The organism is Streptomyces sp. AA4 (genome assembly GCF_000158875.1).
In the GTDB taxonomy this organism is placed as follows: domain Bacteria; phylum Actinomycetota; class Actinomycetes; order Mycobacteriales; family Pseudonocardiaceae; genus Amycolatopsis.
Genome location: NZ_GG657746.1, coordinates 5265192 through 5312301, shown reverse-complemented (window position 1 = coordinate 5312301; position 47110 = coordinate 5265192). Strand labels below are relative to the sequence as shown.

The 47110-nt window shown below is 71.2% G+C and carries 39 protein-coding genes and 1 riboswitch; of the genes, 27 read left to right on the top strand and 12 right to left on the bottom strand.

All coding sequences use genetic code 11. From position 1 onward, the window contains the following. Positions 1 to 100 precede the first annotated feature (100 nt). Together SSMG_RS24315 and SSMG_RS24310 are read right to left on the bottom strand one after the other, a co-directional pair. Entirely contained in the window at positions 101 to 814 is a 714-nt protein-coding gene (locus SSMG_RS24315; RefSeq protein ID WP_037717873.1) for a DinB family protein, read from the bottom strand. Between the two features lie 125 nt (positions 815 to 939). Further along, entirely contained in the window at positions 940 to 1374 is a 435-nt protein-coding gene (locus SSMG_RS24310) for an OsmC family peroxiredoxin (protein ID WP_009080374.1), read from the bottom strand. A gap of 115 nt (positions 1375 to 1489) precedes the next feature. Between SSMG_RS24310 and SSMG_RS24305 the strand changes: the two genes are divergently transcribed. Both SSMG_RS24305 and SSMG_RS24300 read left to right on the top strand, forming a co-directional pair. Next, positions 1490 to 1999: a DinB family protein gene (locus SSMG_RS24305; protein ID WP_009080373.1), complete on the top strand. Its 510-nt coding sequence runs from the start codon at positions 1490 to 1492 to the stop codon at positions 1997 to 1999. Further along, complete coding sequence (locus SSMG_RS24300) at positions 1996 to 2439, top strand: DUF664 domain-containing protein (protein WP_009080372.1); 444 nt, start codon at positions 1996 to 1998, stop codon at positions 2437 to 2439. Before SSMG_RS24305 ends, SSMG_RS24300 begins: the two co-directional genes overlap by 4 nt. Here the strand turns inward: SSMG_RS24300 and SSMG_RS24295 are convergent. Both SSMG_RS24295 and SSMG_RS24290 read right to left on the bottom strand, forming a co-directional pair. Continuing rightward, on the bottom strand, positions 2426 to 3205 hold the full coding sequence (locus SSMG_RS24295) for a DUF1295 domain-containing protein (RefSeq protein ID WP_199785970.1): 780 nt from the start codon (positions 3203 to 3205) through the stop codon (positions 2426 to 2428). The two genes, SSMG_RS24300 and SSMG_RS24295, sit on opposite strands and share 14 nt — an antisense overlap. Next, the gene (locus tag SSMG_RS24290; protein WP_037714681.1) at positions 3202 to 4440 is read right to left on the bottom strand and encodes a cyclopropane-fatty-acyl-phospholipid synthase family protein; all 1239 of its coding nucleotides are present in this window, start codon (positions 4438 to 4440) and stop codon (positions 3202 to 3204) included. Before SSMG_RS24290 ends, SSMG_RS24295 begins: the two co-directional genes overlap by 4 nt. Before the next feature lie 72 nt (positions 4441 to 4512). Between SSMG_RS24290 and SSMG_RS24285 the strand changes: the two genes are divergently transcribed. From SSMG_RS24285 to SSMG_RS24235, 11 genes are all read left to right on the top strand, one after another. After that, the gene (locus SSMG_RS24285; protein ID WP_009080368.1) at positions 4513 to 5784 is read left to right on the top strand and encodes an NAD(P)/FAD-dependent oxidoreductase; all 1272 of its coding nucleotides are present in this window, start codon (positions 4513 to 4515) and stop codon (positions 5782 to 5784) included. After that, positions 5781 to 6503: a DUF1365 domain-containing protein gene (locus SSMG_RS24280; protein ID WP_009080366.1), complete on the top strand. Its 723-nt coding sequence runs from the start codon at positions 5781 to 5783 to the stop codon at positions 6501 to 6503. The genes SSMG_RS24285 and SSMG_RS24280 overlap by 4 nt, the downstream gene beginning before the upstream one ends. Further along, on the top strand, positions 6496 to 7089 hold the full coding sequence (gene sigK, locus SSMG_RS24275) for an ECF RNA polymerase sigma factor SigK (protein ID WP_037714679.1): 594 nt from the start codon (positions 6496 to 6498) through the stop codon (positions 7087 to 7089). The genes SSMG_RS24280 and sigK overlap by 8 nt, the downstream gene beginning before the upstream one ends. Further along, positions 7086 to 7847, top strand: a complete 762-nt coding sequence (locus tag SSMG_RS24270) for an anti-sigma factor (RefSeq protein ID WP_009080363.1) — start codon at positions 7086 to 7088, stop codon at positions 7845 to 7847. Before sigK ends, SSMG_RS24270 begins: the two co-directional genes overlap by 4 nt. 228 nt (positions 7848 to 8075) lie before the next feature. After that, positions 8076 to 9392 carry a cell division protein FtsZ gene (gene ftsZ / locus SSMG_RS24265; protein ID WP_009080361.1) on the top strand — a complete coding sequence of 439 codons (1317 nt, stop codon included), beginning with the start codon at positions 8076 to 8078 and terminating at the stop codon, positions 9390 to 9392. A gap of 393 nt (positions 9393 to 9785) precedes the next feature. Further along, complete coding sequence (gene pgeF / locus SSMG_RS24260) at positions 9786 to 10499, top strand: peptidoglycan editing factor PgeF (protein ID WP_009080360.1); 714 nt, start codon at positions 9786 to 9788, stop codon at positions 10497 to 10499. Further along, positions 10496 to 11239 carry a YggS family pyridoxal phosphate-dependent enzyme gene (locus SSMG_RS24255; RefSeq protein ID WP_037714678.1) on the top strand — a complete coding sequence of 248 codons (744 nt, stop codon included), beginning with the start codon at positions 10496 to 10498 and terminating at the stop codon, positions 11237 to 11239. Before pgeF ends, SSMG_RS24255 begins: the two co-directional genes overlap by 4 nt. 80 nt (positions 11240 to 11319) lie before the next feature. Then, entirely contained in the window at positions 11320 to 11892 is a 573-nt protein-coding gene (locus SSMG_RS24250) for a cell division protein SepF (RefSeq protein ID WP_037714677.1), read from the top strand. A gap of 106 nt (positions 11893 to 11998) precedes the next feature. Further along, positions 11999 to 12280: a YggT family protein gene (locus SSMG_RS24245; RefSeq protein WP_286156973.1), complete on the top strand. Its 282-nt coding sequence runs from the start codon at positions 11999 to 12001 to the stop codon at positions 12278 to 12280. A 53-nt stretch (positions 12281 to 12333) separates the two neighbouring features. Next, entirely contained in the window at positions 12334 to 13185 is an 852-nt protein-coding gene (locus tag SSMG_RS24240; protein ID WP_009080356.1) for a DivIVA domain-containing protein, read from the top strand. Between the two features lie 141 nt (positions 13186 to 13326). Beyond that, complete coding sequence (locus SSMG_RS24235; protein WP_009080355.1) at positions 13327 to 13953, top strand: hypothetical protein; 627 nt, start codon at positions 13327 to 13329, stop codon at positions 13951 to 13953. On the opposite strand, the gene SSMG_RS24230 is transcribed toward SSMG_RS24235, so the two are convergent. Beyond that, the gene (locus SSMG_RS24230; protein ID WP_009080353.1) at positions 13898 to 14686 is read right to left on the bottom strand and encodes a helix-turn-helix transcriptional regulator; all 789 of its coding nucleotides are present in this window, start codon (positions 14684 to 14686) and stop codon (positions 13898 to 13900) included. The two genes, SSMG_RS24235 and SSMG_RS24230, sit on opposite strands and share 56 nt — an antisense overlap. 64 nt (positions 14687 to 14750) lie before the next feature. Here SSMG_RS24230 and SSMG_RS24225 point away from each other — a divergent pair, with 64 nt between their 5' ends. Further along, positions 14751 to 16184: an MFS transporter gene (locus tag SSMG_RS24225; protein ID WP_100266861.1), complete on the top strand. Its 1434-nt coding sequence runs from the start codon at positions 14751 to 14753 to the stop codon at positions 16182 to 16184. On the opposite strand, the gene SSMG_RS42565 is transcribed toward SSMG_RS24225, so the two are convergent. Both SSMG_RS42565 and SSMG_RS24215 read right to left on the bottom strand, forming a co-directional pair. Next, positions 16129 to 18858 carry a hypothetical protein gene (locus SSMG_RS42565; RefSeq protein WP_009080352.1) on the bottom strand — a complete coding sequence of 910 codons (2730 nt, stop codon included), beginning with the start codon at positions 18856 to 18858 and terminating at the stop codon, positions 16129 to 16131. The genes SSMG_RS24225 and SSMG_RS42565 overlap by 56 nt on opposite strands. A 136-nt stretch (positions 18859 to 18994) precedes the next feature. Next, a complete protein-coding gene (locus SSMG_RS24215; protein ID WP_234392740.1) occupies positions 18995 to 20626 on the bottom strand; it encodes an HSP90 family protein in 1632 nt (543 codons plus the stop codon). Positions 20627 to 21072: 446 nt separating this feature from the next. Here SSMG_RS24215 and ileS point away from each other — a divergent pair, with 446 nt between their 5' ends. The 6 genes from ileS (at position 21073) to SSMG_RS24185 (ending at position 31484) form a co-directional block, all read left to right on the top strand. Then, on the top strand, positions 21073 to 24234 hold the full coding sequence (gene ileS, locus SSMG_RS24210) for an isoleucine--tRNA ligase (RefSeq protein WP_009080349.1): 3162 nt from the start codon (positions 21073 to 21075) through the stop codon (positions 24232 to 24234). A gap of 234 nt (positions 24235 to 24468) precedes the next feature. After that, complete coding sequence (locus tag SSMG_RS24205; RefSeq protein ID WP_009080347.1) at positions 24469 to 25851, top strand: amino acid permease; 1383 nt, start codon at positions 24469 to 24471, stop codon at positions 25849 to 25851. A 71-nt stretch (positions 25852 to 25922) separates the two neighbouring features. Next, on the top strand, positions 25923 to 27581 hold the full coding sequence (locus SSMG_RS24200) for a penicillin-binding transpeptidase domain-containing protein (RefSeq protein ID WP_009080345.1): 1659 nt from the start codon (positions 25923 to 25925) through the stop codon (positions 27579 to 27581). Positions 27582 to 27628: 47 nt separating this feature from the next. Further along, positions 27629 to 28324, top strand: coding sequence for a helix-turn-helix transcriptional regulator (locus SSMG_RS24195; protein ID WP_037714675.1), 696 nt, complete (start codon positions 27629 to 27631; stop codon positions 28322 to 28324). 101 nt (positions 28325 to 28425) lie between these two features. Beyond that, positions 28426 to 29904, top strand: coding sequence for a potassium/proton antiporter (locus SSMG_RS24190; RefSeq protein WP_009080341.1), 1479 nt, complete (start codon positions 28426 to 28428; stop codon positions 29902 to 29904). A 96-nt stretch (positions 29905 to 30000) separates the two neighbouring features. After that, positions 30001 to 30115: riboswitch (SAM riboswitch) on the top strand. A 40-nt stretch (positions 30116 to 30155) separates the two neighbouring features. Continuing rightward, positions 30156 to 31484: an aminotransferase class V-fold PLP-dependent enzyme gene (locus SSMG_RS24185; RefSeq protein ID WP_009080340.1), complete on the top strand. Its 1329-nt coding sequence runs from the start codon at positions 30156 to 30158 to the stop codon at positions 31482 to 31484. An 11-nt stretch (positions 31485 to 31495) separates the two neighbouring features. On the opposite strand, the gene SSMG_RS24180 is transcribed toward SSMG_RS24185, so the two are convergent. Further along, entirely contained in the window at positions 31496 to 31981 is a 486-nt protein-coding gene (locus SSMG_RS24180; RefSeq protein ID WP_009080339.1) for a hypothetical protein, read from the bottom strand. 99 nt (positions 31982 to 32080) lie between these two features. Here SSMG_RS24180 and lspA point away from each other — a divergent pair, with 99 nt between their 5' ends. Next, positions 32081 to 32689 (top strand): signal peptidase II, encoded by a 609-nt coding sequence (gene lspA / locus SSMG_RS24175; RefSeq protein ID WP_009080338.1) that lies wholly within the window; start codon positions 32081 to 32083, stop codon positions 32687 to 32689. A gap of 8 nt (positions 32690 to 32697) precedes the next feature. Next, positions 32698 to 33612, top strand: a complete 915-nt coding sequence (locus tag SSMG_RS24170) for an RluA family pseudouridine synthase (protein ID WP_037717858.1) — start codon at positions 32698 to 32700, stop codon at positions 33610 to 33612. Positions 33613 to 33707: 95 nt separating this feature from the next. On the opposite strand, the gene SSMG_RS24165 is transcribed toward SSMG_RS24170, so the two are convergent. Further along, complete coding sequence (locus tag SSMG_RS24165; protein WP_037713211.1) at positions 33708 to 34859, bottom strand: IS481 family transposase; 1152 nt, start codon at positions 34857 to 34859, stop codon at positions 33708 to 33710. A 160-nt stretch (positions 34860 to 35019) separates the two neighbouring features. Beyond that, complete coding sequence (locus tag SSMG_RS24160) at positions 35020 to 36333, bottom strand: hypothetical protein (RefSeq protein ID WP_037714674.1); 1314 nt, start codon at positions 36331 to 36333, stop codon at positions 35020 to 35022. A gap of 498 nt (positions 36334 to 36831) precedes the next feature. Here SSMG_RS24160 and SSMG_RS47145 point away from each other — a divergent pair, with 498 nt between their 5' ends. The 5 genes from SSMG_RS47145 to SSMG_RS24135 all read left to right on the top strand — a co-directional run bounded on the left by SSMG_RS47145 (position 36832) and on the right by SSMG_RS24135 (position 43833). Further along, positions 36832 to 40146, top strand: a complete 3315-nt coding sequence (locus tag SSMG_RS47145) for a DUF885 family protein (protein WP_009080331.1) — start codon at positions 36832 to 36834, stop codon at positions 40144 to 40146. Beyond that, positions 40143 to 41342, top strand: coding sequence for a fumarylacetoacetase (fahA, locus tag SSMG_RS47140; RefSeq protein ID WP_009080329.1), 1200 nt, complete (start codon positions 40143 to 40145; stop codon positions 41340 to 41342). Before SSMG_RS47145 ends, fahA begins: the two co-directional genes overlap by 4 nt. A gap of 84 nt (positions 41343 to 41426) precedes the next feature. Further along, complete coding sequence (locus tag SSMG_RS24145; RefSeq protein ID WP_009080327.1) at positions 41427 to 42467, top strand: LLM class F420-dependent oxidoreductase; 1041 nt, start codon at positions 41427 to 41429, stop codon at positions 42465 to 42467. A 158-nt stretch (positions 42468 to 42625) separates the two neighbouring features. Continuing rightward, positions 42626 to 43588 carry a Ppx/GppA phosphatase family protein gene (locus tag SSMG_RS24140; RefSeq protein ID WP_009080325.1) on the top strand — a complete coding sequence of 321 codons (963 nt, stop codon included), beginning with the start codon at positions 42626 to 42628 and terminating at the stop codon, positions 43586 to 43588. Between the two features lie 41 nt (positions 43589 to 43629). Next, positions 43630 to 43833: a hypothetical protein gene (locus tag SSMG_RS24135; RefSeq protein ID WP_009080323.1), complete on the top strand. Its 204-nt coding sequence runs from the start codon at positions 43630 to 43632 to the stop codon at positions 43831 to 43833. Between the two features lie 39 nt (positions 43834 to 43872). Here the strand turns inward: SSMG_RS24135 and SSMG_RS24130 are convergent, their stop codons facing one another. Then, positions 43873 to 46242 (bottom strand): glycoside hydrolase family 65 protein, encoded by a 2370-nt coding sequence (locus SSMG_RS24130; RefSeq protein ID WP_009080321.1) that lies wholly within the window; start codon positions 46240 to 46242, stop codon positions 43873 to 43875. Continuing rightward, a complete protein-coding gene (locus SSMG_RS24125) occupies positions 46239 to 46970 on the bottom strand; it encodes an HAD family phosphatase (RefSeq protein WP_009080318.1) in 732 nt (243 codons plus the stop codon). Before SSMG_RS24125 ends, SSMG_RS24130 begins: the two co-directional genes overlap by 4 nt. Positions 46971 to 47110 lie beyond the last annotated feature (140 nt).

Sequence of the window (47110 nt, the reverse complement as noted above, 5' to 3'; positions counted from 1 at the left end):
GCCTTGACAAGCACCCCAGCGCCGTGTTTTTGGCTTCGTATCGGGGCGGGGGAGGTGTGGGTGCCCTCGTTTTGGGTGCATCGGCTGCGGGTTGTTTGTCTTAGTTGGCGTTTTCTATTAGTGCTAGGTCTCTTGTGCAGAAGTTGTGGTGTTCGAAGGTTTCGTTGAGGACTGTGCCTAGGCATTGGCGTACTGTGCGGCCTCTCGCGTAGGGGGGCCAGACGTCGTCGTCGGGGACTGGGGCGGGGGCGGCTAGTTGTGCTGGGGTGGCGGTGGCTAGCCAGGCTTCCAGTTCTGCGGTTTGTGCGTTGCGTGCGTGGACGATTTCGTCCAGGGACGGGGATTGCGAGAGGTCGATTCCGTGTGCTTCGCGGTAGGGCTCTGCGTCTGGTCCGATGCCCATGGGCGTGAAGAGGTCCGTCGACCCCAGGCAGCAGCGGCGGAACCAGGAGTCGTGGACGAAGACCAGGTGGCGCAGGGTTTGCGCGGCCGACCATTCGTCGTTCGCGGAGCGGTGTTCGATGCCGGGGGAGCGGCGGATTCGCTCGATGGTCGCGGTCCAGGAGGCGGTGAGCTGGCGGGCGGCCTCTCGGAGGTCGGCCAGGTCGTCGGAGCGGATCAGGGTGCGCACGGGGTGGCGGCGGTCCAGTTCGGCTTCTACGTAGGCGCTGACTTCGACGCCGTTCACCACGAGGTTGGAGACTAGGCCGTCGATCACGGCGTCTTGCATGACCACGCCGATCAGGCGCGCTCCGGTCAGGTCGCACTCGCGGAATTCCGCGTCGTGCAGGTCCTCGTCGACATATCTTTTCATGATCCGCATCGTAGGAGCGACCACCGACAAAACCGGCGGGCTCGAGCTGCGAGGCGGGGGACGTGAGGGGAACCCTGAGGGACTCAGAGTCAATGAGGGTTCCCCTCACGGAAAACGCGGGAGGGTCAGGCCAGTGCGGCGTCCAGGGTGATGGTGGTGCCGGAGAGGGCCTTGGAAACCGGGCAGGTCTTTTCCGCGGTGCTGGCCAGTTCGGCGAACTGCTCGGCGGTGACGCCGTCCAGCTTCGCGCGCAGCGTGACCGCGATGCCGCTGATTTCGAAACCGCCGCCGTCGGCCGGGCCGAGGGTTGCTTCGGCGGAGACGTCGATGTACTCGGCCTCCAGGTTCTGGGATTCCAGCACGCCGGAGAGGTTCATCGCCAAGCAGCTCGAGTGGGCGGCGGCGATGAGTTCCTCGGGGCTGGTCCGGCCGTCCGGATCGCCCGCCCGGGTCGGGAAGGACACCTCGTAGGTGCCCAGGTTCGACGAGTCGAAGGTGACCTCGCCCTTGCCTTTCTGCAGTCCGCCGGTCCAGTGGGTGGTCGGGTCGCGGCTGGGCATCGCTGTCTCCTTGAAGCGGTCGACAATGGGGTACGTCCGCAACGGTAGTGCGCAATTACATTGTGCGCAAGCTAAATCGCGAAAAGAAGTGGCCGGGTGCGGCAGACTGCGAGACGTGACCGATGCTCCCGAACGCCCTGACCCGCCCATGGCGGGGGACGAGCGCACCCAGCTCACCGGCTTCCTCGACTTCCTGCGCGCCAGCGTCGTGTGGAAATGCTCCGGGCTCACCGACGAACAGGCCCGCCGGACGCACGTGCCCAGCGCGCTGACCACGATCGCCGGGCTCCTGTGCCATCTCACCCTGGTGGAGAACTACTGGTTCCGCGTCGTCCTGGACGGGCAGCCGGACGAGTGGGCCGATCGGCTCGAGATCGACCGGGACGCGGAGTTCCGACTCGGCTTGGAGCTGCCGATGACCCAGCTGATCGCCGATTACGAGGCCGAAGCCGAGAAGTGCCGGGAGGTCGTCGCGGCGAGGGGGTTCGACGACACGGTCCTGTTCAAGGGGGACCGGCCGCTCACGGTGCGCTGGGTCGTCGCGCACATGATCGAGGAGACCGCGCGCCATCTCGGGCATCTTGACCTGCTGCGCGAGCTGACCGACGGTCTCACCGGGGAGTGAGCCTCGATCGCGCACAGCTGGTCGACGACCTCGAACTGCTGCGCGCGACCGTGGCGGGGAAGTGCGCCGGGCTCACCGACGAACAGGCCCACTGGCCCGGCGAGCGGATGACCGCCGCCGGGATTCTGTGGCATCTCGCGTTGGTGGAGAACGCCTTGCTCGACGTCGTGGTCACCGGACAGCCGGAGCGCTGGGCGGAGCGGCTGGCGGCGGGGCGGGAAGCTGCTTTCGAGGTAGGCTTCGACCTGCCGATCGACGAGGTGCGCCGCGCTTACCGGGACAGCGTCGAGCTGTGCCGCGAGGCCCTCGCGGAGCGGTCGTTGGCCGATCCGGTGGCGTTCGAGGGCGACCGGCTGCTGACGGTCGAAGCGGTGGTCGAGTACCTGGTGCAGGAGACCTCGCGGCACCTCGAGTTGCTGCGGGGCCTCACCGGGGAGTGAGTTTCTTCGGCGGCAGCGGGAAGAAACCGCTGGTGCGGGCGATGTAGTCGGCGTAGCCGGGGCGAGTCTGCCGCAGGCCTTTCTCCAGCATCGGCTTGCCGGTGCCGCGGGCGAGGGTGAAGGTCATCGCGACCGGGGAGAGGATCGTCGCCGCGCCGGGCCACGTGGAGCACGCCAGCAGGTAGAGGCCCCACCAGACGCACGCGTCGCCGAAGTAGTTCGGGTGGCGGGTGTAGCGCCAGAGGCCGGTGTCGAGGACTTGGCCTCGGTTGGCCGGGTTCGCGCGGAAGCGGCGGAGTTGCTCGTCGCCGACGGTTTCGAAGGCGAAGCCGACCAGCCACCCCAGTACGCCGAGCCAGGCGGTGAGGCCGAAACCCTTGCCGGACATGGCGAACTGCACCGGCAGCGAGACGAACCAGAGGACCGCGGCCTGCATCAGGTACGTCCGCACGAAGATCCGGAATCCGGGATTCGCGCCGGCGCGTTCGACGATCTGCTGGTAGCGCGGGTCTTCCGGCTTGCCGCGGTTGCGCAGGTGCAGGTGGACGGCCAGGCGCACGCCCCAGACGACGGTGAGCGCGGCGGTCGTCAGACGCAGGGCGAGCGGGCCGGTGCCGAAGGGGAACGAGACCACGGCGACGAGGGCGAAACCCAAGCCCCAGAACGTGTCGATGGTGTCGTAGCGGCGGCGCAGGCGGGCGATGCCGAACGTGAGGGTCACCGCGAGCAGGGTGACTCCGGCGGTGAGGCCGAGCAGCGCGATCATGCCCACTCCCTCGTCCACGGCATGCCGGAGCGGCCGTCCGCGTCCGGTCGCACGGCGAGAATCTGGTCGACGCCCATGCGGTTCTCCTCGAAGGCGAGCGCGCCGCCGACCAGGTACAACCGCCAGATCCGGGCTCCTGCCTCGCCGATCAACGCGACGGCCTCGTCCCAGTGTTGTTCCAGGGTGTCGGCCCACGCTCGCACCGTCGGGACGTAGTGCTCGCGCAACGCGTGTACGTCGCGGATCTCGAAGCCTGCGGTTTCGAGGTGGCCGAGGGTGCGGCTGAGCGGGCGCATGGTCATGTCGGGGGCGATGTAGCGCTCGATGAACGCGCCGCCGCCGGGGGCCACCGCGCCGCGGGACATCTGTTGCAGCAGCAGGCGTCCGGTGGGTTTGAGCATCCGGAACAACGTGCTGGCGTAGACCGGGTAGTTGTCCTCGCCGACGTGTTCGCCCATCTCGACGGACGCCACGGCGTCGAAGGACTCTCCGGCGAGTTCCCGGTAGTCCTGCCGCCGGACCTCGACGCGGTCGTCCAGATCGTGCTGCGCCAGCCGGGTTTTGCCGTGCTGCGCCTGCTCGGCGGAGATCGTGACCCCGACGGCCTCGACGCCGTGGTGCTTCGCCGCGTGGACGAGCAGGGAACCCCAGCCGCAGCCGACGTCGAGGAGGCGCATGCCCGGTCGCAGGCCGAGTTTCCGGCAGATCAGCTCGAGTTTGTCGTGCTGGGCGCGGGCGAGGTCGGCGGTTCCGGACCAATAGCCCGACGAGTACGCCATCGAATCGTCCATCAGCAGCTGGTAGAAGGCGTTCGACAGGTCGTAGTGGTGCGAGATCGCCGAGCGGTCCCGGTCGAGGGTGTGCGGCTTCCCGCGCAGCCGGGCCTCTTCGGCGGGCGGTTTCGGCGGCAGGCCGAACACCCCGAGCCGGGCGGCCAGGCGGATGGCTTCGCCGAAGTCCCGTGCGGACAGCTGCGGCCGGTATGCCCAAGCCCGGCGGAAGCCTTCGGTCAGATCGCCCTCGACGTCCAGGTCGCCCGAGACGTAAGCCCGGGCCAGGCCCAGTTCGCCGGGGGAGTAGAGGAGCCAGCGCAGCGCGCGGCGGTTTTTCAGCACGACGGTCGGCCCGGGCGGCCCCGCCCGGCGCCCGTCCCAGGTGCGGACGGCCACCGGGAGCGGGCCGCCGAGGACGCGTTCGGCGAATTCGGCGAGTCGGTGAGCTGCGGATTTCGGCATGCGGGGGATTCGGCGCCGACGGCGGCGCGGATTGGTACCCATCCGTTCCGGCACCGGCTCCGAATCCCCTCCGTGCACCACACCACGGGACAACGCATCGCTGTCATCGGCAGCGGGGTCGCCGGCCTCACCGCCGCGTACCTGCTGCAGCGCCGCTACGAGGTTCTGCTGTTCGAGGCCGACGACCGGCTCGGCGGCCACGCCCACACCCACGACGTGCCGAGCGCGCACGGCGGGACGGTCGCCGTCGATTCCGGGTTTCTCGTCCACAACGAGCGCACCTACCCGACACTGCTGCGGCTGTTCGGCGAACTCGGCGTCCGCACCCGCGAGACCGAGATGTCGATGAGCATCCGCTGCGACGGCTGCGGCCTGCAGTACGCCGGGGCGAAGGGCGCGCGCGGGCTGTTCGCGCAACGGAGCAACGCCGCGTCCGCGCGGTACCTGCTCATGCTGGCCGAGGTGAAGCGGTTCCACCGGCACGCCGGGCGGCTGCTGGCGCGCCCGGAGGCGGGGGACGTCCCGCTCGGCGCGTTCCTGGCGATCGGCGGGTATTCGCGGTATTTCGTCGATCATTTCGTGCTGCCGCTCGTGTCCACGGTGTGGTCCGCCGACCGCGCCGACACCATGCGGTATCCGGCGCGGTATCTGTTCGAATTCCTGCGCAACCACGGGATGCTCACGGTGCGCAATTCGCCGAAGTGGCGAACGGTGGTCGGCGGTTCGCGGGAGTACGTCGAGCGGGCGGCGAAACAGTTGACGGCGGTGCATTTGTCCACTCCGGTTCGCGCGGTGCAGCGGACCGCACGCGGCATCGAGGTGCGCGACGACGCCGACACCGCGCACCGGGTCGACCGGGTGGTGGTCGCGACGCACGCGGATCAGGCGTTGCGGCTGTTGGCGGATCCGACTCCAGCGGAACAGAAACTGCTCGGCGCCTTTCGCTATTCGCGCAACGAAGCTTGGCTGCACACCGATCCGGCGGTGCTGCCGACTGTGTCCGCGGCCCGGTCCTCCTGGAATTACCGGACGCCGGGCTGCGGGGCTGATCTGCGCGCGGTCCAAGTCACTTACGACCTGAATCGCTTGATGGGCCTCGACGAAGCGACGACGTATGCCGTCACGCTCAATCCGAGCGGTGGCCTGGAGCCGGAGGCGGTGCTCGCGAAAATGTCCTACGAGCATCCGGTCTACACGCCGGAATCCGTTGCCGCGCAGAGAAACCTGGCGGAATTGAACGACGGCGTCATCGCGTATGCCGGTGCTTATCAAGGCTGGGGATTCCACGAGGACGGCTGTTCCTCCGGCGTCCGCGCCGCGGCCAGTTTCGGGGTGACCTGGTGACCGCTCTCTACGACGCCACCGTCGCGCACGTCCGCCGCACCGACCCGCCGTACTCCTTCGCGCACCGGATGTACCTGTGGCGGACCGACCTCGACGACCTGCCGCGCCTGCCGTGGTGGCTCCGCCCGTTCGCGCGCTTCGACGGCCGCGACCACTTCGACCGCGACGAACCCGGCGGCATCCGGTCCAAACTGGACGCTTGGCTCGCGCGCCGCGGGGTGGACTTGCGCGGCGGGCCGGTGACGATGCTCGCGTCGGCGCGCGTTCTCGGGTACGTCTTCAACCCGATCACCGTCTACTGGTGCCACACGCCGGACGGCGCGCTCGCCTGCGTGGTCGCCGAGGTGCACAACACCTACGGCGGCCGGCACGCATACCTGCTCCAGCCGGGCGAAGAGGTTCGGGCGGACAAGGAGTTCTACGTGTCGCCGTTCCAGGAGATGGCGGGGGAGTACCGGATGCACCTGCCGCGTCCGGACGCGCTGCTGGCGCTGACCGTCGTCCTGCACCGCGACGGCGATGCCGCGCTGACGGCTACGCTGAGAGGAGTCCGCCGTCCGGTCGGGATCCGCACGCTCGCGCGCTTCCTGCTGGGCAGGCTGCTGCAACCGCAGCGCGTCGCCGCGTTGATCCGCCGCCACGGGCTCGCGCTGTGGCGGCGCAAGGCCCCGCTCGCCGCCCGGACCGGGCAGAACACGGCAGGAGCCCTCCATGGATGAGAGCGCACGCCCGGCCGACCGGCTCTCGGCGGTGCCCTCGACGAGCGCCGAGGACCTGATGGCGCTGGTCGCGAAGGGCGACGAACGCGCCTTCGAACGGCTCTACGATCAGCTCGCCGGTCCCGTCTACGGGCTCGTCCGCCGCATCGTGCGGGACCCCGCGCAGTCCGAGGAGGTCGCGCAGGAGGTGCTCGTGGAGCTGTGGAAGACCGCCACGCGCTACTCGGCGGCGAAGGGCAGCGTCCTGAACTGGGCGATGACGCTGGCGCACCGCCGCGCGGTCGACCGGGTGCGGTCGGCCCGGGCGAGCACCGAACGCGAGCGGAAGGCGACCTTCGAAGCCGCGCGCGGGCGCCCGTTCGACGAGGTCGCGGAATCCGTCGCGACCCGGCTGGAGCGCTCGCAGGTGCGGCGCTGCCTGAAGACGCTGACCGAACTGCAGCGGGAATCCGTCCTCCTGGCCTACTACCAGGGCTACACGTATCGCGAGGTCGCCGACGTGCTGGACACGCCGCAGGGGACGGTCAAGACCAGACTGCGCGACGGGCTGATCCGGTTGCGCGACTGCCTGGGGGTGACGGCGTGAGCAGTCCCGACATGCACACCTTGGCCGGCGCGTACGCGCTCGACGCGCTGTCGGAGGTCGAGCGGGCCCAGTTCCGCCGCCATCTCGACCAGTGCGACTCGTGCGCGCAGGAGGTGCGCGAACTGCGCGAGACCGCGGCCCGGCTCGGCGCGGCGATGGACGAGCAGCCGCCGTCCGGGCTCAAGGACCGCGTGCTGGCGGACATGCGCTCGACCCGCCAGCTCCCGCCGCGCACCGGTTCCGCCGAACCTCGCCCGCGCGGCCCGCGCCGCTGGCCGATGCTCCTCGCCGCCGCGGCCGCCGTGATCGGGCTCGCCCTCGCCGGCGTGTTCGGCGGGATCGCGCTGCACACCAGCGGCCGGCTGAACAGCGCACAGTCCGAATTGGACGCCGCCCGCGACCGCTACCGGCCGGTGGCCGAACTGCTCGCCGCGCCGGACAGCCAGACGTCGCACGTCGCGTCGCCGCGCGGAGGCGGCGGGACGGTGGTCGTGTCGCGGAAGCTGGACCGCGTGATGTTCATGCCGTCCGGGCTGCCGCCGGTCCCGTCCGGGCAGGTGTACGAGGCCTGGCTGATGGGCCCGGACCTCGCGCCGCGACCGGCCGGGCTGCTGCCCGGGGGACCGTCGGGTTCCCTGGTGGTGGCGGACGGATTGGCCGGTGCGCAGCAGTTCGCGATCAGCGTGGAGCAGGCCGGGGGAGCGCCGTCGGGGAAGCCGTCGAAGGACGTCGTGCTGGTCGCTTCGGTGCCCGCATAGCAGACCTCGCGCCGGGTCTCGCGGCGGGTTCCGGCCTTGCGCGCGGGTTCGCGTTGTGGCAAAACACCTTTGCCGCTCACGGCGTGGCTACTGGATTAGAGCTTGCGCGGCGCCTACCGTCCTGCCTTGACGCCGGTGGTTGACATAACTCTCACTCTCGGGTTGAGGTTGAGGGTTTCCGGCCCCGGCGGGCGGCATGTGCACATCACGATCAGGAAGGCGGACCCGATGACGCCCCCGCACAACTACCTTGCGGTGATCAAGGTCGTCGGCATCGGCGGCGGCGGCGTGAACGCCGTGAACCGGATGATCGAGGTCGGCCTCAAGGGTGTCGAGTTCATCGCGGTGAACACCGACGCGCAGGCACTGCTCATGTCCGACGCCGACGTCAAGCTCGACATCGGCCGGGAACTGACCCGCGGACTCGGCGCCGGAGCCGCCCCCGAGGTGGGGCAGAAGGCGGCCGAGGACCACCGCGAGGAGATCGAAGAGGTCATCAAGGGCGCCGACATGGTGTTCGTGACCGCGGGCGAGGGCGGCGGCACCGGCACCGGCGGCGCGCCGGTCGTCGCGCAGATCGCCCGCAAGCTCGGCGCGCTCACGATCGGCGTCGTGACCCGCCCGTTCACCTTCGAGGGCAAACGCCGCGGCAAGCAGGCCGAAGAGGGCATCCAGCAGCTGCGCAACGAATGCGACACGCTGATCGTGATCCCGAACGACCGGCTGCTGCAGCTCGGCGACATCGGCGTGTCCCTGATGGACGCGTTCCGCTCCGCCGACGAGGTGCTGCTCTCCGGTGTCCAGGGCATCACCGACCTGATCACCACGCCCGGCCTGATCAACCTGGACTTCGCCGACGTCAAGAGCGTCATGTCCGGCGCGGGCTCCGCGCTGATGGGCATCGGCTCCGCGCGCGGCGAAGGCCGGGCGATACAAGCCGCGGAGAAGGCGATCAACTCGCCGCTGCTGGAAGCGTCGATGGACGGGGCGCACGGCGCGCTGCTGTCCATCGCGGGCGGCTCGGACCTCGGCCTGTTCGAGATCAACGAGGCCGCGTCGCTCGTGCAGGAATCGGCGCACCCGGACGCGAACATCATCTTCGGGACGATCATCGACGACTCCCTCGGCGACGAGGTCCGCGTCACGGTGATCGCCGCCGGGTTCGACGCCGGCGCGCCCACCCACAAGAAACTCGACCCGCCCGCGTTCGGCGGCAAACAGGGCAACGGCACCGCGTCCGCCTCGGCGGGCCAGGTCGGCGGCGGTTCGGCCGCGCAGGCCCCGCCGCAGTCCGGGGCCACCCCGGTGCCTCCCGCGGGCAGCTCCGGCTACCCGGTCGCCCCGCCGCGCACGCCCGCCTCGGGCCTGCCGCAGCCCGGCACCGGCACCCCGCCCGGCGGCCTGCCCCAGCCGGGCGGCGGCTCGCGGGGGTATTCGCCGATCGGTTCGGGTTCCGCGACGGGCGGCCTGCCGAGCCGTCCGACGACGGTGCACGACGACCCGACCGACGACGACGTGGACGTGCCGCCCTTCATGCGGCGGTAAGCGCGGCGGTAAGCAAGGACTCGCGAGCAACGGCCGCCCCGGCATCGTTCGGGGCGGCCGTTGCCGTGCCGGGGCGGCTCGTGAGTGCGGGCGCCAGTTCTCACCGGCATTGCCGCGCACGAGGGCGGGGCTGCGGTCGCGCTTGCGCGGGGCGAGGGGGCTCGTGGCGGGTGCAAGGCGTGGTGAAGCGGCCGAGGTGTGCGGTCGTAAGTGGGCTCGTGAGTGGTGGTGCCGGTTCTAACCGGCGTTGCCGCGCACGAGGGCGCGTGGGCAACAGCGGCAGAGGCGTGCGGCGGCCGGGCGGTCCTCGTGAGTGCGGGCGCCGGTTCTAACCGGCATTGCCGCGCACGAGGCGCGCCCCGGCGGCCGCCGCGGTTTTGGCAGGATGTCGGGGTGCGAGTACGACGAGTGGTCACGACCAGGGCGGGCGGGGCTTCCCGGCCGCCGTACGAGAGTTTCAACCTCGGCGACCACGTCGGCGACGACGCGGGCGACGTCTACGCCAACCGCAAGCGGCTGGCGTCCGAACTCGGCCTCGCCGAGGACAAGCTGGCCTGGATGGAGCAGGTGCACGGCCGCACCGCGACCGTCGTGGACGGCACCGAGACCTCCGCCGCCGAAGCCACCGACGCGCTGGTGACCGACCGTCCGGGCGTCGCGCTCGTGGTGCTGGTCGCGGACTGCGTCCCGGTGCTCATGGCGGATCCCGAAGCGGGCGTCGTCGCCGCGGTGCACGCGGGCCGGGTCGGTGCGCGGGTCGGCGTCGTGCCCGCCGCGCTGGAGGCGATGCGCGGGCTCGGCGCCGAACCGAGCCGCGTCGAGGCGTTGCTGGGCCCGGCGATCTGCGGCGACTGCTACGAGGTCCCGGCCGCGATGGCCGCGGACGTCGAGAAGCATCTGCCCGGCAGCGCCTGCAAAACCCGCAAGGGCACCAGCGGTCTGGACCTTCGCGCCGGGCTCTGGCAGCAGCTGGCCGATCTGGGAGTCGGACGCGTCGGCGCGGACCCGCGGTGCACCGCCGAGGACAAGACGTTGTTCAGCTTCCGCCGCGACGGCACCACCGGCCGGATCGCCGGCATCACCTGGCTGGAAGAGGAGAAGGCGTGAGCGAGGATCCGGCAGAGCAGCGGCGGGCGGAGCTGGCGGCGTCGCTGGCCGCGGTCGAGGAGCGCATCGCGCGGGCCTGCGCGGAAGCCGGGCGCTCCCGCGACGAGGTGCGGCTGCTGGGCGTCACCAAGACCTTCCCGGCGGCCGACGCCGCCCTGCTGACCGACCTCGGGCTGCTCGACCTCGCCGAGAACCGCGACCAGGAAGCCGGTCCGAAGGCGGCCGAGGTCGCGGAACTGCGCCCGGACGTCGCGCCGCGCTGGCACATGGTCGGGCGGCTGCAGCGGAACAAGGCGCGTTCGGTCGTGCGCTGGGCGGCCGAGGTCCAGTCGGTCGACTCGGCGCGGCTCGCCGACGCCCTCGCCCGCGCGGTCGCCGCCGCGCGGGAAGCCGGGGAGCGGACCGGACCGCTCGACGTCCTGGTCCAGGTGAGCCTCGACGGCGACGTCGCGCGCGGCGGGACCCCTCTCGACGAGGTCGGCGCGCTCGCCGACCGCATCGCCCACACGGGGGAGCTGCGACTGCGCGGCGTGATGGCCGTGGCCCCGTTGGGGGAGGACCCGGCCGCCGCTTTCGCCCGGCTGTCCCACGCAGCGGAAAGGGTCCGGGACCGGCATCCGGAAGCGGCCGACGTGTCCGCCGGAATGAGCCATGATCTGGACCAGGCGATCCGGCACGGCTCGACGTGTGTGCGTGTCGGAACCGCGTTGCTCGGCGGGCGCGGTTTAGCCTCGCCGTAGGGAGTCCGCCCGGTGGTGACGTTTCGTGTCCGGCCGGGCGGGGCACAAGGGTGCGGGAGCGGCAAGGGCTAGGGAGAGGCATGAGCGCGCTGCAGAAGCTGAAGGCCTACTTCGGGATGGTGCCCGCGGACGAAGACGGCTACGACGACGGGTACGACGAGTACGACGACGGCTACGACCAGCCGCCGGCGCGGTCCCGGGCCCGCTACCGCGACGTCGAGGACAGCTACGACGAACCCGCCGCGCGCGTGCGGTCGCGGTCGATGGCGGCCGAGCCGGCGACGCACGGCGCGCTCGCCGTGGACCGCCAGCCGGAGCCGGTGGCCCGCCTGCGCCCGGTCGCCGAACCGGTCGCCGCGCCGGCGCGGGACCCGCTCAGCCGGATCACGACGCTGCACCCGACGAGCTACATCGAGGCGCGGGCGATCGGCGAGCACTACCGCGAGGGCATCCCGGTGATCATCAACCTCACCGAGATGGACAACGCGGACGCCAAGCGGATCGTGGACTTCGCGGCGGGACTGGCGTTCGCCGTGCGGGGCTCGATGGACAAGGTCACCAACAAGGTGTTCCTTCTCTCACCGCCCGACGTGGACGTGACCGCCGAGGACCGCCGGCGGATCGCCGAGGGCGGATTGTTCCTGCGCGGGTGAACCCGGGAGAACCGCTGGGCGCAGCCAGACGTGATTTTGTCGACTATGTCGCCCTGGGAGCGGCTGGTCGCGCCCAATCCGGCCGTCCCCCGCTAGAGTGGTCGCCGTGAATGCTGTGTGGCTCGCGATCTGGTACGTGCTGTTTGCCTTCTGGCTGCTGCTCACGGCCCGGATCGTGGTCGAGCTCGTGCGTACTTTCGCACGGGAATGGCGTCCCGCCGGAGGGGTTGCGGTGACGCTCGAGACCATCTACACAGTGACCGACCCGCCGGTGCGGTTGTTCCGCAGGATCATTCCGATGGTCCGGATCGGCGGCGTAGGACTGGACTTGTCGATTATGGTGCTGCTGTTGGTTGTGTTTTTCGCGATGCAACTGACACCCAGGTGATCGGGGAAAACCCGGGTGTGTCCTGCAGGCCATGGAGTGCGTGAGGTGATCTGATGTCGTTGACCCCCGCTGACGTGCATAACGTCGCGTTCAGCAAGCCGCCCATCGGCAAGAGGGGCTACAACGAGGACGAGGTGGACGCGTTCCTCGACCTGGTGGAGACCGAGCTTGCCCGGTTGATCGAGGACAACAACGAGCTGCGGCAGCAGGTGGAGCAGCTCGACGCCGAGCTCGAGTCGACCCGCTCGGAGCTCGAGAACGCGAAGGTCGCCGGCCCGCCGCCGGGCCGCGACCCCGAGCCGTCGCGGCGGCTCGCCCCGGTCCCGCCGCCCGCGTCGGCGATGGAGCAGACCCAGGCGCACTCGATGGTCCCCGACAGCGGCGAGCCGAACGTCCAGGCCGCCAAGGTCCTCGGCCTGGCGCAGGAGATGGCCGACCGGCTCACCGCCGAGGCGAAGACCGAGTCCGACGGGATGCTGGCGGAGGCGCGGACCAAGTCCGAGCAGCTGCTGTCCGACGCCCGGGCGAAGTCCGACTCGATGGTGAACGAGGCGCGCACCCGCGCCGAGACGATGCTGAACGACGCGCGCACGCGCGCCGAGACGCTGGAGCGCCAGGCGCGCGACAAGGCGACCACCATGGAACGCGAGTCGCAGCGCAAGTACACCGAGACGATGAACAACCTGAACGCCGAGAAGGGCGCTCTGGGCAAGAAAATCGAGGAACTCCGCACGATCGAGCGCGAATACCGCACCCGGCTGCGCGGCTTCCTCGAGTCCCAGCTGCGCGAGCTCGACGACCGCGGCTCCGCGGCCCCGGCGTCGGCGTCCTCCGGGTCGAGCCAGTCCTCGACCGGGAGCAGCGGTCAGGGCTACTCGTTCGGCCCGCGCGCCGAGGCCGGCTGACCCACCGCCGTACCGCACCCCGCCGGATGACCTTCCGACCCGGCGGGGTTTCGGCGTGCCCGGGTCCGGCACCGCCGCGGCGGGGTGCGCCGCGTGGGCGGGTCGGCTCCGGAAACCGGGCGGCGCGTGTTGTAATTCAGCGTGCTCTACATCGTCCTCCTTCTGGTGCTGGCGGCTCTCGGGCTGCTCGTCACGGCGCTCGTCACGGGCACCTCGCTGTGGGCCTGGGTTTCCATCGGGCTCTCCGTGCTCGCCGGGCTCCTGCTGCTTGTCGACTGGCTGCGGCGGCGCAAGAGCGCGGACGCCGCGGAGTCTGCGGACGAGGATGCTGAGGGCGCGTCGGACGCTGAGGGCTCCGAGGACTCCGCGGACTCCGAAGAGGAGAAGGACGAGGCGGCCCCGGCCGAGAAGGACGTCGAGCAGACCACGCTCATCCCGGCCATGGGCGAACTGGGCGACCCGGCGGACGTGCCGGAGCCGGAGATCGAGAAGCCCGCCGCGGAAGCCGAGCCCAAAACCGAGGCGAAAGCGGTGCGCGACACGCCGCCCGGGGTGGAGGAGACCGCGCCGGAAGACCTCGAGGTGGTCAAGGACCTCGAGGACGAGGTCGTGGTCGTCGACGAGTACCCGCGCTACCACCTGGTGGACTGCGGCTGGCTGTCCGGCCGCGACACCATCCCGATCGGCGTCGGCGAGGCACGGCAACTGGGCTTCACGCCGTGCGCGCGCTGTGGTCCCGATGCGGTGCTGGCCGCGGCACATCGCTGACGCCCAGGACTTCTTCGAGCACCTTCGCGCCAGTCTCGGTGAGCTGCACCGCTCGGTGTGCCTTCGCCCGTGAACGCAGCCATCCCGCGTCCATGAACCGTCGCGTGACCGCCGCGCCGAGGGCTCCGGCGAGGTGATGGCGCTGCTCTGTCCAATCCAGACAGAACCGCAGCAGCGGACGACGGCTCTTCGCCACCGCCTCGACGTCCACGCCTAGCTCGGCGAACACGTCGTCCGCGGCGGGCCCCAGCACGTACGGATGTTCTTGCAGCTGCGAGGAAATCCGGTCCCCGGGCCGTCGCTGGGTGGTCGGGTCACCGTCCACAGTGGCCAGTGCGCCGCGGTCGAGCAAGGCCGCCGTGACGGTCACGCCGAGGCGTCCGGCGACGTGGTCGTAGCACAGTCTCGCGGTCCGCAGGGCTTCCGCGCGCGTGCCTTCCCGCAGCGACCGGACAGGACGCGCGGGGGAGTGCCGCGCGAGGGCTTCCAGCAGCTCCGGGGCCGCGCCGGCGATGCGGTAGAACCGGTGCCGGCCGGACTTTTCCGCGGTCACCAAGCCGGCGGCCAGCAGTTTCGACAGGTGCGCGCTCACGCCCTGTGCGGTCAGGCCCGCTTCGCCGGCCAGCACGGACGCGGCCAGCGACCGGCCGTCCGCGAGGGCCATCAGCACCCGGACCCGAGCCGGATCGGCGAACAGGGCGGCGGTGCGCGCGATGTCGGCGTCTCCTTCCATGCCCCCAGCATGCCCCCGGCACACTTCCACCGCGACGGAAGCGTTCCCGGTGTCTCCTGGACCCATGCGTTCCGCGATCTTGTTCACCATGTGCGCCGGGATGTTCCTGGTGCAGCTCGACGTCACCGTCGTCAACGTCGCCCTTCCGACCCTCGGCAGCGAACTGCACGCGGACGTGCCGCAGCTGCAGTGGACGGTGGTCGGGTATTCGGTCGTGCTCGCCGCCTTGCTGCTGACCGGGGGAGCGCTCGGCGACGTCCTCGGGCACCGCGGCGTGGTGCTGACCGGGCTGGCCGTCTTCGGGGCCGCGTCGGCGGCGTGCGGGCTGGCGCAGTCGGCGGGCTGGCTGGTCGCGGCGCGGGCGGTGCAAGGCGTCGGCGCGGCGTTGCTGCTGCCGGGCACGATGGCGGTCATCACCGGGACGTTCCCCGGCCGCACGGAACGCGCCCGGGCACTGGGGATCTGGGCGGGGTTTTCGGCGCTCGCCCTGCCCGCCGGACCGCTGCTGGGCGGGATTCTCGTGCAGACGGCCGGATGGCGGCCGGTGTTCTGGCTGAACGTCCCGATCGTCGCCGCGGCGGCCGTCGCGACTCGGCGGATGGTGCCGCCGGACGTCCGGAAACCGGGTCGCGTCGACGTTCCCGGCGCGGCGACCGCGGCGCTGGCGCTCGGCTGCGGCGTGTACGCGGTGATCGCGAAGACGCCGTGGGCCGGGTTGCTCGCGGTGGCCTTCGCAGTGGCCTTTGTAGTGGTGGAGCAGCGCTCCTCGGCACCTATGCTGCCGCTGTCGCTCCTGCGGTCCCGGCAGACGGCGGGCGCGAACCTGGTGTCGGCGGCGATGAACTTCGTCGGCCTCGGTTCGGTGCTGGTGTTCACGCTCTACCTGCAGGACGTGCTCCACGCGGACCCGATCGCCGCCGCGGTCGCGCTGCTGCCGATGTTCGTCCCGCTGGTCCTCGTCGGCCCGGTCTCCGGACGGCTCACCGCGAAGTTCGGCCCGCGCCCGCAGATCGTCACCGGACTCCTGCTCGGCGTGGCGGCGATGCTGAACCTGCTCCGGATCGGCACTGGCACCGGGTACTGGACGCTGCTGCCGACGCTGTTCGTGCTCAGCGTCGGCATGGGGCTGCTGACCGCCGCCGTGGTGACCGCCTCGGTCGCCGAAGCGCCAGGCGAGCGCGCGGGCATCGCGGGCGGGATCAACAACGCGGCGCGGCAGGCAGGGGGAGCACTCGGAGTGGCGGTTTTCGGTGCGGTGGCGGGAGAACCGGCGGCACGAGTGTCGTTTGTGGACGGGTTGCACGTGCTGGGGCTGGTTTCGGCGGGGTTGTGGTTCGCGGCGGCGGTGCTTGCCGTGGTGACGGTGCGCGGTCGGGTGCGGGGTGAGCGGGTCGATCCGCCGAGCCCGGGGAGAAAACCCCGCGGGCTCGGCGGATCAGCGCCTACGAAACGTCGAGACTCGCCAGAAACGCCCGGAGTCCCTCGATCTGCTCCGTAGCCTCCGGCGGCAGCCCCTGGATCGCAGCCTCCGCCGCGGCTCGGGCTTCGGCGGGGCGGTTCAGATCGGCCAGGAGGCGGGCTTGCAGGGACGCGGCGATCGCCGCTTCGGTCGTCGCGCCGACGGACTGGAGCAGTTCAGCGGCCGCGGCCGCCCGCGTCAGGGCTTCCTCCGGTTGCCCGGCGGCACCCAGGATCCGGCCGCCGTTCATGGCGACCATGGCTCGTTCCCAGCCGACCGGCGGCTCGTCGCCGTCGAGGTCCGCGGCGCTCTTCTCCGCTTCGGCCAGCGTGGCGAGTGCTCGCTCGGGATTCGCCGTCCACTGCCACGACACCGCTGCCTGCCGCAGGTTGCGCACGGCGTCGACCGGGAGTTCTCCCGCCCTGAAGTACTCCGCGGCGCGCAGGTAGGACTCGGCGGCCTCGCCGTCGCGGTCGAGTTCGTCGAGGACGTCGCCGATGGTCTCGGCTGCGTGCCCGGCCGCGGGCTGGTTCCCGGCCGCGGCGAAATGCTCGCGCACCTGGTCCAGCAGAACCAGCGCGGGGTCTCGCTGGTCGAGCGCGCGGTGCGCTCCGGCGAGCAGGTAGCGCGCCCTCGCCAGTTCGTCCTGGTCGCCGTCTCGTTCCAGGACCTCGATCGCCGCCTCGGCCGCGTCGGCGGCGGTCAGCGCGTCCCCGGCGCGTTCGGCCGCGGAGGCCAGTCCGAGCTGGGCGAGCGCGGCTCCGGCGAGGTCCCCGGCCTCGGCCAGGTCAGCGGCTTCCCCGCGGTAGTGGCCGACCGCGTCCTCCAGCAGGCCGAGGTCCGACGCGAGCATGCCGAGGGTGTGCCGCACCTGGGCGCGCAGGCCCGCCGCGGAGGCGGACTCGGCGGGCCGCAGCATGGCATAAGCCGCCTCGAGGTCGCCGGTCGAGGCGGCCATCCGGGCGGCCATGAGCCGGGCCCACGACTCGTGACCGGCCAACCCGGCCTCGGCGTACAGCTCCGTCGCGCGTTCCGCCAGCTCTCGGGCTTCCGGCAGCCGGCCGCTGCGCGCGGTGAGTTCGGCGCGCAACAACGAGAGTCGCGCGGTGAGATCCGCGGGCACCGCTGTGGCGGCCGCTTCGGCGCGGCCGAGAAGGTCGAACGCGCCGTCGAGGTCGTCCGTCTCGGAAAGCGCCACGGCCCATCGCATCAGGGCGCGGACGTAATGGTCCTGGTCGTCGAGCCCGGCGAGTGCCTCGGCTGCGTCCGAGAGTTCGGCGAGGCCGGGCTCGCCCAGTTGGCCGCGGGCGAGCCCGGCTTTGCTCGCCGCGGTGTGCCGGGCGACCTCGTCGCCTTCGGCGGCGAACAGTTCGGCCGCGCGCAGCCAATCGCGCACGGCGGCTTCGGGGTCGGCGGCCGCGTCGGCGGACCCGGACAGCCGCCGTGCGAGCAGCGATCCGGCCGGATCCGGGCACAGTTCGTCGAACTTCGCCCACGCGGCTTCGGCGGCCGCCTCTTCGCCTCGCCGGGAGTGCTTCTCGGCGAGGTCGGCCAGCTCTTCCGGAGTGTCCGGAAAGGACGGTGCGGCCGGCGTCCGCGCCGGGGCCGGGCGCGGGCTGGTCCAGGACAGCGGGAGGTGGTCCACGATGGGGTCGGCGGACAGGACGGCGCGGACCAGGTCGCTCTGCTCGCTGGTGCCGTTCCGGGCGTCGAAGCGGGCGGCGATGCCCAGTGCCCGTTCGGAAAACTCGTCGTGCAGGGCCTGGACGGAACTCTCGCCGCCGGGCCGCCGCACGGTCGTGCTCCCGTGCCCGGACTCGGCGACCAGGCGCAGGTTCAGCGCCGCGGCCGCGCAGAACTCCATCTCGACGTACGGGGACGGCGCGTCGTCCAGCCAGCCGAGATGCCGCTCGAGGATTTCCAGCCCGCGCACGTGGTTGCCGGTGCGCGCGCAGAACCGGAGGTGGCGGGGGAGGAGGTTCAGCTCCAGCCGGTTGTGCCGGATCGCGCGGTACACCTGCCGGTGCGCCCGCGCCGCCTCCTCGAGCCGTCCAGTGTGGACAAACGGAAGCAGCAGCGCGGAGAGGATCCCTTCCGGCTGCTCGGTGCAGGTGAACGTGCCGCTGAGCACCGGTTCGGCGATCGCGACGGCTTCCTCGAACCGGCCGTAGCGGCTCAGGTGGGCGACCTTGCTGGACGGTTCGCAGCCGGCGCAGTCCGACATCTCGCCGCGTGGCGCCGCGTTCCAGAGCCGGTACTGTTCGACGGCCGTTTCGTGGTCGCCGACGTGCCGAGCCACGATCTGCCGGTGCTGGTGCACGGGGTTCATCGTGTGCCCGGCCGCCCGGTACCGGCGCTCCATGTCGTCGAGCACGGCGTAGGTGCGGTCCAGCGGCACCTCGGGGAAATCGGTCAGCGACGTGACGATGGACTTGAACGACCAGAAGAGGATGTAGTCCCAGTTCTCGGCGGCCTCGCCCTGGTCGTGCTTGGCCAGGCACCAAGCGAACGGCACGAACGCCTTCGCCGGCTCGCCGCCGTGCGCGTACGCGCGCACGAGCGAGAGCCGGGCGGCGTACTGCAGGTCCCCCGCGCCCTCGGCGTCGGCGGCCCGGACCAGGCTCTCCAGCGCGGCGCTCTGGCCCCTGCCGAAGGGGAGGGCACGGGCCGCTCCCAGCCGGTTCCACAGGTCCTGGCCGGTCGGTGCGGTCATCAGTTCTCCTGGTTCGGGACGGCGTGGTCGAGGAGGCCGAGGAAGGCGCGGTTGAGCAGCGCGGAGTCGGCGGGCCGGAGCGGGTGCTTGCCGAGCAGCAGCGCCTGGCCGTAGAGGGATTCGACGGCCAGCGCGGTCAGCTCCGCGTTGTCGAGCCGGGAACGCGCCGCACCAACGGGTTGCGGTAGTTGAGCACGAGCTGCGGGCGGTCCCGTTCCGGCTTTTCGAAGGCCGACAGCACCCCGGCCCACAGCTCGTCGACGGCCTCCTTGGTCGCCCGCAGCTCGCCCGCGAACGCGGCGGCGCGGTCGACGAGATACAGCACCGGCAGCGACGCGGGCTCGAACTCGCGCAGCACGACCTCGCAGCCGAGCCGGTCGACGCAGCGTTGCGCGGCCGCGGCGAACGGCCGGAGCGCCAGCGCCGTTTCCGGGTCGAGGTCGGCGAAGGCGGTGGTGAGGTCGCTCGGGTCGAGCCGCTCGACGCGCACGTCCGGGTCGAGCGCGCGGACGCGTTCGACCAGTTCGCTGTCGTAGGTGTAGCCGCCGTTGATCACCGGCAGGTTCTGCGCGGCCGCGACTCCGGCCAGCTGGTCGAATTCGTCGGCGGTCGCGCAGTAGCGGAGCACGCCGTAGCGCGCGCGGAAGTCGGCCAGCGTCATCCGGCCGACGTTGGTCTCCAGCGGCCACCACTCGTCGACCAGCCGCAGCATGTCGTCGTCGTGCAGCGCGAGCGCTTTGACGCCGAGGTGGTGGATCTTGAGGAATTGGCTCAGCCGCTGCGGATCGGCGGCCGAAAGCCCGACGAGCCAGCCGCGCAGCTGCTCGCCGAGCGCTTCGCGGGTCGCGGCGAGCTGATCGTCGTCGTAGAGCGCCTCGCGGCTCGCGGTGGGGCGCAACTCGCCGGTGTCCACGACGCAGCGGGCGAAGAACGCCCAGTCCGGCAGCAGCCCGGGCGTGTTCTCCGCGAGCAGCATCCGCTTGAGGTATACGCGATGCCCGCCTTGCTCGGCCGGGTTCGCCGGGAACGGCAGCACGTAGGCGACGCCGGTCAGACCGGCCTCGGGCACGTCGAGGTCGACGACGTCGAACGGGGTGAAGCCCAGCACCTCCTGCGCGTAGCCGACGAGGTCCGCCGAACGGTGCCCGGGCGAGCGCCGGCCGGTCTGCCACGGGACGCCGGCGCCGCTGATCGCCTTGCCGTTCACGGTGATTTCGAACGGCAGCATCGAGCCGTAGAGCGTCGCGAGCTCGGCGACCGTCTCCGGCACGAACCATTGCTCGGCGCCGCGACGGGCGGTGAGGGTGACCGTGGTGCCGATCGCGTCCCGCTCGCCGGGCCCGACGGCGTAGGTGCCGTCCGCGCGGCCGGTCCACGAGACCGCGGGAGCGCCGCTCGCGGAGCGGGTGACGACCCGGGTCTCGTCGGCGACGAGGAACGCGGACAGCAGCCCGATCCCGAACTGGCCGAGGAAATCCCGGCGGCCGTACCCGAGTTCGTCCCGTTTGGAGCTGCGGCCGATCGTCGCGAGCAGCTCGTGCACCTGCGCCTCGGACAGGCCGATCCCGGTGTCGGTGATCCGCAGGGTCCCTTCGCGGACGTCGATCGCGATCCCGGCGGGCGCGGTGGCGTCGGCCGCCTGCCGCGCGGTCACCGCGTCCACCGCGTTCTGGAGCAGTTCCCGCACGTACACGCGCGGACTGGAATAGAGGTGCTGGCTCAGCAGGTCGACGACCCCGCGAAGATCCACCTGGAAACTACGGTTCACCCGTGCTCGACTCCTGTGCTGTGGCGCGGGCGGGATCTCCGCCCGGCGAGTGCGCCCCCGCGCGGCCCGGCGGTCACCGTATCGGCGCGGCCTGGCGCCGGACACAAGGTTTTTCCGCACGGCGCCCGCAATCGTTACGCGGTTTCCCCGGCGTCCGCGCCGCGGCGGGCGGGTCCGGCCGGGGCAGGGCGAAAGCGGGTTGCGGGGAGGAGTTAATCTGGAGTCAGCAAGGCGTCGATCCGGCCATCACCGGGGAGCCTCCGGAAGAACCGGGCGCGAGCCCGCAGTAGAACCGGACGGGTGCGGCCCGTGACAGCCGTGCAACGAGTGGCCCGGGAGCAGTGCGCCGGGCAAGCGGGGTGGTACCGCGTGACGCGCGAGCGTCTCGTCCCCGTGTGGGCGGCCGCCGGTCGCCCGTACGAGCGACGAATGCGAGGAGCACCCGGATGTACCCCCAGGCTTCGCCGGGCGGAGAGACCACGGTCCCGTCCCAGCCGTCGTTCCCCGCGCTGGAGGAGAGCGTCCTCGCGTACTGGGAGAGCGACCGGACTTTCCAGGCGACGATCGACGCCCGGCCCGCGGGCACGAACGGCGACAACGAGTACGTCTTCTACGACGGCCCGCCCTTCGCGAACGGCCTCCCGCACTACGGGCACCTGCTCACCGGGTACGTCAAGGACATCGTCCCGCGCTACCAGACGATGAAGGGCAAGCACGTCGAACGGCGGTTCGGCTGGGACACCCACGGCCTGCCCGCCGAACTCGAGGCGATGCGGCAGCTCGGGATCACCGAGACGACCGAGATCGAAGAGATGGGCATCGCGAAGTTCAACGAGGCTTCGCGGCAGTCCGTGCTGCGCTACACGGACGAATGGCGCGAGTACGTGACCCGCCAGGCCCGCTGGGTCGACTTCGACAACGACTACAAAACGCTCGACGTCACCTACATGGAATCGGTGCTCTGGGCGTTCAAACGGTTGTGGGACAAGGGACTCGTCTACGAGGGCTACCGCGTCCTGCCCTACTGCTGGCGCGACGCGACCCCGCTGTCCAACCACGAGCTGGGCATGGACGCCGACGTCTACCGCAACCGGCAGGACCCGGCCGTCACGGTCGGATTCCGCCTGGAGGGCAACGACAACGAGCTCGACGGCACTTATCTGCTGATCTGGACCACGACGCCGTGGACGCTGCCGTCCAACCTCGCCACCGCGGTGCACCCCGAGGTGCAGTACGTCGTGGTGGAAAGCGACGGCAAGCGGTACCTGCTCGCCGAGGAGCGCGTGGCCGCGTACGCCCGCGAGCTGGGCGAGGAACCGGCCGTCGTCGCGCGCTACACCGGCGAGCAGCTGCTCGGAACCCGTTACGCGCCGCCGTTTCCGTACTTCGTGGGCACGGAGAACGCGCACCGCGTCCTGTCCGCAGACTACGTCACCACCGACGACGGCACCGGCGTCGTGCACATCGCGCCCGCCTACGGCGCCGAGGACAAGGTGGTGACCGACGCGGCCGGGATCGCCCCGGTGACGCCGGTGGACGACCACGGCAAGTTCGACGCCACCGTGCCGGACTACGCCGGGCAGCAGGTGTTCGACGCGAACCCGAACATCGTCAAGGACCTCAAGAACGGCACCGGCGGCGCGGCGCGCCAGGGCGCGGTGCTGCTGCGGCACGAGACCTACGACCACTCGTACCCGCACTGCTGGCGCTGCCGGAACCCGCTGATCTACCGCGCGGTGTCGTCGTGGTTCGTCGCGGTGACGCAGTTCAAGGACCGGATGGTCGAGCTGAACCAGCAGATCACCTGGTACCCGGAGAACGTCAAGGACGGCCAGTTCGGCAAGTGGCTGGAGAACGCCATCGACTGGTCGATCTCCCGCAACCGCTACTTCGGCACGCCGATCCCGGTGTGGCGAAGCGACGACCCGGCCTACCCGCGCATCGACGTCTACGGCTCGCTGGACGAGCTGGAGGCCGACTTCGGCGTGCGGCTGGACAACCTGCACCGGCCCTACATCGACGAGCTGACCCGGCCGAACCCGGACGACCCGACCGGCAAGTCCACCATGCGGCGCGTGCCGGACGTGCTCGACGTGTGGTTCGACTCCGGGTCGATGCCGTACGCCCAGGTGCACTACCCGTTCGAGAACCGCGAATGGTTCGAGCACCACTACCCGAGCGACTTCATCGTCGAGTACATCGGGCAGACCCGCGGCTGGTTCTACCTGCTGCACGTGCTCGCGACCGCGCTGTTCGACCGGCCGGCGTTCCGCACCTGCGTGTCGCACGGCATCGTGCTCGGCTCCGACGGCCAGAAGATGTCGAAGTCGCTGCGGAACTACCCGGACGTCAACGAGGTCTTCGAGCGCGACGGGTCCGACGCCATGCGGTGGTACCTCATGGCGAGCCCGATCCTGCGCGGCGGCAACCTCGTGGTGACCGACCGGGGGATCCGCGACGCGGTGCGCCAGGCCGTGCTGCCGCTGTGGAACTCGTATTATTTCCTTGCCCTGTACGCGAATGCCGAGGGCAAGCAGGGGCAGTGGCGCACGGATTCGCCGCACCTGCTCGACCGGTACGTGCTGGCGAAAACGCACGAACTGGTGACCGACGTCGAGGCCGCGATGGACGGCTACGACATCGCGGGCGCGTGCCAGACCGTGCGGGACTTCCTCGAGGTGCTCACGAACTGGTACGTCCGCCGGTCGCGCGACCGGTTCTGGGCGGGCGAGCAGGACGCGATCGACACGCTGCACACGGTGCTGGAGGTGACCTGCCGGGTCGTCGCGCCGCTGCTGCCGCTCACCACCGAAACGGTGTGGCGCGGGCTGACCGGCGGCCGTTCGGTGCACCTGGCCGACTGGCCGAACGCGCTCGACCTGCCCGCCGACGCGGCGCTGGTGACCGCGATGGACAAGGTGCGCCAGGTGGCGTCGTCGGCGCTGGCGCTGCGCAAGGCGAACAAGCTGCGGGTGCGGCTGCCGCTGGCGAAGCTCGTCGTCGCGGCCGAGGACGTCGAACCGCTGCGCGGGTTCACCGAGATCCTGCGGGACGAGGTGAACGTGAAGTCGGTGGAGCTGACCGCCGACGTCGCCGCGCACGGCACGTTCGAGGTCGCGGTGAACGCGCGGGCGGCCGGGCCGCGGCTGGGCAAGGCCGTGCAGCAGGTGATCAAGGCGGTCAAGGCGGGCGACTGGACGACGAACGCGTCCGGCGCGGTCGTGGCGGCGGGCGTCGAACTCGTCGAGGGCGAGTACGACCGGCGCCTGGTCGCCTCCGGCGGCGGCGCGGCGGCCGAACTGCCCGGCGGGGCCGGCCTGGTCGTGCTGGACACCGAGGTCACCGAGGACCTGGCGAACGAGGGCCTGGCGCGCGACCTGGTCCGCGTGGTCCAGCAGGCCCGCCGCGAGGCCGGTCTCGACGTCGGCGACCGGATCTCGCTGACCGTGGACGCCGCCGACGAGGTGACGGCCGCGGTGCGCAAGCACGAGGAGTTCGTGGCGTCCGAAACGCTCGCGACGTCGGTGTCCTACGGCGAGGTGGCCGAGGGCTTCGACGGCACGGTCGGCGAGGGAGTGAAGGTCCGGGTCGCGGTCGCGAAGGCGTAAAGCACCGCCATTTTTGGCACCTGAAGGTCCGTGAAGGGCTCCTTGAGGGAATCTGATTCCCTCAAGGAGCCCTTCACGGACGTCGGCATCGCGTGCCGGGCCGTCGCGGCAGGGACGCGGGCGCGTGAAGTCGTCCCCCGGGGGGCGCGGGGAAAGCCACGCGGCTCAGCCGGTGCCGCCGGACGGGCGGCCCTCGGCTCCTGCGCCCGCGGAAGCGTCTGCTAGGGATTTCCCATGACTTCAGAAGCCGCGGCCGCCGAAGGGCTGGCCGCCGGATTGCGCCAGCGGCACCTCGCCATGCTCGCGATGGGCGGCGTGATCGGTTCGGGGCTGTTCGTCAGCTCCGGCGTCGGGATCAAGCTCGCCGGGCCCGGGATCGTGCTGTCGTTCGTGCTCGCGGGCACGCTCGCGATGCTGGTCATGCGCATGATGGCGGAAATGGCCGCCGCGATCCCGTCCAGCGGGTCGTTCTCGGTGCACGCCGAGCGCGCGTTCGGGCCGTGGGCCGGGTTCGCGATCGGCTGGCTGTACTGGGCCGCGCTGGTCGTCGTGCTCGCCGTCGAGGCCACCGCGGCCGCGATCATCGTCAACAGCTGGCTGCCCGGCATTCCGCAGTGGGCGCTGGTCCTGCTCTTCATGGCCGTGCTGACCGCGGTCAACTTCACGGCGGTGTCCCGTTTCGGCGAGCTGGAGTTCTGGCTCGCGCTGATCAAGGTCGTGGCGGTCGTCGCCTTCCTGGTCCTCGGCGTGCTCGCGTTTCTCGGCGTGCTGCCGGGAACATCCTTTGCCGGCACGGCGAATCTGCTCGGCCACGGCGGCTTGCTGCCCAACGGATGGCAGGGCGTCGGCACCGGCCTGCTCGCGGTGGTCTTCACCTTCGGCGGCCTGGAAGTGGTGACCATCGCGGCCGCGGAGTCCGACGATCCCGCGCACGCCGTCGGCAAGGCCGTCCGCAACGCGGTCGTCCGGATTTCGGTGTTCTACATCGGTTCCATGCTGGTCATCGTCTCGCTGCTGCCGTGGACTGAGGTCCGAACAGGACAGAGCCCGTTCGCGGCCGTGCTCGAACGGATCGGGATCCCGGCGACCGGCCAGATCATGAACGTGGTCGTGCTGTTCGCCTTGCTGTCCACGTTGAACACCAACATGTACGGCGCGGCTCGCATGGTTTATTCGCTGGCCCGGCGCGGGCACGCTCCCCGCGCACTGACCAAAGTGGACCGAAACGGCGTGCCGGTCTTCGCGGTCGCGGCTTCGGTGCTCTTCGGGTTCGTCGCCGTGGCGCTGAACGCGCTCTGGCCGGACACCGTCTTCCAGTACCTGCTCAACGCGGTCGGCTCGGTGCTGCTGATCGTGTGGATCCTGGTCGCCTGCACGCAGCTGCGGGTGCGCAAGCAGCTGGAACGCACCGCGCCGGAGAGCCTGACCGTGCGGATGTGGGGCTTCCCGTACCTGACCTGGCTGACGCTCGCCGCGATGTTCGCGATCCTCGTGGTGATGACCGGCGACCCGGACGCCCGGGTCCAGCTGATCAGCTCGGGCGTCCTCGTCGCGGTGCTGGTCGTGGCCGGGATCTGCTGGCAGCGCACCCGCCGCGAAGCCGATCAATCTGTATAACGGCCTATACGGCGCGGCGTTGATCACGAATCTGTCGCATTCCCCGAGGTAACGCCCGGTTCCGTCCAGCGATGGGCAAGCTGTGCCAGGGACGCGGGCGGACCGCGTGGGGCGAGGGGGAGGCGACGGTGAGTCCTGCCGGGAAGAAGGGCGTGCTGATCGGGGGCGCGCTGGCCGTGGTCGCGATCGTCGTGGCGGCGGTCGTGCTGCTCAACGGAGGGGGATCGACGGCGGCCTCGCCAGGGACGGAGACGGTTTCGGCGGCCGCGGAGCCCAGCGACCCGGCGTCGGCGGCCCGGGCGTACCTGCTCGCCTTCGCCGGGAAGGACTCCGACGCCGCCAGCAAGGCCACCGACGCTCCGGCGGACGCCTCGTCCGCGCTGCAGGACGCGTGGTCGTCGCTCCAGCCCAAGGAGTTGACCGCCAAGCTCGGCGACGTCGGCGCGGCACAGGGCGACAAGGCCACTGCGGCCTACACGATCACCTGGAACCTCGGCCCCAGCCGCGTCTGGACGTACTCCGGCAGCCTCGGTCTCGTCCAGGCGCAGGGCAAGTGGCGCGTCCACTGGGCCCCGGCGGTGCTGCACCCCAAGCTGGAAGCGGGGCAGCGGCTGGCGATCGCCTCCTCGGACGTCCCGGCGGTGGTCGACCGCGACGGCAAGCCGCTCGTGGTCTCCGGCAGCGGCGGGCTGAAACCGGCTGACGACAAGGTGTTTCCGCTGCTCCGTTCGGCGCTCACCGGGCACGGCCAAGCGTCGCAAGCGTTCGCGGTCGAGCGTGTGGACGCGACGGGCAAGAGCCTGGAGACGCTGTTCGGAAACCCCGAAGGCGACCATAAACCGGCCGCTACCGGGCTCAGCGTCGCGACCCAGAACGCCGCGCAGGCGGCAGTCGACGGGTACCGCGGCAAGGCGGTCCTCGTCGCCATCCAGCCGTCCACCGGGGACTTGCTCGCGGTGGCGCAGAACGCCAACGTGACCAACGCGGCGTCGGCGTTCAGCGGCCAGTACGCGCCGGGGTCGACGTTCAAGATCGTCACCGCGACCGCGGCGCTGGAAGCCGGGCTCGTCACGCCGGATTCCACGGTGCCGTGCCCGCTGACCGACCGGATCGGCACCCGCACGCTGTCCAACGAGGGTTTCGACCTCGGCACGACCACCGTGCACCAGGCGTTCGCGAAGTCGTGCAACACCACGTTCGGCCGGCTCGCGTCGCAATTGCCCCCGGACGGGCTCGCGAAGGCGGCCACGCAGTTCGGCCTCAACGCCGACTTCGCGATCGAGGGCCTGTCCACCGAGATGGGCCGCGTCGACCCGGCGGCGAGCCCCGACGAGCAGGTCGAGGACGGCATCGGCCAGGGCAAGGTGCAGGTCAGCCCGATGGGGGCGGCGGTGATGGCGGCGACCGCGGCGTCCGGGCGCGCGGTCGTGCCGCGGCTGTGGGAGGACGGCACCAAGGTCAACACCGGCTACCACCCGCCGTCGGGCGCGGTGCTGTCGGCGTTGCGCGGGATGATGCGCGAGGTCGTCACCGGCGGCACGGCGACCGGCCTGGCACGCTCCGGCTCGGTGTTCGGCAAGACCGGCACCGCGCAGTTCGGCTCCGGCGCGGAAGCGCACGGCTGGTTCGTCGGCTACCGCGGCGACCTGGCGTTCGCGGTGTTCCTGGAAGGGGCCAACGACTCCAAACCGGCCGTGTCACTGGGCGCGAAGTTCCTCGACGCGCTGTAGCGCTCGTTTCGGCCGCGGCCGAAGTGTCCCCGCTCTACCGTAGGGACATGGAAACCGTCGCACTGGCCGAAGTCGCCGCCGTGCTCGCCGATCCGAGCCGCGCGACCATGTGCCTCGCCCTGCTGGACGGCCGTGCCTGGACGGTCGGCGAACTGGCCGCCGCGGCGCGGATCGCGGTCTCGACGGCCAGCGAACACGTCACGCGGCTGGCCGACGCCGGGTTCGTCGCCCGGGTGAAGCAGGGGCGGCACGCGTACGTGCGGCTCGCGAACCCGCGGGTCGCGGAGTTGATCGAGCATCTGGCGCAGCACGCCGAACTGAAACGGCCGTCCGGGCTGCGGACTTCGTTGCGGGTGCAGCGGTTGTCGTTCGCGCGCAGTTGTTACGACCATCTGGCCGGGACGCTCGGGGTCGCTTTGCGGGACGGGATGGTCGAACGGGGCCTGATCGACGTGTCGGACGGGCTCGCACTCACCGACGCCGGACGCGACGTGCTGGCCGGTCTCGGCGTGGCGGTGCCGGATCGGCCGCGGCGGCCGTTGCTGCGCGACTGTCTGGATTGGACAGAGCGGCGCGAGCATCTCGCCGGGGCGGTCCCGGCGGCGGTGCTGGAGCGGGCCGTCGAAGCGGGATGGCTGACGCGGGACCAGCAGCGCGCGATCCGGGTCCTGCCGGGCGCGCGGGGTCCGTTCGCCGCGCTCGGTGTCGATCTCGCGACGGTGAGTGCCGCCGAGGCTTCGTAACACACCTGCGCGGTCCCCCCGCACCGGTGGTGCGCGCTCGGGAACCGGACACTGCCTCACTATTCTGGACGCCTGCGGGCGACCGGGAGGGAGGCGGAGCGGTGGACGAGCTTCCCATGGTGCTGGGCGTCGGAGCGCTGGTTCTGGTCGTCTCGGTCGTCGCCGTGCGGGTGTCCATCCGGCTCGGATTCCCGTCGCTGCTGCTGTATCTCGGGATCGGCGTCGTGCTCGGCGAGGCCGGATTCGGCATCCGCTTCGACAATCCGGCGCTCACCCAGTCCCTCGGGCTCGCCGCGCTCGTCCTGATCCTCACCGAGGGCGGGCTCACCACGCGCTGGTCCGCGGTGAAACCCTCGCTGGGGCCCGGAATCCTGCTGTCCACAGTGGCCGTGGTGATCAGCATCGCGGTCACCGGCGCGGCCTTGCACTGGCTGCTCGGCCTCGACTGGCGGCTGGCCCTGCTGTGGGGCGCGGTTCTGGCGTCCACCGACGCCGCGGCGGTGTTCTCCGTGCTGCGCACGGCCGGGGTCGGCAAACGGCTCGTCGGCTCGCTGGAACTGGAATCCGGCATCAACGACGCGCCCGCCTACATCGCGGTCGTCGTGCTCGCGTCCGGAGAGGCGATCGACTGGTCGCTGCCGCTGCTGGTGGTCTACGAACTGCTCACCGGCCTCGCGCTCGGGCTCGCGTTCGGCTGGCTGGGCGCGCAGGCATTGCGCCGGGCCGCGCTCCCGGCGACCGGCCTGTACCCGCTCGCGACGGTCGCGGTGTGCGTGCTCGCGTACTCCTCGGGACAGCTGGCGCACGCGTCCGGGCTGCTCGCCACCTACGTCGCCGGCCTGGTGCTGGGCAACTCCAAGCTGCCGCACCGCTCGGACACCCTGTCGTTCGCCGAAGGGCTCGGCTGGCTCGCGCAGATCGGGCTGTTCGTGCTGCTCGGCCTCTTCGCGTCGCCGACCCGGCTGCTCGAAACGCTCATCCCGGGCCTGGTCGCGGGCGCGGTGGTGCTGCTGCTCGCGCGGCCGCTCTCGGTCGTCCTGTCGCTGCTGCCGTTCCGGTTGCCGTGGCGGGAAGTGACGTTCCTGTCCTGGGCCGGGCTGCGCGGCGCGGTGCCGATCGTGCTCGCGATGATCCCGCTGTCCGAAGGCGTGCCGGGCGCGCAACGGCTCGTGGACGCGGTTTTCGTGCTCGTCATCGTGCTCACCCTGCTGCAGGGCGCGACGCTCAGCCCGCTCGCGCGGATCCTCGGGCTGGCGAAGGCGACGCAAGCGCACGAGATCGAGGTCGACTCCGCCCCGCTCGACGAACTCGGCGCGGAACTGCTGCAGGTGCGCATCCAGAAGGGGTCGAAACTGCACGGCGTGTACCTGTCGGAGCTGCGGCTGCCCGCCGGCGCGACGGTCAGCCTCGTGGTGCGCGGCGGGACGGGCTTCACCCCGCAGAAAACGAGCCGCTTGCAGGTCGAGGACCAGCTTCTGGTGGTCACGACCGCCGCCGACCGCGACGCGACCGAACGGCGCATCCGGGCCGTGGACCGCGCCGGCCGCCTCGCGCGCTGGCACGGGGAATCCGGGGCCTGATTCTTCCGTCCTTTGTGGACTGTATCTGTGACTGCCGTCTCAGATCACGAGACGGGGCTGGTTTCGCCCGCGGGTGGTCCGCTATCTTCGGTTCCAGGTCATGAGTGCCAGCGCGAAGCCCCGGCTTGCTGGCCGGCAACCCTCCTACCGCGGTGGGGTGCCCCGGGTGAGGACCAGGCCGGTCGCGCAGTGCGGCGGGCAAGCGCGGGCCCCTCGCCGGGGGTCCCCCGGAACGCCGAGGAGGCGCCGTCATGACTCTCGCACTCGACCGGTCCACGGAAACTGTTTCTGCTGTTCCCGCTGTCGCTGGTGCCGCGTTGCGGGTCCCGCTGGTCACCGGCGGCGACATCGGCTACGCGAACCTCGACCACGCGGCCAGCGCGCCCTGTCTGGACGCGGTGCGCACGGCGGTCGACGAGTTCCTTCCCTGGTACGCCAGCGTGCATCGCGGCGCGGGCTTCGCTTCGCAGGTCTCGACGCGGCTGTACGAGCGGACCCGGGACGTGCTGCGCCGGTTCGTGGACGCCCGCAGCGGCGACTCGGTGATCTTCACCCGCAACACCACTGACGCGTTCAACCTGCTGGCGAAAGCGTTGCCGCGCAAGACTTCTGTGGTCGTGTTCGACAGCGAGCACCACGCCGCGCTGCTGCCGTGGCGGGGTCCGAACGTCCGGCGCGTGCAGCTGCCGCGAACCCGGCTCGCCGCGGTGTCCGTTGTGGACGAAGCCCTCGCGGAATGCCCGCAGGGGCCCCGGCTGGTGGTGGTCGCCGGAGCGTCCAACGTGACCGGCGAGCTGCTGCCGGTCGCGGAAATCGCCGCGGTGGCCCGGAAACACGGTGCCCGGGTCGCGCTCGACGCCGCTCAGCTCGCGCCGCATCGGCGAATTTCGTTGCGGGAGCTGGATGTCGACTACGTCGCGCTGTCCGGGCACAAGCTGTACGCGCCGTTTGGGGCGGGAGCGCTGATCGGCCGCAGCGACTGGCTGCGGGCCGCTGAGCCGTACCTGGCTGGTGGCGGCGCGACGAAACTGGTGACCGAGGAAGCCGTCGTGTGGAACAGCGGTGAGGAACGACACGAGGCCGGTTCGCCGAATACCGTTGGCGTGTATGCGCTTGGAGTGGCTTGCGAACAGCTGGCGGCGCATTGGGACGCGGTTGGTGCGCATGAGGCCGCGCTGCTGGAGCGGCTGCGCAAGGGCCTCGAGAGCCTGCCCGGATTCGCCGAGCTGCGGTTCTTCGACGCGCCGGTGGACCGGGTCGGCACGGTGAGTTTCGTAGTCGACGGATTCGAACCCGGCTGGCTGGCGGCGGTGCTGTCGGCGGAGTACGGAATCGGCGTGCGGGACGGCGCGTTCTGCGCCCACGTGGCCGCCCGGAGGCTGATCCGAGAAGCCGGAAGCGAAGGCCAGCAGGCGGTTCGGGTCAGCCTCGGTCTGGGGAGCACCGAGGAACACGTGGACCGGTTGGTGCTGGCCCTGCGCCAGATCGTGGCCCGCGGGGCCCGGTGGGAGTACGCGAAGGTGGACGGCCGGTGGGCGCCGGTGGGGGACACTCGGGAGCTGCCCGGTTTCTGCGCTTGACGGTGCAGTGTTTATCGCGCTCCCGCGTCGTGGTCGAGTTGGTTCTTGCAGGCTGCGCGGATCACCTCTTTGATTTGCTCTTCAGTGCGTCCCCAGCCTTGGCCCCACTCTTCGTCCAGCATCCAGGCTTGCGCCAGCGGCAGCTCGATGACCCTGTCGGAGTAATCGGTGCGGACGATGATCGTGTGCAGGTCGTCCAGCAGGCCGCGTTCGGTGAGGTGGCCGTTGAGGAGCATTCGGGCCAGGTGAGCGAACGCTTCTTCGGCTGCCTCGGTCGCGGTGGGAATGGGCGCGCGGCAGTCGGCTAGAGCGGCCCGTTCGACGTCGTGGATTTCTCGCGGTTCCGTGCGGGACAGGCCCGCCAGATGGCGCAGATGCTCGCCGTCCTCGCCGTCGGCGAGCCAGTGGGCTGCCCAGAGCGGGAGACAGTCGGTGGGGGAGAGGTCCAGGGCGATCCGCGCGGCCGCCACGGCGGGGGTGGGGATCTCGGCGGGCATGGCAGCGATGATGGCGGAAGCAGCGAGCGCCGGGCGACCGGATTAGGGCCGGGGACTGCCGCTGTGACCTGCTCGGTCGAGGTTGTGGACAATAGGGGGGTGAGCACCGATCCTTCGCCGTCCGAATCCGAGGTCGAGCCGTCTGCCGAACCGCCTGAGCAGGAGGCTGCCGGGGGAGACGCGCCGCTGCCCAAGCGGCGGGTCTGGGCGGTGTTCGCGGTCGCCGCGCTGCTGTGGGCGATCGACCTGATCACGAAGAACCTCGTCGTCGCGAACCTCGAGGGCAAGGAGCCCAAGCCGATCCTCGGCGGGCTGATCTACCTGCAGGTCACGCGCAACCCGGGCGCCGCGTTCTCGATGGCGACCGGCATGACGTGGGTGCTCGCGCTGGTCGCGATCGGCGTCGTGATCGCGATCGTGTGGATCTCGCGCAGGCTGCGCTCGGTCGGCTGGGCGATCGGCCTCGGGCTGGTCCTCGCCGGCGCGCTCGGCAACCTGACCGACCGGTTCTTCCGCGAGCCCGGACCGCTGCGCGGGCACGTCGTGGACTTCATCTCCGCGTTCGTGCCCAACGGGCAGGGTTTCGCGATCTTCAACATCGCCGATTCCGCGATCTGCGTCGGCGGCGCGCTGATCGTGCTGCTGTCCCTGCTCGGCAAGGACTACGACGGCACCTCCACCCGCGGCAAGAAGAAGGACTCCGAGTGAGCGCGCGCATGCTGCCCGTCCCCGACGGGCTCGACGGAATGCGCGTCGACGCCGGACTCGCCAAACTGCTCGGCCTGTCCCGCACCGCGGTCGCGGACCTCGCCGCGGCGGGCGACGTCCTCCTCGACGGCCGCCCGGCGGGCAAATCGGACCGTCTCGCCGCCGGCGGGCTGCTCGAGGTGACGTTGCCGGAACCGGAACGTCCGGCGGAAATCGTCGCGGAGCCGGTCGACGGCATGAAGATCCTGCACGATGACGACGACATCGTGGTGATTTCGAAACCGGTCGGCGTCGCCGTGCACCCCAGCCCCGGCTGGACCGGCCCGACGGTCGTCGGCGGCCTCGCCGCGGCCGGGCTGCGCATCTCGACCTCCGGAGCGGCCGAACGACAGGGCGTCGTGCACCGCCTCGACGCGGGCACCACCGGGGTGATGGTGGTGGCGAAGAGCGAGCACGCGTACACCGTGCTGAAGCGGGCGTTCAAGGAACGGACCGTCGACAAGGGCTACCACGCTGTGGTGCAAGGCCACCCCGACCCGACGCGCGGCACCATCGACGCCCCGATCGACCGCCACCCGCGGCACGACTACAAATTCGCGGTCGTCGCGGGCGGGCGGCCGAGCGTCACGCACTACGAGGTAGTCGAGGCGTTCCGGGCGGCGTCGCTGGCGCACGTGAAGCTGGAAACCGGGCGGACCCACCAGATCCGCGTGCACTTCTCCGCGCTGCGCCACCCGTGCGCGGGCGACCTGACCTACGGAGCGGACCCGGTGCTGGCGCGGAAGCTCGGCCTGACGCGGCAGTGGCTGCACGCGCGGACGCTCGGCTTCGCCCACCCCGCGGACGGCCGGTGGGTGGAGTTCGAGGCGGAGTATCCGGACGATCTGGCGAGTGCGCTGGAGATCTTGCGGGACGGGAACTAGTCCGGCGGTTGCGAGACGCGGAACCAAGGGCTCGTGAGTGCCTGTGCCGGTTCTAACCGGCTGCCATGTTTCAGGACTTCGTGAACAGATGTGTTTCAGGACTTTGTGGGCAGTTTTTGGTTGGCGAGGCGTTGGTAGCGTACTGATCGGTCCAGGGTGAGCTGGCGGGCGATCGTGTCGTTGATCATGACGGTGACGCGGTCGCCTTGCCAGTAGACGCTGGCGGTGTGTCCGGCCCATCGGCGTCCCAGGACGATGGAGCATCCGGAGAACGCGATGACGCCGGTGGCCGAGACGGGCCGGGTGGCGAGGCCGCTGGGCCGGCGCGGCCCGGTGGCGGGGACGGCTTTGGGCCGGGCGTCGTAGCGCTGCCGGGGCGTGTCGCCGTTGAGGCTTTGGTGGCGGCGGTGGTTGTAGATCGTCCGGTATTCGTCGAGCAGTTCCTGCAGCTGGGCGAGTGTGCCGGCGGCCGGTCGGGCGGCGAGCCATTTCTGCAGGGTCTGATGGCTGCGTTCGTTCTTGCCGCAGGTTTGCGGGTGGTGCGGGGCGGCGGCGATCGCGGTGATCCCGAGGGCGGCGAGGCGGCGTTCGAGTTCGACCATGCGGCCGCGGTGTTTGCCCGAGAAGGCGAGCCCGTTGTCCGACAGCAGCGCCACGGGCAGGCCGTGTCCGGCGAAGGCGTGTTGCAGGGCGGCCCAGGTGGCGGCGGTGGTCTCGCCGGTCGCCGCGTAGGCGCCGACGTCGAGGCGGGAGTGGTCGTCGAGGATCTGGATGATGCAGACCTTCGTCCCGTCGGCCAGGTGGTGCTCCATGCCGTCGATCTGCCAGCAGCCGTTGGGGTCGGCGTATTCGAACCGGCGCCGCGTCCGGGGTTTCTTGCGCGGCTGCGGGACGATCTGCCCGTGGGCGCGCAGGATCCGGTAGACCGCCGACTGCGACGGCACCGCAGCGGCGCCCTGGGCTTCCAGCCGCCAGCGGATCGAGATCGGCCCGTTGTCGAGCCCTTCGTCGGCGAGTTCCTTGCGGGCACGCAGCACCGCCTCCGCCACCTCCGTCCCGAGCGCGGTCGGGCGGCGGTGCGGGGCGGTGCTGCGGCGGGTGAACCCGTCGGCGCCCTCGGCCCGGAACCGGTTCAGGTACTTGTGGAACACCGTCCGGGACACACCGTGCTCGCGGCAGAACCGCGCGATGTTGACGTCTTCGCCCGCGGCGGCGCCAGCGACCGCGGCGACGAACTCAGGATCCATCGAAAACCCTGCTCTGCCCATCGCCGCATGATCACCACAGCAGCCGTGGCGACCAGACCGACAGGCCGGTCAGTGTCCACGATGTCCTGAAACATCACCTGTTCACGATGTCCTGAACTCAGACAGCCGGTTAGAACCGGCGCAGGCACTCACGAGCCGGCTAGCCGACGGACCAGGTCAGGGTGCGCTCGTCCGGCTCGGGCCGCGGGCTCCAGCGCACCGCCACCACCCGGGTCGCGGTCGGGAGGACGTACACGGTGTGCCCGCCGAGCGTCTCGCCCGGCTGCACGCCGATCTTGTGCGGCGGCCGGGACGTCAGCGAAACCGGGGCCTTCGCGATCGTCTCGCCGCTGTCGGTGACGAGTTCCAGGTAATTGTCGGGCAGCGACGCGAACGGGATCGGGCCGCGATTGGTGATCTCGGTGTGCACGACGACCGCGCGTTCGCCGTCCTCGAGCCGGTAACCGGCCGCGCCGAAGAGGAAGTCGGCAGGATCCTGGACTTCCAGCAGCTGCACCGAAAGCTGTTCCCCTTCGAGCCCCTGCGACTGCATCGTCTCGCCGATCCGCCCCTGTTTCGCGGGCGCGGCGGCGGGCCGGGGTTCGTCGCCGCGGGCCCACGACGCGGTCTGCGGGACGCCCCAGGTGCTGACCACCGGATCCGGTGCCGGGTACGGCCCGGAAGGTCCATTGTGGACATTCGTCCCGGCGGGCGGCATCCCGGTCTGCGCGGGGGAGTACGCGCCGGACACTCCGCCGGGAATCCCGTTCGGGCCAGGGGGATACGCGCCCGAAATCCCGGCCGGTCCGGGTGCGTAGGCACCGGACACTCCCGGTGCGTACGGACCCGGAATTCCGTTCTGCCCCGGCGGATAGGCGCCCGAAGTCCCCGGGCCGGGCCTGCCGTGCTGCCCCGGACCCGCGGGGAGGCCGGTTTGGCCGGGCGGGTACGCGCCGGACGTCCCGGGTCCGGGCATCCCGTGCTGCCCCGGCGGGTGCGGTCCGGAGTGCCCCGGCATCCCGGCCGAGTCGGGAATCCCGGACTGTCCCGGCGAATGCGGACCGGACGAGCCCGGCATCCCGGGAGCCTGCGCGCCCCGCGCCGGAACTCCCGTCGAAGCGGGGCCGTTCGGCACCGGACCGGAGGGCATCGGCGCGGAGGCCGGACCCGGCGGCATCCCGCCCGGATTCGGCCCGGCCGCCGGGAACGGCGCCGACCCAGGCCCTCCCGGATACCCGCCCCCTGGCGGACGCTGCCACGACGCCGGAGCCCCGGAGATCGCCGCGCGAAGACCGTTCGGGTCGCTCTCGACCCCGACCAGCAGCGGCAGCCCGCTCCCGGACAACGCGACCAGCCGGTACGCGACCTCCCGCGGATCCATCCCGACCTTCGCCGCCAGCTCGTGCACAGCCCCCTTGCCCAGCTCGGCGAGCGCGGCGAGCAGGCGGATGTCGGCGGGATCGGTCACGGCCACTCCGGCAACGCTACCGCCTCGCCCGCCCGGCCCGGCCGCGCCACCGCGCCCGGCGTGCCCCGCGCCACCGCACCGGCGGGCGAAAGGCGAGCGGGACCACGGTGGAATGGCTTGGCATGCGGGCAGGCGGACGCACGACCTGGGCCGCGTCGTGTGCGCCGAGCCGCTCCACTAGGCAAAAGGCGCCCTGCAGGTTGGGCTTGGCCGGTGTGCGCGGGTGCACGGCCTGGGCAGCGCCCGTGCGCGCGGCTGTCGGCGAAAACCCCGGCCACTCCGCGCGCGGCAAGCGCCCGGCCAGCGAGGGAATCGCCGCGGCAGCCCCGGCGCCCATCCGCCGAGAAACCCGCCCGAACCACCGCCCGCGCCCCCGAGTTCCACCCCGCGGCACCCCGGGTACGCCTGCCGAGGGACCGACCACCCCGGACACGGGCGTCCCGGCCCCCGTCTCGATTAGGGTCGGCTTCAGCACTTCTCCGCCTACCCTGGGGGTCCACGCCGATGACCGTCGTTTCCGAACTCGCCGACGAGCTCGTCGAGGTGTCGTTCGACCACGAACCGCTCGACGCCGCCATTCTCGGCATCCGGCCGGGCGCGCCGGGGCTCGGCGATCCGTCGGCCGAGGCGGAGGCGGCGTTCCGCGAGAAGCTCGCCGGGATCCGGGAGCGGGCCGAGGCGATCGACCCGGCCGGGCTCGACGCGGTCGACCGCGTCACCCGCGACGTCCTGCTCAGCTCCGTCGACGGGAATCTCGACCGGATGGACAGCCGGGTCGTCGACTTCACCGTCACCGACCTGTTCGTCGGCCCCGCTTCCGGGCTCCTGTCCGCGCTGCCGATGGTCACCGTCACCGCCGAAACCGCGGACGTGCATCTCGGCAGGCTCCGCGCCATCCCCGAGTACCTCCGGGCCGTCGCGCAACGGCACCGCGACGGCATCGCCGCCGGGCTGCTGCCGATCGAACGCCTGGTCAAGGCCGCCATCGCGCACCTCGACCGCTACCTCGCCGAGCCCGAGAACGACCCGCTGCTGCGCCAGCCGGCCCCGGACGACGAGTTCGCCGCCCGCCGCGAGGAGATCCTCCGCGACGTCGCCCGGCCGGGCTTCCGCGAGTACCGCGACTTCCTCGAGGCCGAGGTCCTCCCGCACGGCCGCCCGGACGACAAGGCGGGCGTCTCGTGGCTCCCCGGCGGCGATGAGATCTACGCCCGGCTCGCCCGCGCCCACACCACCAGCAACCGCACCCCGCAGGAGCTGCACGACACCGGCCTCGCGGTGATCGCCGGCCAGGTCGAGCAGTACCGGGCCCTCGGCGAGCGCGTGTTCGGCACGCGCGAGCTGCCGGAGATCTTCGAGCGCCTGCGCACCGACCCGAAGCTCCGCTGGACGAGCGCCGAAGACCTCCTCGAAACCGCCCGCACGGCCATCTCCCGCGCCGAGGCCGAGGCGCCGAACTGGTTCGGCAGCATCCCGGAGCACCCGTGGACCGTCGAGGCGGTGCCGGAGGACTCCGCGCCCGGAGCGCCCCCGGCGTACTACATGCCGCCCGCCGCGGACGGGTCCCGGCCGGGCGTCTACTTCGCGAACACCCACCAGGCCACCGAACGCTTCCGGCACACCGCCGAGGTCATCGCGTTCCACGAGGCGATCCCGGGCCACCACTTCCAGCTCAGCACCGCGCTCGACCTCTCCGACCTGCCGCTGCTGCGCCGCATCGGCAACTTCACCGCGTACGCCGAGGGCTGGGGTCTCTACACCGAACGGCTCGCCGACGAGATGGGCCTGTACTCCGACGACGTGTCGCTGCTCGGCATGCTGACGATGGAGTCGATGCGGGCCGGACGGCTGGTCGTCGACACCGGCCTGCACGCGCTGGGCTGGTCGCGGCAGCAGGCGGTGGACTACCTGCTGGAGCACACGCCGATGGCGCGGGTCGAAATCGAGTCCGAGGTCGACCGGTACCTCGGCTACCCGGGCCAGGCGCTCGCGTACCTGGTGGGGCGGCTGGAAATCGAGCGGCTGCGCAAGCAGGCCGAACAACGGCTCGGCAGCCGGTTCGACGTCAAGGCGTTCCACGACACGGTCCTCTCCGGCGGCTCCCTGCCGCTGTCGGTGCTGGACGCCGTGGTCACCGAGTGGGTGGCCGGCCACGGCGACACCGTCGCCGGGCTGGCCGACGAGCTGGTCGAGCTGGATTTCGAGCGCGAACCGCTGGAGCGCACCGTGCTCGGGCTCCCGGGCGACCACACGAAGCTCGCCGACCCGAGCCTCGCCGCCGCCGAACGCGACCGGGCCAGGTACCTCGCGATCGCCGAGCGCGCGGACGCGATCGACCAGTCCGGGCTGACCGCGGACGAGGTCATCACCCGCGAGGTGGTGCGCACGCACGCCCGCGGCGCGATCGACACGATCGACTCCCGGCTGTCCGGCTTCGCGGTGAGCGACGGCTTCAGCTCGCCCGCGCTGAACCTCCTGACCGTCCTTCCCGCGCTGGTCCCGGACGACGCGGACAAGGCCCGCGACTACCTCGCCCGCCTCGCGGCGATCGGCGGCTATCTGGACGCGGTCATCGAGGCGCAGCGGACGACCGTCGCGGACGGGTTCGCGCCGCCGGACTTCCTGGTGCGCATCGGGATCGAGTACGTCGAGCGGTACCTCGCGAACGAGGACGGCGACCCGTTCCGCGTCACGCCGGCGGTCGAGGTCGAGGGCTTCGCGGCGGAGCGCGACCGGCTGCTCGCCGAGGTCGTGCGCCCCGCGTACCGGCGCTATCGCGACTTCCTCGCCGAGGACGTGCTGCCGGTTTCGAAGACCGACAGCCAGCCGGGCATCAGCCACCTGCCGGGCGGCCTGGAGAAGTACCAGGGCCTGATCCGCGCGCACACCACCACCGACCGCACCGCGCGGGAACTGCACGAAACCGGTCTGCGGATGGGCGAAAAGCTGGCCGAGGAATACCGCGAACTGGGCTCCCGCGTGTTCGGCACCGGCGAGCTGCGGGAGATCTTCGACCGCCTCCGCACCGACCCGGAGCTGCGCTGGCGCGACGGCGAGGAGCTGCTGGAAGCCGCTCGCACGGCCATCGCCCGCGCGGAAACCGTTGCCCCGCAATGGTTCTCGCGAGTTCCGGACGCGAAGTGCGCGGTCGAACCGGTTCCGGAGGCGGACGCGGCGAGCGGCACCATCGCCTACTACCTGCAGGCGGCGTTCGACGGTTCGCGGCCGGGCACGTACTACGCGAACACCTACGAGGCCAGTTCGCGGCCGCGCTTCACCAGCGAGGGGATCGCGTTCCACGAAGCCGTTCCCGGCCACCACTTCCAGCTCACGTTCGCGCAGGAACTCGCCGATCTGCCGCTGCTGCGCCGGATCGCGCCGTTCAACGCCTACATCGAGGGCTGGGGCCTGTACGCGGAGCGCCTCGCCGACGAGATGGGCCTGTACTCCGACGACATCGCCCGCTTCGGCATGCTCGCCCAGGACTCCATGCGGGCCGGCCGGCTCGTGGTCGACACCGGGCTGCACGCGCTGGGCTGGACCCGGCAGCAGGCGGTCGACTACCTGGTCGAGAACACGCCGATGGCGAAGATGGAGATCGAGGCGGAGATCGACCGGTACGTCGCGAATCCGGGCCAGGCGCTGAGCTACCTGGTGGGGCGGCTGGAAATCCAGCGCGTCCGCGCCGAGGCCGAGCAGGCGCTGGGCGACCGGTTCGACATCCGCGCGTTCCACGACGTCATCCTGGGCAACGGAATTCTCCCGCTGTCCGCATTGGACACCGTCGTCGGCGCGTGGATCGCCGAGGTGTCCGCGTGACCTGGCTCGATCTTCCGCCGGACACCCTCTTCGGCCTCGACAACCTGCCCTACGGCGTCTTCTCGCACGGCGAGCGGACCCGGCGGGCCGGGGTCGCGGTCGGAGACCAGGTGCTCGACCTGACCGCGGCGGCCGAGGGGGAGTCCTTCGGCCGCCTGCTCGGCGCGGGCGTGCTGAACCCGCTGCTCGCCGCCGGCCCGGACACCTGGGCCGACGTGCGGGCGCGGGTCCGCGAATGGCTCGCCGAACCGCGCCACGCCGACCGGATCCGGCCGCATCTGGTGCCCCGCACCGAAATCACGAGCCATCTGCCGGTGGAGGTAGCCGACTACGTCGACTTCTACTCCAGCGAGCAGCACGCGCTCAATGCCAGTCGGATCTTCACCGGCGGCGACGATCTGGTGCCGGCGAACTGGAAATACCTGCCGATCGGCTACCACGGCCGGGCGGGCACGGTCGTCGCGTCCGGCACGCCCGTGGTTCGTCCGGCGGGGCAGCGGAAACCGCGCAAGGCGAGCGAACCGTCGTTCGGCGCGGCCAAACGGCTCGACTTCGAGGCCGAGGTCGGTTTTGTCGTCGGCGTGGGATCGCAGCTGGGCGCCCCGGTGCCGATCGACGAGTTCCCCCGGCACGTCTTCGGCGTCTGCCTGGTCAACGACTGGTCCGCCCGCGACCTGCAGGGCTGGGAATCGCAGCCGCTCGGGCCGTTCCTCGGCAAATCGTTCGCCACGTCCGTGTCGCCGTGGCTGGTCCCGCTCGCCGCGCTGGAGCACGCCCGCGTGCCGCAGCCCGCGCAGGACCCGCAGCCGTTCGAGTACCTGCGCGCGGCCGAATCGTGGAGTCTCGACCTCACGCTGGAAATCCGGATCAACGGGCACCTCGTGTCCAGCCCGCCGTTCGCCACGCAGTACTGGACGGGCGCGCAGCAGCTAGCTCACCTCACGGTGAACGGCGCGAGCCTGCGCACCGGCGACCTGTACGCGTCCGGCACGGTCACCGGTCCGGCTAAGGACCAGCGCGGCTCGCTGCTGGAGCTGAGCTGGGGCGGCCGCGAACCGCTCGCGGTCGGGGAGGAGACTCGCGCGTTCCTGGAGGACGGCGACGAGGTCGTGATCAGCGCCTCCGCGCCTGGTCCGGGCGGTGCGCGGATCGGGTTCGGCGAGGTGCGCGGGACGGTGGCGGCCGCTGTGGTGTGACCCACGCCGTAGCGCCGTCACCCGGGCGGACGCATAATGAGCAAACGCTTAGTCACAGTCGACCGGCACGGGAATGAGGGATCGATGAGGATCGGCACCGGCGTCAGCTACTCGGGCGGGTTCGCCGAAAGCGTCGCCGACATCGTGGAGCTGGAACGGGTCGGGCTCGACATCGTGTTCGTCCCTGAGGCCTACAGCTTCGACGCGGTGAGCCAGCTCGGCTACCTCGCCGCGAAGACCGAGCGCGTCGGCCTGATGTCGGGCATCTTCCAGATCTACACCCGCACCCCGAGCCTCACCGCGATGACCGCGGCCGGCCTGGACTTCGTGTCCGACGGCCGGTTCACCCTCGGCCTGGGCGCGTCCGGCCCGCAGGTCATCGAGGGTTTCCACGGCGTGAAGTACGACGCGCCGATCGGCCGCACCCGCGAGATCATCGAGATCTGCCGCCAGGTGTGGAAGCGCGAGCGCGTCGTGCACGACGGCAAGCACTACACGATCCCGCTTCCCGCGGACCAGGGCACCGGGCTCGGCAAGCCGCTCAAGCTGATCAACCACCCGGTGCGCGAGCGGATCCCGGTCGTGCTCGCCGCGCTCGGGCCGAAGAACGTCGCGCTCGCCGCCGAGGTCGCCGAGGGGTGGCAGCCGATCTTCTTCCACCCGGAGAAGGCCGCCGACGTCTGGGGCGCTTCGCTGGCCGAGGGCAAGGCCAAGCGCGACCCGGAGCTGGGCGAGCTGGACGTGTTCGCCGCGCCGCCGCTGGCCATCGGCGACGACGTCGACCACCTGCTCGACTGGGTGCGCCCGGTGTTCGCGCTGTACATCGGCGGGATGGGCGCGCGCGGCAAGAACTTCTACAACACGCTCGCGTGCAACTACGGCTACGAGGCAGAGGCCAACAAGATCCAGGACCTCTACCTCGACGGCAAGAAGGAAGAAGCCGCCGCGGCGGTCCCGACGGAGCTGCTGCGCGCCACGTCGCTGGTCGGTCCGGCCGGGTACGTCAAGGAGCGGCTGGCCGCGTTCGAGGAGGCCGGGGCGACGACCCTGGCGGTCAACCCGCTGCAGCCCGGGCGCGAGGCCCGGGTTGCCGCCGTCGCCAAGCTGAAGGAGCTGCTCGGATAGGTCCGGTATGATGCGGGCCACCGGAGTGTGAAGAAACCGCACTCGGGGTCGATGCCGCCGTCGAAATGCCGTCAACTCTCCGCGCGGGGCGCGAATTCGGGAGTAAGAACGGGTTCAACGGGGAATCCGGGCGGGGCGAAAGCGAGGTAGGCCGGACTGTGCGCACAATCGATGGACCCGCTGCTGCGGTGCTGGACGTCGGATCGTTCAGCGCCCGGCTCGTCGTGCTCGAACCCGGCGGATCCCCGATCGACCCGGCGCTGACGCACCAGACCCGGCTGCGGCTCGACCGCGAACTCGACGACGACGGACGGCTCAGCAAGTGCGGCATCGCGGCCATCGCGAAGGCCGTCGCGAACGGGATGGAATTCGCCCGCGAACACGGTGTCAAGGACGTGTTTCCGCTGGCCACGTCGTCCATTCGGGACGCGGTGAACTCGAAGGAAGCGGTGCGCGAGGTCGCCCGGGAAACCGGGGTGGAGCTGCGCTTCCTGTCCGGTCGCCGGGAGGCGGAGCTGACCTACGTCGGCGCGCGCCGCTGGTACGGCGCGTCCGGCGGGCCGCTGCTGGCGCTCGACATCGGCGGCGGCACGGTCGAACTGTCCGCCGGAGCGGGCGAACAGGCCACTTTCGCCCGGTCGCTGCCGCTGGGCGCCCGGTCGGTCACGCGCGACTGGCTGCCCGCCGAACCGCCGGTGCGCAGCAAGCAAGTGCGTGCGCTGCGTGACCACGTGCTGGAGGAAGTCTCCGCCGCTTTGGGCGACGTGAAGGACGAACTGGCCGAACACCGGGTGGTCGGCTGTTCGAAGGTGCTGCGGCAGCTGGCCCGGCTGGCCGGAGACCGTCCGGGCCGGGCCCGCGAGCTGCACCTGGACGACGTGCGCGCGTGGATTCCGCGGCTGTCGGCGATGCCGTTCGCGCGGCGGGCGCAGCTGCCCGGGATTTCGCGGCAGCGGGCGCAGCAGGCGCTCGGCGGCGCGGTCGTCGCGGAGGCCCTGCTGACGGTCGCGGGCGGGAAGATGACGATCTGCCCGTGGTCGACCCGCGACGGGCTGCTGCTGACGCTGCTGGACCAGCTCACGGACGCGACCGGGAAGCAGCGCTCGCGTCCGGCCGCGTGAACTCCCTGGTGCCGGGGCGGTAAACCGGGTATCCCGGAACCATGACCCCGCGCAGCGACTTCCGCCCTCGTGACCGGTCCGAGGACGACGACGAGGAAACGCCGTTCCCCGCGCGCCGGAAACGCGAGCTGCCCGACCCGGACGAGCTGCCCGGCGAGGTGGCGAACGCGCCGGGGCCGGACCTGAGCCCCGCGCGGACGGACGAGGTGCCGCGGGTGCCGGGCACGGACGAAACGCCGTCGTGAGCGGCGATGCCGGTGTTCCCCGGCATCGCCGCTCCCGAATCAGGAATGGTCGAACTGCCGCACCTTCGACGCGTCGCGGCGCGCCGGCGCGCGGCCGATCGGCTGGACCGGCGCGGGTCCCGAGTCCAGCTTCGGGATCGGCAGCTCCACCGGCTCCTCGGTCACGGTGAACCGCTCGCCGTGGTGGATCAGGTCCAGCGGCGGCCCGTTGAGCACCCGGTAGGTCGCCGCGTCGTGCGCGATGGACACCTGGAACCGCGTTTCGCGGAAGGCGAGGCGGAAGGTGAGCCCGTCCAGTTCCTCCGGCAGCCGGGGGGCGAACGACAGCTGGCCGCCGTGGTCGCGGAAGCCGCCGAATCCGCACACGGCGGCCTGCCAGGCACCGGCCAGCGACGCCATGTGCAGGCCGTTGCGGACGTTGTTGTGCACGTCGTGCAGGTCGGTCAGCGCGGCTTCGGCGAGGTAGTCGTAGGCCAGCTGAAGATGTCCGACCTCGGCCGCGATGACGGCCTGCGTGCCCGCGGACAGCGAGGAATCGCGGACCGTCCGTGCTTCGTAGTAGGCGAAGTCGCGGGCTTTTTCCTCGGGGCTGAACGAATCGCCGCAGAGATGCAGGGCGAGCACGAGGTCCGCCTGCTTGACGACCTGCTTGCGGTACAGGTCGAAGTACGGGTAGTTCAGCAGCAGCGGGTAGAAATCCTCGTCGGTGGCGGCGAAATCCCACTCGTCGTGCTGCAGGAAGCCTTCCGACTGCGGGTGCACGCCGAGTTCCTGGTCGTACGGCAGCGCCATCGCTTCCGCCGCGGCCCGCCAGGAATCGATCTCGGGAGTGTCCACTTCGAACTGCGCGGCGATGTCCGGATGCCGCTGGCACACGTCGGCCGCGGCGAGCAAGTTCTTGCGCGCCATCAGGTTCGTGTAGACGTTGTTGTCCGCCACCGCGGAGTACTCGTCGGGTCCGGTGACGCCGTCGATGCGGAAGTGCCCGTGGTGGTCGTAATGTCCGAGAGAGGCCCACAGCCGCGCGGTTTCCAGCAGGAGTTCCGCGCCGCAGGTGCGCTCGAAATGCTCGTCCTGGGTGGCGTTCACGTAGCGCACGACGGCGTCGGCGATGTCCGCGCTGACGTGGAACGCCGCGGTGCCGGCCGGCCAGTACGCGGAGCATTCGGCTCCGTTGATCGACCGCCACGGGAAAGCCGCGCCGCGCAGGCCGAGCTGGGTCGCGCGTTCCTTGGCTTTGTCTATTGTGGAGTGCCGCCAGCCGAGTGCGTCGCGGGCGGCGTCCGGCATCGTGTAGGTCAGCACCGGCAGGACGAAGGTTTCCGTGTCCCAGAAGGCGTGCCCGTCGTAGCCGGGCCCGGTGAGGCCTTTCCCGGCGATGGCGCGGGTTTCGCCGCGGGCCCCGGCCTGCAGCAGGTGGAAGAGCGCGAACCGGACGGCCTGCTGGAGTTCCGGGTCGCCGTCGATTTCGATGTCCGAAGTGGCCCAGAAGTCGTCCAGGAACTGGCGTTGTTCGGCGGCCAGGCCCTTCCAGCCGGTCTGCCGGGCGCCCGCGAGCGCGGCCTCGACCTGCGCGCGCAGCGCCGGGGCGGACCGTTGCGCGGACCAGCCGTAGGCGAGGAATTTGGTGACCCGCAGCCGTCCGCCCTTGGGCACGTCGACCGCGGCGGTGAGCCGGGCGAGGTCTTCCTCGGCGTGGATGCGGGTGCGCAGGCCGTCGTCGACCTCGATTTTGTGGTCCATCGCGGCGGCGACGCGCAGCCCGGACATCCGGGTCTGGTGCACCAGCACGGCCTGGTAGCCCGCGGCGTGGCAGAACTCGCCGACCAGCGGCGCGTCGAGCGCGGCGGCGACGCGCGGGTCGTGCGTGTCGGACTCGACCGGTTCGTTGGCCAGCAGGTCGGACTGGACGACGAGCTGCAGGTCCTCGTCGAGCGGTTCGACCTCGTAGCGGATCGCGGCGACCGCGCGCTGGGTGAAGGACACCAGCCGTTCGGTGGTCACCCGCACCCGCCTGCCGGTGGGGGAGGACCATTCGGTGACGCGGCGCAGCGTGCCGCGGCGGAAGTCGAGCACGCGGTCGTGCGCGGTCGCGATGCCGTAGCGCATGTCCAGCGGCTCGTCCTCGACCAGCAGCCGGATGATCTTGCCGTCGGTCACGTTGACGACGGTCTGGCCTTCCTCCGGATAGCCGTAACCGCCTTCGGCGTAAGGGAGTTCGTGCTGCTCGTAGAAGCCGTTGAGGTACGTGCCGGGCAGCCCGCGCGGTTCGCCTTCCTCGAGGGTGCCGCGCAGTCCGATGTGGCCGTTCGACACCGCGAAGGCGGATTCGGTGCGCTGCAACGCATCCACGTCGAGGCCGCGCCAGCGCAGCTCCCACGGCGCGCATTCGTAACCGAGTTCCGTCACTTGTCCTCCAGCAGGTCGGCGAGGTCGTCCACCACGACGTCGGCGCCGTGCTCGCGCAGGGCGGCCGCCTGGTTTTCGCGGTTCACGCCCACGACGTACCCGAAACCGCCGGCTTTTCCTGCTTGGACGCCGGATTGTGCGTCTTCGAACACCGCGGCCTGTTTCGGGTCCACGCCGAGCGCCTTGGCTCCGGCGAGGAAGGAATCGGGCGCGGGCTTGCCTTTCAGGCGGTCGCGGCGGATGACCAGGCCGTCTACGCGGGCTTCCACGAAGCGGGACAGGTCGGCTGCGTCGAGCACCTTCGCGCCGTTCGCCGAGGAGGTGACTACGGCGATCCGCAGGCCCGCTTGCTTGGCGGCTTCGAGGTAGCGGACGGAGCCCGGGTAGGGGTTTACGCCGCGTTCGTCGATGATTTTGAGGACCAGTTCGTTTTTGCGGTTGCCGATGCCGTTGACGGTGGGTGCGTCGACCGGGTCGTCCGGGGTGCCTTCGGGGAGTTCGATTCCGCGGGAGCGCAGGAATTCCCGGACTCCGTCGGCTCGGGGGCGGCCGTCTACGTAGGCGGCGTAGTCGGAGTCGGTGAATTCCCGGAAGGCGGGGGTGTCGCGGGTGCGCAGGTATTCGTCGAACGTCCGTTTCCACGCCTCGCGGTGGAGCACGGCCGTCCCGGTCAGTACGCCGTCCAGGTCGAAGAGGCAGGCGGTGATGGTGTCGGGGAGTCCGATCATTCCTGCAAGGTACCGGGCGTGGGGGAGGTTTGCGGGGTGTTGGGCGGGGTCGGCTCGTCGCCCTGGCGGGCGACGTTGCTATTGGGTTGTTGCGTGGGGCACCCCGAATTTTCATTGTGCTGACGGTTCGGGGGTGCTTG

What these genes read in the sequence shown, in the direction of transcription:
- SSMG_RS24315 (WP_037717873.1), bottom strand. Translation starts at nt 814, where the DNA reads ATGAAAAGATATGTCGACGAGGACCTGCACGACGCGGAATTCCGCGAG.
- SSMG_RS24310 (WP_009080374.1), bottom strand. Translation starts at nt 1,374, where the DNA reads ATGCCCAGCCGCGACCCGACCACCCACTGGACCGGCGGACTGCAGAAA.
- SSMG_RS24295 (WP_199785970.1), bottom strand. Translation starts at nt 3,205, where the DNA reads ATGATCGCGCTGCTCGGCCTCACCGCCGGAGTCACCCTGCTCGCGGTG.
- SSMG_RS24290 (WP_037714681.1), bottom strand. Translation starts at nt 4,440, where the DNA reads ATGCCGAAATCCGCAGCTCACCGACTCGCCGAATTCGCCGAACGCGTC.
- sigK (WP_037714679.1), top strand. Translation starts at nt 6,496, where the DNA reads ATGGATGAGAGCGCACGCCCGGCCGACCGGCTCTCGGCGGTGCCCTCG.
- ftsZ (WP_009080361.1), top strand. Translation starts at nt 8,076, where the DNA reads ATGACGCCCCCGCACAACTACCTTGCGGTGATCAAGGTCGTCGGCATC.
- SSMG_RS24250 (WP_037714677.1), top strand. Translation starts at nt 11,320, where the DNA reads ATGAGCGCGCTGCAGAAGCTGAAGGCCTACTTCGGGATGGTGCCCGCG.
- SSMG_RS24240 (WP_009080356.1), top strand. Translation starts at nt 12,334, where the DNA reads ATGTCGTTGACCCCCGCTGACGTGCATAACGTCGCGTTCAGCAAGCCG.
- SSMG_RS24230 (WP_009080353.1), bottom strand. Translation starts at nt 14,686, where the DNA reads ATGGAAGGAGACGCCGACATCGCGCGCACCGCCGCCCTGTTCGCCGAT.
- SSMG_RS24225 (WP_100266861.1), top strand. Translation starts at nt 14,751, where the DNA reads ATGCGTTCCGCGATCTTGTTCACCATGTGCGCCGGGATGTTCCTGGTG.
- SSMG_RS42565 (WP_009080352.1), bottom strand. Translation starts at nt 18,858, where the DNA reads ATGACCGCACCGACCGGCCAGGACCTGTGGAACCGGCTGGGAGCGGCC.
- ileS (WP_009080349.1), top strand. Translation starts at nt 21,073, where the DNA reads ATGTACCCCCAGGCTTCGCCGGGCGGAGAGACCACGGTCCCGTCCCAG.
- SSMG_RS24205 (WP_009080347.1), top strand. Translation starts at nt 24,469, where the DNA reads ATGACTTCAGAAGCCGCGGCCGCCGAAGGGCTGGCCGCCGGATTGCGC.
- SSMG_RS24200 (WP_009080345.1), top strand. Translation starts at nt 25,923, where the DNA reads ATGGGCAAGCTGTGCCAGGGACGCGGGCGGACCGCGTGGGGCGAGGGG.
- SSMG_RS24195 (WP_037714675.1), top strand. Translation starts at nt 27,629, where the DNA reads ATGGAAACCGTCGCACTGGCCGAAGTCGCCGCCGTGCTCGCCGATCCG.
- SSMG_RS24185 (WP_009080340.1), top strand. Translation starts at nt 30,156, where the DNA reads ATGACTCTCGCACTCGACCGGTCCACGGAAACTGTTTCTGCTGTTCCC.
- SSMG_RS24180 (WP_009080339.1), bottom strand. Translation starts at nt 31,981, where the DNA reads ATGCCCGCCGAGATCCCCACCCCCGCCGTGGCGGCCGCGCGGATCGCC.
- SSMG_RS24170 (WP_037717858.1), top strand. Translation starts at nt 32,698, where the DNA reads ATGCTGCCCGTCCCCGACGGGCTCGACGGAATGCGCGTCGACGCCGGA.
- SSMG_RS24165 (WP_037713211.1), bottom strand. Translation starts at nt 34,859, where the DNA reads ATGGATCCTGAGTTCGTCGCCGCGGTCGCTGGCGCCGCCGCGGGCGAA.
- SSMG_RS47145 (WP_009080331.1), top strand. Translation starts at nt 36,832, where the DNA reads ATGACCGTCGTTTCCGAACTCGCCGACGAGCTCGTCGAGGTGTCGTTC.
- SSMG_RS24145 (WP_009080327.1), top strand. Translation starts at nt 41,427, where the DNA reads ATGAGGATCGGCACCGGCGTCAGCTACTCGGGCGGGTTCGCCGAAAGC.
- SSMG_RS24135 (WP_009080323.1), top strand. Translation starts at nt 43,630, where the DNA reads ATGACCCCGCGCAGCGACTTCCGCCCTCGTGACCGGTCCGAGGACGAC.
- SSMG_RS24125 (WP_009080318.1), bottom strand. Translation starts at nt 46,970, where the DNA reads ATGATCGGACTCCCCGACACCATCACCGCCTGCCTCTTCGACCTGGAC.